The sequence below is a fragment of the Pseudomonas sp. Irchel 3F3 genome, from assembly GCF_900187545.1.
In the GTDB taxonomy this organism is placed as follows: Bacteria; Pseudomonadota; Gammaproteobacteria; order Pseudomonadales; family Pseudomonadaceae; genus Aquipseudomonas; species Aquipseudomonas fortuita.
In genome coordinates, this window is record NZ_FYDS01000009.1 from 57,672 (window position 1) to 113,229 (window position 55,558).

Sequence of the window (55,558 nt, forward strand, 5' to 3'; positions counted from 1 at the left end):
GCGTTGCCTGGCTGCAAGACCCGCCAAGTGTGCGCTGATCGCCTGGCGGGCTGCGCAGTGCTTGGTAACCATATATAATCCCGCTTTTTGCTGCCCTGGCAGCCAGCGTTATGGTTGACGAGAGACACCCATGCCCCTTTATGACTATCAATGTGCGTCCTGCGAGCACCGCATGGAAGTGCTGCAAAAGATCAGCGCCGCGCCGCTGACCGATTGCCCGGCTTGCCAGGCGCCGGCGCTGAAGAAGCTGCTGTCGGTGCCAGGCTTCCGCCTGAGCGGTAATGGTTGGTACGAGACCGACTTCAAGACCGGGGCGAAAAAGAATCTGGCAAGCGGCGACAAAGCCGACTGAGTTGAATGCTGTGACCGGGTCTTGCAGTATTAGCCCTCTGGGCGGCCAAGGCCTCCACCGAATACACGAATCACGAGAAGCGAAACCACCATCATGATGCGCAGCCATTATTGCGGCCAACTGAACGAGAGCCTGGACGGCCAGGAAGTCACCCTTTGCGGCTGGGTCCATCGTCGCCGCGACCACGGCGGGGTGATCTTCCTCGACATCCGTGACCGCGAAGGCATGGCCCAGGTCGTGTTCGACCCGGATCGCGCCGAAACCTTCGCCGCCGCCGACCGCGTGCGCAGCGAGTATGTCGTACAGGTCACCGGCAAGGTCCGCAAGCGTCCAGAAGGTGCAGTGAATGCCAACATGGCTTCCGGTGCCATCGAGATCCTCGGCTACCAGCTCACCGTGCTCAACGAGGCGGAAACCCCGCCGTTCCCGTTGAACGAGTTCTCCGACGTCGGCGAGGAAACCCGCCTGCGCTACCGTTTCATCGACCTGCGTCGCCCGGAAATGGCTGAAAAGCTGCGCCTGCGTTCGCGCATCACCAGCAGCATCCGTCGCTTCATGGACGACAACGGCTTCCTCGACGTCGAAACGCCGATCCTTACCCGTGCCACTCCGGAAGGTGCGCGTGACTACCTGGTGCCAAGCCGTACCCACGCCGGTAGCTTCTTCGCGCTGCCGCAGTCGCCCCAGCTGTTCAAGCAGTTGCTGATGGTCGCCGGCTTTGACCGCTACTACCAGATCGCCAAGTGCTTCCGTGACGAAGACCTGCGTGCTGATCGCCAGCCGGAATTCACCCAGATCGACATCGAGACCAGCTTCCTCGATGAAAGCGAGATCATGGGCCTGACCGAGAGCATGATCCGCAAGCTGTTCAAGGAAGTGCTGGACCTGGAATTCGGCGAATTCCCGCACATGACCTTCGAAGAGGCCATGCGCCGTTACGGTTCCGACAAGCCAGACCTGCGTAACCCGCTGGAACTGGTCGACGTTGCCGACCAGCTGAAGGATGTCGACTTCAAGGTGTTCGCAGGCCCGGCCAACGATCCGAAGTGCCGCGTGACCGCTCTGCGCCTGCCAGGCGGTGCCAGCATGCCGCGCAGCAAGATCGACGAGTACACCAAGTTCGTCGGCATCTACGGTGCCAAGGGCCTGGCCTACATCAAGGTCAACGAGCGCGCCAAGGGTGTCGAAGGCCTGCAGTCGCCTATCGTCAAGAACATCCCTGAGGCCAACCTCAACAACATCCTCGACCGCGTTGGCGCTGTAGACGGCGACATCGTGTTCTTCGGTGCCGACAAGTTCAAGGTGGTCAGCGAAGCCCTGGGCGCCCTGCGTATCCGTCTGGGTCACGATTTCGAGCTGCTGACCTGCGAGTGGGCGCCGATGTGGGTCGTCGACTTCCCGATGTTCGAAGAGAACGAAGACGGCAGCTTTACCGCGCTGCACCACCCGTTCACCGCGCCGAAGTGCACGCCGGAAGAGCTCGAAGCCAACCCGGCCACCGCGCTGTCGCGTGCCTACGACATGGTCCTGAACGGCACCGAGTTGGGCGGCGGTTCGATCCGTATCCACCGTAAAGAGATGCAACAGGCAGTATTCCGCCTGCTGGGCATCGAGGCAGCAGAACAGGAAGAGAAGTTCGGCTTCCTGCTCGACGCCCTGAAGTTCGGTGCGCCACCTCACGGTGGCCTGGCCTTCGGCCTGGACCGCTTGGTCATGTTGATGACCGGCGCCCAGTCGATCCGTGAAGTGATCGCCTTCCCGAAAACCCAGAGCGCCGCGTGCGTCATGACCCAGGCCCCTGGCCTGGTCGACGCCAAGGCCCTGCGCGAGCTGCACATTCGACTGCGCGAACAGACCAAGGTCGAGTAAGCGGTCCCGGGCGCATCCACATGGATGCGCCTTTGCGTTTCGGCGCAGGTATTTTCCCGTCCCGCCCCGTACAGGGGCGGGGCTGTTTGTGATTCAAAGGATTCGGAGTCGTTATGGCTGGTCATTCCAAGTGGGCGAACATCAAGCACCGCAAAGAGCGCCAGGATGCCAAGAGAGGCAAGGTCTTCACCAAGTGGATCCGCGAGCTCACGGTCGCTGCCAAGCAGGGCGGCCCTGACCCGGCATCCAACCCGCGCCTGCGCCTGGCACTGGACAAGGCCCTGGGCGCGAACATGAGCCGCGATATCATCGACCGAGCCGTGGCCCGTGGTGCTGGCACCAATGAAAGCGACAACGTCGAAGAGCTCAGCTACGAAGGTTATGGCCCGGGTGGCGTGGCGATCATGGTCGAAGCCATGACCGACAACCGCAACCGTACCGCCGCCGCCGTGCGTCATGCCTTCACCAAGTGTGGCGGCAACCTGGGCACTGACGGTTCGGTGGCCTATCTGTTCGAGCGCAAAGGCCAGCTCAGCTTTGCCCCGGGTGTGGAAGAAGACGCGTTGATGGAAGCGGCGATGGAAGCCGATGCCGACGATGTGGTGGCCAACGATGACGGCTCGTTCGACGTGTTCACTTCATTCAACAGCTTCTACGCCGTGCGCAATGCCCTGGAAGAGGCGGGTTTCAAGGCTGCGGACGCGGAAATCGTCATGCAGCCGACCACCAGCGCCGAGCTCGACCAGGACGGTGCTGAAAAGGTGCTCAAGCTGATCGACATGCTCGAAGACCTGGATGACGTGCAGAACGTCTACTCCAATGCCCAGATTTCCGACGAGATCATGGAAAACCTCGGCTAAGGTGACCTGGCGATCCACGCCGGCTCTTTGAGTTTTCAGTGCCTGTACCGGCCCTTTCGCGGGTAAACCCGCTCCCACAGGTACTGCACCGCGTTCGAATGCGGTGCAGTACCTGTGGGAGCGGGTTTACCCGCGAAAGGGCCGGTACAGTTTGCAAAGACGCATCATTTTTACGACAGGCACTATGACTCTGATTCTTGGTATCGACCCCGGTTCGCGCATCACCGGCTACGGCGTAGTACGCCAGACCGCCCGTGGTTGCGAGTACGTGGCGTCGGGCTGCATCCGCACCGGCAGCGGCGAGCTGCACGAGCGGCTGCAGATCGTTTTTCGTGGTGTCAGTGAAATCATCGCCCAGCATGAACCGGTGACCATGGGCATCGAGCGGGTGTTCATGGCCCGCAATGCCGATTCGGCGCTAAAGCTCGGCCAGGCCCGCGGCGCGGCTATCGTCGCTGCCGCCGAAGCCGGGCTCGAAATCGCTGAATACAGCGCCACCCAGGTCAAGCAAGCGGTGGCTGGGACCGGTGGGGCCAACAAGGAGCAGGTGATGATGATGGTCATGCACCTGCTGAAACTGACGCAAAAGCCGCAGATCGACGCCTCGGACGCCCTGGCTATCGCCCTGTGCCACGCCCACACCCGTTCCAGCCTGGTGCCCCATGGCCTGGCCACGGCGCGGCGGCGCGGCGGGCGCTTGCGTCTGTAGGCGCTTCATGCGCTGATACACATTTTGTGCGGGTGATGCGTTCACCCGTTGCATTTGCTGATAGGGTTGAGCGGTCTTTGACCGGCTCCCCGAGAGGAAGGATCGGAACGTGATTGGACGTTTGCGCGGCACCCTGGCGGAGAAACAGCCGCCGCACCTGATTATCGACGTCAACGGCGTGGGTTACGAACTGGAAGTTCCCATGACTACGCTGTACCGTCTGCCCAAGGTGGGCGAACCCGTCACCGTGCACACCCATCTGGTCGTGCGCGAAGACGCCCACTTGCTCTATGGGTTCGCCGAAAAGCGCGAGCGTGAGCTGTTCCGCGAGCTTATCCGGCTCAATGGCGTGGGTCCCAAGTTGGCATTGGCGCTGATGTCCGGCCTGGAAGTCGACGAGCTGGTCCGCTGCGTGCAGGCCCAGGACACGTCGGCCCTGGTGCGCGTGCCCGGCGTCGGCAAGAAAACCGCCGAACGCCTGCTGGTCGAGCTCAAGGACCGTTTCAAGGCCTGGGAAACCTCGCCGGCCATGTTTACCCTGGTGTCCGATGGCCCGTTGCCAGCCGCCAGCGAGTCCAGCGCCGAGGCAGATGCCGTCAGTGCTTTGGTATCGCTGGGTTACAAGCCGCAGGAAGCGAGCAAGGCAATCGCTGCGATCAAGGACAAGGCCGGCCTTGGCAGTGAAGAGCTGATCCGCCGCAGCCTGAAAGGGATGATTACCAAGTGATCGAAGCCGACCGCCTGATTGCCGCCAGTGGCCGCGACCGCGAAGAGGTCCAGGACCGTGCGATTCGCCCGCTGAGCCTGGACGATTACATCGGCCAGCCGGTGGTGCGCGAGCAGATGGCACTGTTCATCCAGGCCGCCCGTGGCCGCAGCGAGTCGCTTGACCACACGCTGATTTTTGGCCCGCCCGGGCTGGGCAAGACTACTCTTGCCAACATCATTGCCCATGAAATGGGCGTGTCGGTAAAAAGCACCTCGGGGCCGATCCTCGAGCGCCCCGGCGACCTGGCAGCCATGCTGACCAACCTCGAACCGCACGACGTGCTGTTCATCGACGAGATCCACCGCTTGTCACCGGTTGTCGAAGAGGTGCTCTACCCGGCCATGGAGGACTTCCAGCTCGACATCATGATCGGCGAAGGCCCGGCGGCCCGCTCGATCAAACTCGACCTGCCACCGTTCACCCTGGTAGGGGCTACCACCCGTGCCGGCATGCTCACCAACCCGTTGCGTGACCGCTTCGGTATTGTCCAGCGCCTGGAGTTCTACAGCGACAAGGACCTGGCCACCATCGTCAGCCGTTCGGCCAACATCCTTGGCCTGGTCATCGAAGACCAGGGCGCCTACGAGATTGCCCGACGTGCCCGTGGCACTCCGCGTATCGCCAACCGCCTGCTGCGCCGCGTGCGCGACTACGCCGAGGTACGCGGCAAGGGCCAGATCACCAAGGCCGTGGCCGACATGGCGCTGAACCTGCTGGATGTCGACGAACGTGGCTTCGACCATTCCGACCGCCGCCTGCTGCTGACCATGATCGAGAAGTTCGATGGCGGCCCGGTAGGGGTGGACAACCTGGCTGCGGCCATCAGCGAAGAGCGCCATACCATCGAAGATGTGCTGGAGCCGTACCTGATCCAGCAGGGCTACATCATGCGCACGCCGCGCGGTCGCGTGGTCACCCGGCATGCCTACCTGCACTTTGGCCTGAATATTCCCGGGCGTTTGGGGGAGGGCGGTGATTTTTCCGAGCCAGGCGATGAATGACAGATCAAAAGCGACTTTTCGTGGTCCTACCGCTGGCATGCCAAGGGTGCGCTGGCAATAAGACATTAATGAAGAAAAAACAGTTGCCACAGCGGATTGGCAAGCTGAGGAGTAAGCACTAGAGTATGCGCGCGCAAAATCAGCTCGAACCGTTCGCACACCGTTGTCGCGTCTATTACGAAGATACCGATGCGGGCGGTGTGGTGTATTACGTCAACTACCTGAAATTCATGGAGCGCGCGCGCACCGAACGCTTGCGGCACCTGGGGTTTTCCCAGTCGCAGCTGGCTGAAGACAACCTGCTGTTCGTGGTCCATTCCAGCGAAGCGCGTTATCACGCGCCGGCGCGGCTGGATGACGAATTGCGGGTGACCGCGCACGTACTTGAACTCAATCGCGCCAGCCTGCGTTTTGTACAGCAGGTCTGGCGGGAAAAGGATGAAACGCTGCTTTGCGAAGGGCAGTTCCTGGTGGCCGCCGTGCGCGCCGACACTTTCAAACCCCGAGCCATACCCCCCCAGCTGCGCGACGCCTTTGCGGCGGACGGCTCGGGTAATCAATCGAATGCAGGAGAATAAGCGTGGAAGCTAACGTCGTCGACCATACCTCCATGTGGAGTCTGGTCAGCAATGCCAGCGTGGTGGTACAGCTGGTAATGCTGATTCTGGTGGCCGCCTCGGTCACCTCATGGATCATGATCTTTCAGCGCAGCACCATGCTGCGCGCTGGTCGTCGTGCGCTGGATGCCTTCGAGGAGCGCTTCTGGTCGGGCATCGACCTGTCCAAGCTGTACCGCCAGGCAGGCAGCAACCCCGACCCGGATTCTGGCGTGGAGCAGGTCTTCCGTGCCGGCTTCAAAGAGTTCTCGCGCCTGCGTCAGCAGCCGGGCGTTGACCCTGACGCGGTCATGGAAGGCGTTGGCCGTGCCATGCGCGTTGCCATCTCGCGCGAGGAAGAAAAACTCGAGCAGAGCCTGCCGTTCCTGGCCACCGTCGGTTCCACCAGCCCGTACATCGGCCTGTTTGGTACCGTATGGGGCATCATGAACTCCTTCCGCGGCCTGGCCAGTGCCCAGCAGGCCACCCTGGCAACCGTTGCCCCGGGGATCGCCGAAGCGCTGATCGCCACCGCCATTGGCCTGTTTGCAGCAATCCCGGCGGTAATCGCCTACAACCGTTTTGCCGCGCGCAGCGAAGTGCTGATCGGTCGTTACTACACCTTCGCCGACGAGTTCCAGGCGATCCTGCACCGCAAAGTGCACACCAGCGAAGAGTAATCAGGTAGAAGCCCATGGCCCGAGTTCGCCACAAACGCAAGCCCGTCGCCGAGATGAACGTGGTGCCCTACATCGACGTGATGCTGGTGCTGCTGGTCATCTTCATGGTGACGGCGCCCATGCTCAACCAGGGCGTGAAGGTCGACCTGCCCAAGGTTTCCAGTGAAGCCTTGCCGCAGGACAACAACGTCCAGATCCTCACCATTTCCATCAAGGCCGACAAAACCTACTACTGGAACCTTGGCAGCGAAGTCGATACCGACAAGCAGATGGACAAGGCCATGACCTTGCCTGACATGACCAATGCAGTGACCAAGATCATTGCTGCCGGCCGTGACCAGGGCAAGCAAACCCAGGTGTTCATTCGTGGCGACAAGGCTGTCGACTATGGCGCGGTCATGGGTGCCATGGGCGGGTTGCAGAAGGCCGGTGTCGGTAACGTTGGCCTGATTACCGAGGCGCCCTGATGCAACAGCGAGAGCCATCCGCCTCGGAAAGCTACTTCTGGCCCAGTGTCTGGGCCATCGGCCTGCATGTGCTGGTGTTCGCCATGCTGTTCGTCAGTTTTGCCATGACGCCAGAACTGCCGCCTTCCAAGCCGATTGTTCAGGCTACCCTGTACCAGCTCAAATCCAAGAGCCAGGCGACCACCCAGACCAATCAGAAGATTGCCGGGGAGGCGAAGAAAACCGCTTCGCGCCAGACCGAGGTCGAGCAACTGGAGCAGAAGAAGGTCGAACAGGAGGCCGTGAAGGCCGCGGAACAAAAGAAGGCCGACGCCGCTCAAAAGGCCGAAGAGGCTCGCGAAGCCGCCGAGGCGAAAAAAGCCGAGGACGCTGCCAAGGCTGCCGAAGCCGCCAAGGCTACCGAGGCCAAGAAAGCCGCAGAAGCCAAGAAGGCCGAAGAGGCTAAGAAGGCCGCCGAGAAGCAGCAGGCCGACATCGCCAAGAAAAAGGCCGAGGAAGAAGCCAAGAAAAAAGCCGAAGAAGAGGCCAAGAAAGAGGCCGCTGAAGAGGCGAAGAAGCAAGCCGCCGAGGACGCCAAGAAAAAGGCTGCCGAAGAGGCCAAGAAGAAAGCAGCCGAGGACGCCAAGAAGAAAGCGGCGGCCGAGGACGCCAAGAAAAAGGCAGCTGAAGAGGCCAAGAAAAAGGCCGCTGCAGACGCCCAGAAGAAAAAGGCACAGGAAGCGGCCCGCAAGGCGGCAGAAGACAAAAAAGCCCAGGCCTTGGCCGAGCTGTTGTCCGACACCACCGAGCGGCAGCAGGCGCTGGCCGACGAGCAGGGTGACCAGGTGGCCGGCGACTTCGACGACCTGATCCGCATGCGCGCGGCCGAGGGCTGGGCACGTCCGCCTTCCGCGCGCAAGGGCATGACGGTGGTCCTGCAGATCAACATGTTGCCGGACGGCACCATCACCAGTGTCAGCGTGGCCCGTTCCAGTGGTGACGGCCCGTATGACAGTTCGGCGGTGGCTGCGGTGAAGAACATTGGTCGTTTGACCGAGATGCAGGGTATGAAGCCGAGCGATTTCAACCAATATCGTTCGTTCAAGATGACATTTACACCTGAGGATCTAGCGTTGTGATTAAACGTCTGAGAGGACTGCTGGTCATGCTCTGCTGCGTGGCAGGCATGGCGGTGGCAGAGGAAAAGAACATCCTGGTCACCAGCGGCAGCGACCGGGCAACACCCATCGCGGTAGTGCCGTTCGGCTTGCAGGGCGGCAGCGTGCTGCCCGAAGACATTGCCGATATCATCGGCAACGATCTGCGCAACTCCGGGTACTACTCGCCGATTCCGCGGCAGAACATGATCAGCCAGCCGTCGCAGGCCAGCGAAGTGATCTTCCGTGACTGGAAAGCACTGGGTGCCCAGTACGTGATGGTTGGCAGCATCGTGCCGTCCGGCGGTCGCCTGCAGGTACAGTACGCGCTGTTCAACGTCGCCACCGAGCAGCAAGTGCTGACCGGTAGCGTGGCGGGCAGCACCGACCAGTTGCGTGATATGGCGCACTACATTGCCGACCAGTCGTTCGAGAAGCTCACCGGCATCAAGGGCGCGTTCTCAACCCGTATGCTGTACGTGACCGCCGAGCGTTTCTCCACCAACAACACCCGCTACACGCTGCAGCGTTCGGACTACGACGGTGCGCGTGCGGTCACCCTGCTGCAATCGCGCGAGCCGATCCTGTCGCCTCGCTTTGCACCGGATGGCAAGCGTATCGCCTATGTGTCGTTCGAGCAGAAGCGTCCGCGCATCTTCATTCAGAACATCGACACTGGCCGCCGCGAGCAGGTGACCAACTTCGAAGGCCTGAACGGTGCGCCAGCCTGGTCGCCTGATGGTTCGCGCCTGGCGTTCGTGCTGTCGAAGGACGGCAACCCTGACATCTATGTGATGAACGTGGCGTCGCGCCAGATCAGCCGAGTTACCGCAGGCCCGGGTATCAACACCGAGCCGTTCTGGGGTAAAGACGGCAATACCCTTTACTTCACGTCCGACCGTGGCGGCAAGCCGCAGATCTACAAACAATCGGTCAGCGGTGGTGGTGCCGAGCGCGTCACCTTCGTGGGTAACTACAACGCCAACCCGAAACTGTCGGCTGACGAAAAGACCCTGGTGATGATCCATCGCCAACAGGGCTTTACCAACTTCAAAGTGGCGGCACAGGACTTGCAACGCGGAAGTGTAAAGATTCTCTCGGAAACAAGTCTTGATGAGTCTCCCACTGTTGCGCCAAACGGCACCATGCTAATCTACGCCACCCGCCAGCAGGGCCGGGGAGTCTTGATGCTCGTGTCGCTTAATGGCCGCGTGAGGCTCCCACTTCCTACCGCTCAAGGCGAAGTCAGAGAACCGTCCTGGTCCCCTTACCTGAACTGATTGCGGCGTAATACGTTTTGCTTAACACACTGGGGTTTCATTAGGAGTTTCACGATGGAAATGCTGAAGTTTGGTAAATTCGCTGCGCTGGCTCTGGCCATGGCTGTAGCTGTAGGTTGCTCCTCGAAGGGCGGTGACAACGCAGGCGAAGGCGCTGCTGTAGATCCGAACGCTGGCTACGGTGCCAACACTGGCGCTGTTGACGGCTCCCTGAGCGAAGAAGCCGCCCTGCGCGCAATCACCACCTTCTACTTCGAATACGACAGCTCGGACCTGAAGCCAGAAGCCATGCGCGCTCTGGACGTTCACGCCAAGGACCTGAAGTCCAACGGCAACCGCGTTGTCCTGGAAGGCAACACCGACGAGCGCGGCACCCGCGAGTACAACATGGCTCTGGGTGAGCGTCGTGCCAAGGCCGTTCAACGCTACCTGGTTCTGCAGGGTGTTTCCCCTGCTCAGCTGGAACTGGTCTCCTACGGTGAAGAGCGTCCTGTTGCCACTGGCAACGACGAGCAATCCTGGGCTCAGAACCGTCGCGTAGAACTGCGTAAGTAAGTTCTTATGCGTATGTGCCGCCGTGTAGTAACCGTCCTCGCACTCAGCCTGCCGCTCGCGGCCTGGGCTGAGGTCCCTGTAGTAGATGACAACGCAGGCAGCTATCCGCCTGTGGGTTATGGCACGAGCGGCGCCTATGCCGGGTCAGGGGCTTCGGCCCCTGCCTCTGCACAGGGCCAGCTGTTCATGCAGCTGCAACAGATGCAGGACCAGCTTTCCCGCCAGCAAGGCATCATCGAAGAGCTGCAGAACGATGTGTCGCGCATGAAGCAGGAAAACCTGGAGCGATACCAGGACCTGGACCGTCGCATCAACAGTGGCGCTGCACCTGCCGCGACCCCTGACAATTCCTCCGGTGGTGGTGCTTCAAATGCCGCCCCCGCTGCAGCAGCTGGTGCTGCTGCGCAACAACCGGCCGCCAGTAGCGAGCCTGGTGATCCCGCGAAAGAAAAGCTCTACTATGATGCTGCTTTCGACCTGATCAAGCAGAAAGACTTCGACAAGGCCAGCCAGGCCTTCAATGCCTTCCTGCGCAAGTACCCCAATAGCCAGTACGCCGGCAACGCCCAGTACTGGCTGGGTGAAGTGAACCTGGCCAAAGGCGACCTTCCGGCTGCCAGCCAGGCCTTCGCCCAGGTCAGCCAGAAGTATCCCAAGCACAGCAAGGTGCCGGATTCGCTGTACAAACTGGCCGATGTCGAGCGCCGCATGGGCCACACCGACAAGGTCAAGGGCATCCTGCAGCAGGTCATCACCCAGTACCCCGGCACCTCCGCCGCGCAGCTGGCCCAGCGTGACTTGCAGAAGCTCTGAGCCCTGCAGCTGTACCGCTCGAAAGAAACCCGCGCCAGTCGCGGGTTTTTTCGTTAGAATCACTGCCCTTTTTTCGTAAACACGCTGCTGCGGATAACGCCATGTCGAGTCCGCGACAGTGCCTGACGGAGGCGGACAGCCTGTTTAGCTGTCACGCCCGTGGCGAGCATGCAAGACACATTACGCATCACAGAAGTCTTTTACTCTTTGCAGGGTGAAACGCGAACGGCTGGCCTGCCCACCGTATTCGTGCGCCTTACCGGCTGCCCCCTGCGCTGCCAGTACTGCGACAGTGCCTATGCCTTCACTGGCGGCACTGTTCGTACCCTCGATTCGATCCTTGAGCAGGTTGCCGGCTTCAAGCCTCGCTACGTGTGCGTGACAGGTGGCGAGCCACTGGCCCAGCCGAATGCCTTACCGTTGCTGCAACGACTGTGCGACGCCGGCTATGAGGTCTCGCTGGAGACCAGTGGCGCCCTGGATATCTCGGGCACCGATGTGCGCGTCAGCCGTGTGGTCGACCTCAAGACCCCTGGGTCGGAAGAGTCCCACCGTAACCGCTACGAGAACATCGAGCAGCTCACCCGCAACGACCAGGTCAAGTTCGTCATCTGCTCGCGCGAGGACTATGACTGGGCTGTCTCCAAGTTGATCCAGTACAACCTGGCCGAGCGCGCCGGCGAGGTGCTGTTTTCGCCAAGCCACCACCAGGTGAGCGCAAGCGACCTGGCCGACTGGATCGTTGCCGACAACCTGCCCGTACGTTTCCAGCTGCAGTTGCACAAGCTGCTGTGGAACGACGAACCCGGACGTTGATTGAGAGTAAAAGCACATGACTGAGAAACGCGCAGTAATCCTGCTGTCTGGCGGCCTTGATTCCGCCACCGTCGTAGCCATGGCCAAGGCCGAAGGCTACAGCTGCTACACCATGAGCTTCGACTATGGCCAACGCCACCGTGCCGAGCTGAATGCAGCTGCCCGTGTCGCCCGGGACCTGGGCGTGGTCGAGCACAAGGTAATCGGCCTGAACCTCGACGGTATCGGTGGTTCGGCGTTGACCGACAGCAGCATCGACGTACCTGAAGCCCCAAGCGAAGGCATCCCGGTCACCTACGTGCCGGCGCGAAATACCGTGTTCCTGTCGCTGGCCCTGGGCTGGGCAGAAGTGCTGGAGGCGCGTGACATCTTCATCGGCGTCAATGCCGTGGATTACTCCGGTTATCCCGATTGCCGTCCCGAGTTTGTCGAAGCCTTCGAGCGCATGGCCAACCTGGCTACCAAGGCGGGCGTAGAAGGGCAGGGCTTCCGTATTCAGGCGCCGCTGCAAAACATGAGCAAGGCGCAGATCGTGCAGGCCGGCATGGCCCGTGGCGTGGATTACAGCCTGACCGTTTCCTGCTACCAGGCCGACGATGATGGCCGCGCCTGTGGCAAATGCGACAGCTGCCGCCTGCGCGCCGACGGCTTCAAGGCGGCTGAGGTACCAGACCCTACGCGGTATGTTTGAAAAAACTGTGATGGGGTATTGATTTCTCTTTAGAAATCAGTATTATACGCGCCATCAATCGGGTCGTTAGCTCAGTTGGTAGAGCAGTTGGCTTTTAACCAATTGGTCGTAGGTTCGAATCCTACACGACCCACCATACGCAGTACGTCAAAGCCCGCTACCAGAAATGGTCGCGGGCTTTTTCGTTTTCGCGATCTTGGGGCGCACAGCGCCCCCAGCTTACTCGGCCCACTCGGGGTCGCCTGTGAATACCACCGTCAGCCAGCGGTCCGGCCCTTCACCGCCTACTGCATCACCAATCTCGTTGCGCCACGTATCCCATTCATCGATGGTCTTTGCGGCCATTGTCTTTGGCACGATGAAATACAGCTCAATCTCTCGTGAGCGCCCAACCTTGGCGACATAGGCACGGTACGACTGCAGCCCGTGGCGGGCGACAAAGGCCTTGGCCACTTCATCGACGTGCAGCTTGAGGTCGCCGGGGGTAACCAGAAAGATTTCAGACAGCGCCTGGCGGACCACCGACAGCGGCAGCGGAATGATCACCAGGCACACCAGCGCCAGCACCGCCGGGTCGATGTACGGCGACACCCACTCCAGCGATGTGCCTTGCACCGCGTAACCAAAGCAGAAGGCGATCAGCAACGCGGCGGTGATGCTGGCCGACATCACCCACCCCTTGACGTCCATGCGCACGAAGTCTGACTTCAGCTTGCGGTTGGCGCGGGCTTCGACGACGGCGATGGTCACGCAGGTGATTACGGTCAGCACGGCATAGACCATGGCAATACCGAACTCCAGGTGACGCCCGCCTTGCAACAGGCTGCTGACGGCGTTGATCAGCGCATAGATGGCCACGCCGCTAAGCAGGATGCCGTTGAGTGCCAGGACCATCGGTTCCAGGTGCCAGAAGCCCATGGTGAAACGCTCACGCAGCTTGCGTGACATCTGCACGCTGGTGGTGTGCGAGGTAATCAGCTTGACCACTACAAGTGAAAGGCCGCTCATGCTGGCGTCGACCAGCGAGTACACGCCGTCGAAGACGATGGAGAATGAGCCGGAGGCCAGGCCGAAGGCGATGCCGATGGTGGCGATGAACAGGGTGACGGCAATCGAGGTGCGTAACAGGCCCTGTTCGCTGGTGATGTCGAAGAAGGTGGATCGGGTTGCGGTTTGCATGACGTGTGCTCAGTAAAAACGATAATGCTGTGGTGGCTGTACGGGCTTCTTCGCGGGCACGCCCGCTCCCGCCGAGCCTGCGTTGGCCTGGAAGGCGACCACGCACCTGTGGGAGCGGGCGTGCCCGCGAAAGGGCCCTTGCAGGTTAGACGCGGAATTGCTCCATCAGCGCCTGTTGCTGGTTGGCCAGCCGGTTCAGCGCCTGGCTGATGCGCGCCGATTCGTCGGCCTGGCCAGCCAGTGATTCTGTCACATCCCGGATGCCGGCCACGTTACGGTTCACTTCCTCGGCCACCGCGCTCTGTTCTTCGGCCGCAGAGGCAATCTGCAGGTTCATGTCGCTGATCACAGTCACCGCCTCGCCAATGCGCTGCAGTGCAGGCAGCGCCTGTTCCATGCGTGCCGCGCTGGCCTGGGCCTGGCGCTGGCCTTCGTGCATGGCGCCCACGACATCTTGGGTGCCTTGCTGCAGGCCTTCGATGACCTGGCGAATTTCCTCCACCGACACCTGCGTGCGCTGGGCCAGGCCGCGCACCTCATCGGCGACCACGGCAAAACCACGCCCGGCTTCGCCCGCACGGGCGGCTTCGATGGCTGCATTGAGTGCCAGCAGGTTGGTCTGCTCGGCGATGGTGCGAATCACCTCCAGCACCGAGCCTATCTGGCCGCTGCGACCCTCCAGTGCGCGGGCCTCGTCCATGGCAGTGTTCATGCCGGCGGCCAGGCGATCGATGCCCTCGCGGGTGCTGTCGATCAGTTGCAGGCCTTCGCGGCTGGCCTGGTCGGCGGCCCGTGCGGCCTGGGCCGCCTGTGAGGCATTGTGTGCAACATCCAGGGCGGTGGCGCTCATCTCGTTGGCCGCCGTGGCCACTTGCTCGATTTCACGGTGCTGCTGCTGCATGCCGTTGCTGGTCTGGCTGGCGATGGCGGCAGACTGGTCGGCGGTACCGCGGGCCTCCTGCAGCGAGCCCTTGACCTGAGCGATGACGGGTTGCAGTTTGTCGAGGAAGCGGTTGAACCAGTGGGTGAGCTGGCCCAGTTCGTCCTGGCGGGCGTAGTCCAGGCGGCGCGTGAGGTCGCCTTCGCCGCTGGCAATATCTTGCAGGCGTGCGGCCACGGCCAGTATTGGCCGGGTGACGCCGCGTGCGGTCAACCACACCAGCAGCAAGCCTGCGATGGCAGCGCCAAGGCCGATCAGCAGGCTGTTGAGGTTGGCATTCTGGCTATGGGCGTCCAGGCGCTGGTTGAGGGCTACGGCGGGTGCCTGCAGCACGCTTTCCGGCAGTTCCAGCAACACCTGCCAAGGGGCTGCGCCAGGGATCGGGGCGAAGGGGTGGGCCACGCGCAGCAGGCCGTCGGCTACTGCATTGTCCATGGGCTTACCGAGCACGCTGGCGTCACGACTGTTGCCAGCCAGCAGGCCGGCTGCGCTGGCAATACTCACATGGCCCTGGCCATCGAACAGCTCGCGGCGGCCGTCCAGGCTCAGTTGCTGCAAGTTGGCCAGGCCAATGTCCAGGCCGACCACGCCGACAACCTTGCCCTGTTCCAGCAGTGGCAGGGCGATGCTGGTCATCAGCACCTGACGGCCATTGACCTCGTCGAGGTACGGTTCGAGCATGCAGGTAGTGGCGGTGTCCTGCGGGCAGGTCAGCCAACGGTTCTTCGCTGCGCCGTTGCTGCCAATGCTGGCATCGCCAAGCATGGCTTCCGGCATGGCTTCAAGTTCCAGGGCGCCGGGGCGCGGTTGTGACCAGTACAACGAGAAACGCCCGCGTTCATTGCTACCCATCGCCTCCTGGCCAAGGTGCTGGCTGTCCTGCTGGTCCAGCGCGTTGGGCTGGAACACCAGGTACAGGCCGATTACATCCGGGTTGCCGGCCAGGCTGGCACGGGCCTGGCGCGTCAGCTCGGCGCGAAGGTCACTGCCGCCTCGGGCCTTGAGTACCTGCACCAGGCGGGCAAAGCCATTGGCGTACTGATAGGCGTCCATGAAGTAGCGCTGCACCCGCAGGGCCTGGGTTTGCGCGTGGGCCTGCAGGCGCTGGCGCGCACTGTTGTCGAGCATGGCGGTGCTGGCCTGGCTGACCAAGGCAGCGCTGCGCTGCGCCTGGGTCAGCGAGGTGGCCACCAGCAAGGCGACGATGGCCAGCAGGCACAGGCCGGCGAGCAGGGTGATCTTCCACTGGATGGAGAGGCGACGCAGCGGCATGAGGGCTTTCCTTTTCGGGCAAGTACAACGCCCGCGGTCAGGCGCGGGCGTTGTCGGCAGCGTGGGTCATTCGGCGATGTAGTTGGGCGGTGCCGACCGGAAGGCTTTGGTCAGCCAGCCCAGGTAGATCAACCCGAGCGTTGCCCAGATGCCGCCAAACATCAGCGAGTGCACATTCAGGTCCAGCCACAGCGAGACGATGATGCAGAAGCCGATGGTAGGCAGCACCAGGTACTTCAGTTGGTTGGCCAGGCCTTTGCGGTTGCCTTCGCGCAGGTAGCAGTGGTTGATCACCGACAGGTTGACGAAGCTGAATGCGACCAGTGCGCCGAAGTTGATGATCGAGGTCGCGGTAACCAGGTCGAAGAAGATCGCTGACAGCGAAATCAGCCCCACCACCGCAATGTTCAGCACCGGCGTCTTGTAGCGCGAGTGCAGGCGGGCAAAGAGGCTGGCGGGGATCACGTTGTCGCGGCCCATCACGTACAGCAGGCGCGACACGCTGGTTTGCGAAGCCAGGCCAGACGCGATGGTGTTGATCACGGTGCAGGCGATGAATACCGACTGGAACAGCTTGCCGCCGACGTACAGGGCGATTTCCGGCAGGGCCGCTTCCTGGTCGTGGAAGCGCGCCATGGTCGGGAAGTAGGCCTGGATGAAGTACGACACGGTGATGAACACCACGCCACCGATCAGTGCGGTCAGGAAGATCGCCCGTGGGATCGTCTTGGCCGGGTCACGGGTTTCTTCGGACAGGCAGGTGACCGCGTCGAAGCCCAGGAACGAGAAGCACAGGATGGTGGCACCGGCAGCCAGCGCGCTGAGGTGGGTCTGGCTGTCGGCGAACGGCAGCAAGCTCCAGGTGGTGCCCAGCCCTTCACCCTGGCCCAGGCCGCGCACGCACAAGTAGATGAACACGGCGATGATCGCCACCTGAACGCCTACAAACAGCAGGTTGAAGTGCGCCACCAGGTTCACGCTGCGCATGTTGATCAGGCTGATCAAGGTGACGAAGCCGACGACCCACAGCCACTCTGGTACTTCAGGGAACATGGCCGAGAGGTACAGCTTGGCCAGCAGCGCGTTGACCATCGGCAGCAGCAGGTAATCCAGCAGCGACGACCAGCCGACCAGGAAGCCCACATGGGGGTTGATCGCACGTTGTGTGTAGGTATACGCCGAGCCCGACTGCGGAAAGCGTTTTACCAGGGTGCCGTAGCTTACGGCGGTGAACAGGATGCCCGCCAGCGCCAGGATGTAGGCGCTGGGCACATGGCCGGCGGTGATGCCGCTGACGATGCCGAAGGTGTCGAACACGGTCATTGGGGTCAGGTAGGCCAGGCCAATGATGATCACGTGCCAGAGGCGCAGGGTTTTGCGAAGTTGGCCGTTGCCGGAAGCGCTGTGATCAGGCTGCATGCTGACATGGCTCCTGGTGCTGGGCGTAAACGGCGGGCACGGTGTATTGCGCATACGGCAAGGGCGAGCGGGTGGGCTCCATGTTGTTCACCTTTTTTGTAGGAGCAGCAGAAGGCGCGGGGGACGCGCTAAGTGGTGAAAATAAAAAACGATGGGTAGGTTGGTGTCAAGTTAAACATGACAAGATGTTACTGAATTGAAATATTTATCGATTTATAAGGGGTTTTGTTCGGTTTTTGCGCGTTTTTTTGCGGTTTTGATCAATTTGAATGTTCGTAAAAATTAACGAATGTGCCTCCCGTGGATGCGTGTCAGATGGTTCTGAAAAATGGGTTTCTCGGTGAAGGCTGGCCCTCGTCTTCCATCGCAGTGTTAATCTTCGCCTCCTGCGTGGCCTTTGCTCGCCCAATGAAGCCCTTACGGACAATCGGTTCTATTCATGAAGAAATCAGTTGGCATTCTTTCCGGCCTGGCGATCGCCATTGCCGTCGCATCTACCGCTGGCGCCTGGTACACCGGCAAGCAACTGCCAGCCGAACTGGACAACGCCGTTGCCCGCAGCAACGCCGAACTCAAGAAGGCCCTGGTGACCACCGGCGGCAGCATGAGCATCGAACGGGTATCGCTGGAGCAGCATTTCTTCAGCACTACCGCCCAGTACCGGCTCAAGGCCCGCGACATAAACCTGGGTGAAGGCGAGGTGGTAAATTTCGACGTGGGCGTGACCGACCAGATTGAGCACGGCCCCTTTCCCTGGTCGCGGGTAAAGGCGTTGAAGCTGATGCCGGTGATGGCGGTCAGCAACAGCACCTTGCAGAAGGACGATGCCACCGCCGCGTGGTTCGCTGCCGCAGGCGAGCAGGCCCCGATCAGTGCACAGACCAGCCTGGGGTACGGCGGCAGTGTGGCCAGCCAGGTCCGGCTGGCGCCGGTCAAGCTTGACGAGGCGGACGGCAACAGCCTCGACTTCTCGGGTATGCAGCTGGAGGTCAGTGGCGACAAGGAGGGCAAGGCTTCGAAATTCCACGGGCAGGCCGACCGTTTCGTGATGAAACTTGTGCGCGATGATCAGCCGCCTGCCACGTTCGAACTCAAAGGCCTGAAGGTTGGCGGCAACTTGGCCGCCACCCCGCACGACACTGTCTATGTGGGTAACGTCGACCTGGCGCTGGCCGAAACCAAGGTCACCCTGGGGCCGAAACAGCAGGTGCTGCAGATCAAGGGCCTGGAGCAGAATGTCCTGCAAGCCCTCGATGGCCCGGATACCGTGGGCGGTCGCGTGGAGTACAAGGTCGGCGACATGACCTGGGATGGCCGTGCGGTGGGCAAGGCGCAGATGGTGGTGAGTGTCACCTCGGTCAACGCACCGGCATTGCAGGCGTTGTCGAAGTGGTACCAGGCGCACTTGCCGGAGTTCGAGGCAGCGTCTGCCGCTGGCCAGCCTGTACCGCAGATCCGCATGGACGACGCTGAGAAGGCCAAATTCCAGGGCGACCTGCGGCGACTGCTGGCCGCCAGGCCCAAGGTGGCGATAGAAAACCTGGCGTTCAAGACCGCCAATGGCGAGAGCCGTTTCAACCTGTCGATGGCATTCGCCGCCCCAGCCAGCTTCGATCTGCCGCCAGACCAGTTGAGCAAGCAACTGATCACCGAGGTGAAGGGCAAGCTATCGCTCTCCAAGCCGATGATGGGTGACCTGGCGACCTTGCAGGCGCTGCTGGATGGCCAGACTGATGCCCAGGCGATTGCCATGCAATCGAGCCAGGCGGGGGAGATGGTCGGCATGATGGCGCTGCAAAGTGGCCTGGCAACCGTTGAAGGCAACGATGTGGTGAGCAGCCTGCACTATGCCGATGGCATGGTCGACTTCAACGGCAGGAAAATGACCGTGGAAGCGTTTGCCATGCTCATGGCAGCGCACCTGGCAGCACTGTCGCCGCAGGGTTGACACCCGCTTTGTCAGGCAACGCTGTTTTGTAGGAGCGGCCTTGAGTCGAAAGGGCTGCTCCTACACAACGCTCATTGCAGTCGCTCGGGTGACAACACAAAAACCACTTTAGTAATCGCTGGATTGTCTGTAGCCTTCGGCCTCCGATAATAATCCGCGCCCGCAGAGGGCCGTGGCGGCCTGCGTGCCGTCCGGCACCCTTAGCCGATCTGTCAGGGCCGGGTGATACACTCGATTTGATGCGCGCGCGCGCCTGCAGGTCCAGCGATCATGACCCAGATTTCCGAACGCCTGTTGGTTCAGGCTCACCTCGACGCCAAGCAGCCCAACCCGCTGACAGCCGAGCAGGAGGCCGAATACCGTGCGGCCATCGCTGCCGAGCTCAAGGCCCAGAACGCCGTGCTGGTTGCCCACTATTACTGCGACCCTGTCATCCAGGCCTTGGCTGAAGAAACCGGTGGCTGCGTGTCCGATTCGCTGGAGATGGCCCGCTTTGGCAAAAATCACCCGGCCGAAACGGTGATCGTGGCCGGTGTGCGCTTCATGGGCGAAACCGCAAAAATCCTCACCCCGGAAAAACGCGTGCTGATGCCCACCCTGGAGGCCACCTGCTCGCTCGACCTGGGCTGCCCGGTTGAAGAGTTCTCAGCCTTCTGCGACCAGCACCCCGAGCGCACTGTGGTGGTCTATGCCAACACTTCGGCTGCCGTGAAGGCCCGTGCCGACTGGGTGGTGACTTCAAGCTGCGCGCTGGAAATCGTCGAAAGCCTGATGGATAACGGCGAAACCATCATCTGGGGCCCAGACCAGCACCTGGGTCGTTACATCCAGAAGCAGACCGGTGCCGACATGCTGCTGTGGGACGGTGCCTGCATCGTTCACGAAGAGTTCAAGTCGCGCCAGCTGGCCGACATGAAGGCGCTGTACCCGGACGCAGCGATCCTGGTGCACCCCGAGTCGCCTGAAGCGGTGATCGAGTTGGCCGATGCGGTGGGTTCCACCAGCCAACTGATCAAGGCGGCGCAAACCCTGCCAAACAAGACCTTCATCGTCGCCACCGACCGCGGCATCTTCTACAAGATGCAGCAGTTGTGCCCGGACAAGGCGTTTGTCGAAGCCCCCACCGCTGGCAACGGTGCGGCATGCCGCAGCTGTGCGCACTGCCCGTGGATGGCGATGAACACCCTGGAGCGGGTGCTGGACTGCCTGCGTAATGGCAGCAACGAGATTTTTGTCGACCCGGCCCTGGTGCCCAAGGCGATCAAGCCGCTGAATCGCATGCTGGACTTCACCCAGGCGGCGCGCCTGAAGCTGTCCGGTAACGCCTGAGGTCGCTGGGTCTTTGTGGGAGCGGGCTTGCCCCGCGAACACCGGCGAAGCCGGTGCCAGGCACCGCGTGCCCCCCTTCGCGGGGCAAGCCCGCTCCCACAATATTCAACCCCCTCAGCGCCCCATCATCTCCCGAACCATACGCTGTTGTTCCAGGATCTCGCGCTGGCGCTGGTCAATTTGCGAGGCCAGCGGGAAGTTGCCGCCCACCCGGCGCTTGGCGTAGTCCAGCTGCTGGATCGCCTGGTCAAAGTCCCCCACCAGGGTGAAAAGCCGCTGAATCGCATGCTGGACTTCACCCAGGCGGCGCGCCTGAAGCTGTCCGGTAACGCCTGAGATCGCTGGGTGTTTGTGGGAGCGGGCTTGCCCCGCGAACACCGGCGAAGCCGGTGCCAGGCACCGCGTGCCCCCCTTCGCGGGGCAAGCCCGCTCCCACAATATTCAATCCCCTCAGCGCCCCATCATCTCCCGAACCATACGCTGTTGTTCCAGGATCTCGCGCTGGCGCTGGTCAATTTGCGACGCCAGCGGGAAGTTGCCGCCCGCCCGGCGCTTGGCGTAGTCCAGCTGCTGGATCGCCTGGTCAAAGTCCCCCACCAGGGTGAAGTATTCGGCACGCGCCCGGTGCAAGCCGATGGTATTGCCCGACAAACCCCGCACTTCGGCCATGTCGTACCACACGTCCGGGTCATCCGGCCGGCTCTTGATCAACTCGTTCAACACCTTCTCCGCTTCGGCAGGCTTGTTCTGCTTCACCAGCAGGTCGGCACGCACTTGTTTGAGCGGGTAGTTGCCCGGGTACAGCCCCTGCATCCGTTCGGCCCGCTGCTGCGCGTCGGCCAGGCGGTTGTTGGTGATGTCCAGGTCGATCTGCGCCAGGTTGTAGGTGATGTCGTTGGGCGCCTTGGCCAGTAGCGGCTTGAGCAGTTCACGTGCTTCGTTCAGCTGGCCACCCTTGATTTGCGCCAGGGCCAGGCCGTAACGCGCGGCGTCCATCTTGGGGTCTTCGTCCAGCTGGGCGCGGAAGCGCTTGGCGGCAAGCCCCGGGGTGCCTTCATAGGTCAGTGCCACCCGTGCGCGGATCAGCTGGTAGCGCATGCTGTCTTCCACGCCACCTTTGGGCGCCTGTTCGGCGCGGTTGCGGGTATCGGCGATACGTGATTCGGTCACCGGGTGAGTCAGCAGAAATTCCGGTGGCTTGGCGCCGTAGCGGTATTGCTGCGCCAGGCGTTCGAACATGGTGGGCATGTTGCGAGGGTCGTAACCGGCCTTTTCCAGGTTCTGGATGCCGATGCGGTCGGCTTCCTGTTCGTTCTGCCGCGAGAAGCGCCGTTGTTCCTGGATCGCCGCGGCCTGGGTGCCGGCAATCATGCCGATACCCGCATCGCCGGCGCCACCGGCGGCCAACACGATACCCGCGAGCAAAGCCGCCATCATCGGCAGTTGCATGCGTTGCTGGGCTTCGACGCCGCGGGCGAAGTGGCGTTGCGACAAGTGCGCCAGTTCGTGCGCCAGCACCGAGGCGTACTCGCCTTCGGTGCGGGCGTTGAGAAACAGGCCGCCGTTGACCCCGACGATGCCGCCGGGGGCAGCGAAGGCGTTGAGCTCACGGCTGTCGATCAGGATGAATTCCAGGCGCCGGTCCTGCAACTGGCTGGTTTCGGCCAGGCGGTACACGGTAGTTTCGACATAGTCCTTGAGCTGCGGGTCGTTCAACTGGTTGACCTGGCCGCGCAGCAGGCTCAGCCAGGCACGGCCCAGCTGGTGCTCCTGTTGCGGCGAGACGATCGCGGAACTGGCGTCACCCAGTGATGGCAGGTCGTCAGCATGGCCGGGAAGGGCCATCAGGCAGGCCAGCGTCAGCAGGGTAGGGCGCAGTAGATTCATGCACGAAGCTCGCGTCGATCAAAGATACCTACTGTAGCGGGCTCACACGTTGGCGACCAGTGGCGCTATCCTAGCCGACCCTGTCAAGCAGCAACCTGGCAATGCCTTTGGAGAGCCCCGCGATGAGTGACACCCTGACCTGCGACGCCGAACTGGACGCCAGCGGGCTGAATTGCCCTTTGCCGCTGCTCAAGGCCAAGATGGAACTCAATCGCCTGGCCAGCGGCGCGGTGCTCAAAGTGATCGCCACTGACGCCGGTTCCCAGCGCGACTTCCGCACTTTCGCCAAGCTGGCCGGTCATACCCTGCTGCAGGAAACGGCTGACGCCGGCACCTATACCTACTGGCTGCGCAAGGCCTGAGTCTTTTCCAAGGATCGTCAATGTTCAAAGTGCTTCGCGACTGGATGCAGCGCTACTTCTCCGATGAAGAAGCGGTGGTGCTGGCGGTCCTGCTGTTCCTGGCTTTTACCGCCGTGCTCACCCTGGGCGGCATGCTCGCGCCGGTGCTGGCGGGCATGGTGCTGGCGTTCCTGATGCAGGGGCTGGTCAACGCCCTGGAGCGGCTGCGGGTACCGACCCGGCTGGCGGTGATGCTGGTCTTCGCCTTGTTCATGGGCGCGCTGGCGGTGTTCATGCTGGTGTTGGTGCCGCTGTTGTGGCACCAGCTGATTACCCTGTTCAACGAGCTGCCGGGCATGCTCGGCAAGTGGCAGTCGTTGCTGTTGCTGCTGCCCGAGCGTTACCCGCACCTGGTGTCGGACGAGCAGGTATTGCACGCGATCGAATCGGTGCGCGGGGAAATCGGCAAGTTTGGCCAGTGGGCGCTGACCTTCTCGCTGTCCAGCCTGCCGTTGCTGGTCAACGCCATGATTTACCTGGTGCTGGTGCCGATCCTGGTGTTCTTCTTCCTCAAGGACCGCGAACTGATCGGCCGTTGGGTCAGTGGCTACCTGCCCAGGCAGCGCGCCTTGCTGAACCGGGTAGGCAGTGAGATGAACCGGCAGATTGCCAACTACATTCGCGGCAAGGGCATCGAAATCCTGATCTGCGGCATTGCCACCTACATCGCGTTTATCAGCCTGGGGCTCAACTACGCCGCGCTGTTGGCGCTACTGGTGGGCCTGTCGGTGGTGGTGCCCTATGTGGGGGCAGTGGTGGTGACGGTACCGGTGACGCTGATTGCGCTGTTCCAGTGGGGCTGGGGCGACCAGTTCATATACCTGATGACGGTGTATGCGATCATCCAGGCGCTGGACGGCAACGTGCTGGTGCCGCTGCTGTTCTCGGAGGCCGTTAGCCTGCACCCGGTGGCGATCATTTGCGCGGTGTTGCTGTTTGGCGGGCTGTGGGGGTTCTGGGGGATCTTCTTCGCCATCCCGCTGGCGACGCTGATCAAGGCCGTGCTGGATGCCTGGCCGCGGCAGGAGCCTAGCGTGTCACCGATGCTTTGATGCAACTGGGGCTGCAAAGCAGCCCCCATCAATTTCAAGCCTTGTTCAAGGCCTGGGCAGCCGCCAGCACGGCATCCACATGCCCGGGCACCTTCACCCCACGCCATTCCTGCCGCAGCACACCGTCCTTGTCGATCAGGAAGGTGCTGCGATCAACGCCCATGTATTCCTTGCCATACAGCTTTTTCAGCTTGATCACGTCGAACAGCTGGCACAGGGCCTCGTCTTTGTCGCTGATCAGCTCGAACGGGAAGCCTTGCTTGGCCTTGAAGTTCTCGTGCGACTTGAGGCCATCGCGCGATACCCCGAACACCACGGTGTTGGCTGCGGCAAAGGCATCATGCTGGTCGCGGAACCCCTGGCCTTGGGTGGTGCAGCCCGGCGTGCTGTCCTTCGGGTAGAAGTACAGCACCACTTGCCGGCCCTTGAGCTCGGCCAGGCTGACGGTTTGCCCGCTGGTGGCCTGGGCCTGGAAGTCGGCAACGGGTTGGTCGAGTGCTACGGCCATGGTCGGTTTCCTTACATTGGGTTCTGTGGGCGCCATGGCTCGATCAGCGCATCGAGGTTCAGGGCGTCGGCAAAGTCCAGGAACTGGTCACGCAGCCAGCTGATCTGGGTGCCGGCCGGCAGGATCACGGTGAACTGGGCGTTGAGCATGCTGCTGCCGGTCTGCGGTGCCAGGTAGGTGTCGCAGGTCATGGCTTCCAGCTCGACACGGTGATCGAGGAAGAACTGGCACAGCTCGTTGATGATGTCCGGGCGGTAAGCGGCGCTCACATAAGCCACGTAGGGCAGGGCCTGCGGGCGCACCTCCTGGTCGGCGCTGCGCACCACGTCCAGGGTCAGGCCGTGCTTCTTGCCCAGGCCCGGCAGGGTGGATTCGAGGCGCGCCAGGGCGTCCCAGCTGCCGCCCACCTGCAGCACCAGGGCGCTGGTCTCGCCGTGGCGGCTCAGGCGCGAGGTGACCACCGCGCAGCGGTTTTCGAAGGCAGCGCGGCTGAGGACGTTGGCCAGTTCCATGGGATTCGGGCCCAAGGCACTGATGACAAGGAATTGTTCGCGAACAGTGGTGGGGGTGGACATGCAGCATTCCTAAAGCGATGAGCGGTCGGTGCAGGACGGTCTGAAGCCTCCTGTCGGCAGGGCCCGGGGCTCGCATGCGAGGTCTTGGACGCTGGCGGGGAGCAAGGTCGACGGCCCGGCGGGCCGCGCTGCACCGATCAAAGGGTCAAGGGTAGCGAAATAAGGCGCCGAGGGGAATGCTCCGCCCGCCTGCTTCGCTTGTGCAAGGTCGATGCCCCCAGTACCATTACCGCTCTCTTTTTCCGGCAGGAGCAGTTACATGATTGCGGGCAGTATGGTGGCATTGGTCACACCCATGGATGCACAAGGGCGTGTTGACTGGGGCAGCCTCGACAAACTTGTAGACTTCCACCTGGAAAACGGCACCCATGCGATCGTCGCTGTCGGCACCACCGGTGAGTCGGCCACGCTGGATGTCGAAGAACACATTCTGGTCATCAAGCACGTGGTCGAGCGCGTCAAGCGCAGCGCCAAGCCGATTCCGGTCATCGCCGGCACCGGTGCCAACTCCACCACCGAAGCGGTGCACCTGACGCAAAACGCCAAGAACGCCGGCGCCGATGCCTGCCTGCTGGTTGTGCCGTACTACAACAAGCCGACCCAGGAAGGCCTGTACCAGCACTTCAAGCACATCGCCGAAGCCGTCGACATCCCGCAAATCCTCTACAACGTACCCGGCCGCACCTCCTGCGACATGCAGGCCGAGACCGTGATCCGCCTGTCGACCGTGCCGAACATCATCGGCATCAAGGAAGCCACCGGCGACCTGGTGCGCGCCAAGGCCATCCTCGATGGCGTCAGCAAGGACTTCATCGTCCTGTCCGGCGACGACCCAACTGCCGTCGAGCTGATCCTGATGGGTGGCAAGGGCAACATCTCTGTTACGGCCAACGTCGCCCCGCGCGAAATGGCCGACCTGTGCGAGGCCGCCCTTGAGGGCAATGCCGAGAAGGCCCGCGCAATCAACGAAAAACTCATGCCGCTGCACAAAGACCTGTTCTGCGAAGCCAACCCGATCCCGGTGAAGTGGGCGCTCGTCGAAATGGGCCTGATGCAAAAAGGCATTCGCCTGCCACTGACCTGGCTGAGCGAAGGCTGCCACGAAAAAGTCCGTACTGCCTTGCGCCAGTCCGGCGTACTGGTTTAAGAGGAAGTGCACCGCATGAAGCGACTGGCTGGTCTTTCCGCCCTTGCCCTGATTATCTCCAGCACCAGTGGGTGTGGCTGGCTGTGGGGCGAGGATGGCTATTTCCGCGACCGCGGCAGCGATTACCTGCAGGCGCACCCGACCGCGCCGATGCAGCTGCCGCAGGACGTCAGCAACGTCAAGCGCCTTGACCCGTTGCTGCCCATTCCACGTAACGTCGCCGATGACAACGTCGCTGGCGAGTTCGAGGTGCCGCGCCCGCAACCGCTGACCGGTGGCGCCGCCCAGGTTACCGATTACAGCCTGCAACGCAGCGGCAGCAGCCGTTGGGTGCTGGCCCAGCATTCGCCTGCCGAGGTGTGGCCAGTGGCCCGCCAGTTCTTCGAGGACAACGGCTTCCGTATTGCCGAAGAGCGCCCGCAGACCGGTGAATTCAACACCACCTGGCAGCGTTTCGACGAGCTGTCGGCATCGCTTGGCCAGCGCCTGGCCAGCACTGCCAGCAGCGGTGACAGCGAAGTGCGTGTACGTGTGCGCATGGAGCCCGGCGTGCAGCGCAACACCTCCGAGGTATACGTGGTGAGCGTCGAGCGCCCGGCCGGCAGCACTGCCGAGCCTGCATTCCCGTCCACGTCTGCCAACACCGGCGCCGATGCCCTGCTGGTCGACGAAATGCTTGCCAGCATGAACCGCAGCGCCGAGAAGGGCGGTTCGGTGTCGCTGCTGGCCGCGCGCGATTTCGACGCGCCAAGCCGCGTCAGCCTCAGCGAAGACGGCAGCGGCAACCCGGTGCTGTACCTGGGCTCCGACCTGGACCGCGCCTGGTCTGGCGTGGGCCGTGCCCTGGAGCAGGGTGGCGAGTGGCGTGTCGAAGACATCAACCGCAGCCTGGGCCTGTACTACATCAACCTGTCGGAAAAGCCTGACGACAAGCAGAACCAGCCTGGCTTCTTCAGCCGCATGTTCGGCAGCGAGCCGACCAAGGAAGAGCGTGAAGCCCGCGCCGAGCGCTACCAGGTTCGCCTGAGCAAGGTGGGTGAGAGCGTGCAGGTCACGGTCGAGAAAAACATCAACACCGTGGCTCCGGCCGATGTCGCCCGCCGCGTGCTGAGCGCCATTCAGGACCACCTGGGTTAAGTGCGCTTCGCGGTACTCGGAAGCGGTAGCCAAGGGAACGGCACGCTGATCGCCAGTGGTGACACGTTCATCCTGGTCGATTGCGGCTTTTCCCTGCGTGAAACCGAGCGGCGCCTGGCGCTGCTCGGCGTCTCGGCGGCCCAGCTCAGCGCAGTATTGGTCACCCACGAACATGCCGACCACGTGCATGGGGTCGGCTTGCTGTCACGGCGCTACAATGTACCGGTCTACCTCAGCCAAGGGACCTTGCGCGGCATGCGCAAGCCGGTGGAGGTGGCCGGTTTTCTCGCTTGTGGCCAAAGCCTGCGTATCGGCAGCCTGGAAGTGACCGCGGCGCGGGTAGAGCACGACGCCTACGAGCCGTTGCAGTACGTGATCAGCGACGGCCAGCGGCGCTTCGGCATGCTGACCGACCTGGGCTCGTACGACGCGCTGTTGCTGGAACGTTACCAAGGCCTGGATGCACTGCTGATCGAGGCCAACCATTGCCGCGACCTGCTGGCACGCGGCCACTACCCGGTCTTCCTGAAGCAGCGGGTAGGTGGCATGCAAGGGCATTTGAACAATCACCAGGCCGCGCGCCTGGTGCACGAGTTGGGCTGGAGCAACCTGCAACACCTGGTGCTGGCCCACCTCAGCAGCAAGAACAACCTGCCACACTTGGCCCGCCAGTGCTTTGTCGACACCTTAGGGTGCGACCCGGACTGGCTCCAGGTGGCGAATCAGGAACACGGGCTCGACTGGCGCGAAATCGCCTAGCCCAACACCTCAAGCAAGCGGAGCCCAATCATGGAAAAACGCGACGAACTCTACCGCGGCAAGGCCAAATCGGTTTACAAGACCGACGACGCCGACCGCTTGATCCTGCTGTTCCGTAACGACACTTCGGCGTTCGACGGCAAGCGCATCGAACAACTCGACCGCAAAGGCATGGTGAACAACAAGTTCAACGCCTTCATCATGCAGAAACTGGAAGAAGCCGGCGTGCCAACCCAGTTTGACAAGCTGCTGGGTGACAACGAGTGCCTGGTGAAGAAGCTGGACATGATCCCGGTCGAATGCGTAGTGCGCAACTACGCCGCCGGTAGCCTGGTCAAGCGCCTGGGCGTGGAGGAGGGCATCAAGCTCGAGCCGTCCACCTTCGAACTGTTCCTGAAAAACGACGAGAAGGGCGACCCCTTCATCAACGAATCCCACGTTGTCGCGTTCGGCTGGGGCACCGCCGAGCAGCTGGTCGAAATGAAAAAGCTGTCGCTGAAGGTTAACGAAGTGCTGAGCAAGCTGTTCGATGACGCCGGCCTGCTGCTGGTCGACTTCAAGCTGGAGTTCGGCGTATTCCACGGCCAGATCGTGCTGGGCGACGAGTTCAGCCCGGACGGCTGCCGCCTGTGGGACAAAGAAACCCGCAAGAAGATGGACAAGGACCGCTTCCGTCAGGGCCTGGGCGACGTAATCGAAGCCTATGAAGAAGTTGCCAAGCGCCTGGGCGTGCCGCTGTAAGCGGCCCGTTCACGCAAGCGCCTGATACCACGCGATTTTTTTTAAAAAAAGGTTTGCGTTTTAAAAGAACGCTGGTATGATGCGCGGCATTGGAGAGATGCCGGAGTGGTCGAACGGGACGGATTCGAAATCCGTTGTACTGGCAACAGTACCTAGGGTTCAAATCCCTATCTCTCCGCCATACAAGATCAAGCCCCTGAAGGCGAAAGCTTCAGGGGCTTTTTCGTTGTGCGTCGCTAAAGTGGTTGAAGTCAGCAGCCCCAATTGCGCGGGGCGAGCCTATGAGGAAGCGGGGAGTTTCTTGAGCGGTCTGACCGTGAGCTCTACACCCAAGGCAAGCATGAGCTTCTGAATAGTAGTGAAACGGGTTTTATCGCCGCCCTTCAACGTTTTGTAAAGCGACTCACGATTCACGCCTGCGTCTTGCGCAAACTGATTCACGCCCTTGGCTTTTGCCACTTCCCCCAAGGCATGCATCAGGGTTTGCGCATCGTTAGCCTTCATTGCCTCTGCCAGGAAAGCCGCGATGGTTTCGGGACTGTTCAGAAACCGGGAGGCCTCGAAGCGTTTGGTACTGCTCAAATCGAGTTCAAGGATGGGCATGTCTTCGGCGGTGAATGTGTCGCTCATCGTTGTTTACCTCGTATAACATCAAGGATTTGCTTGGCGCGCTTAATGGCTCTGAGCTGGTCCGCTTTATCGCTACCGTAGAGCATCAGGTAGCGGGTCGAGCCCGTTATAACCGGGGCCGACAAACACTCGCATCTCACTGACGCCATCGCCAACAGACTCGATATCGCCAAAGCTGCCATTTTCCGCTCGTGCGAGTCTTGCGGTGACTGCACCTTTGCCGATCGGATCTTTCACGCCATCCAGCCAATCGTCAAATTCCGACGTAGTGTCGATCTGATTCGGCATGCATTAAATGTAGCCTAGTGGCTACTCCTTGTATATGAGAGATCGACGGAGTGGCGTTGCAGTCCTGTGTGGACGTGGTAACCGCCACGAAAAGGGGCGCATAGAAGTGATGGCCGCCTGTCATCGTCAGTCGTTGAATGGCCATGACGTGATGAGGCTGACGTGATGAGGCTAAGGCGCAAGTTGAGCACTGGCAACGGTTGGAGCGGGATTGGTCTGGGTTTGGGAAATGGACTACATCGCCGTGGAAGATGTCGCAGCCCTGCCGTCGACCGATGGCGCTTTTGGGGTCCGTTTGCGCTGAGACGCGATAAATGAAACCCCTGGGTGCATCGCGTCTCCAGGGGCTTTTCCGTTCCGGCCTTACTTTTTCATCATCCCCAATTCAGCATCATCCAGCAGCGCCTTGGCCATGGCACTCAGGTAGTGCGAGGCCCAGATCAGTTTCTGGTCGCCGTCCATCAGGCCGGTGATGATCAGGTCGCGCACGTAACCCATCAGTTCGGATGCTTGTTCGCGGGCGTCCTGGCAGGGGATGCCGGGTTCGATGCGGAACAGCGGGTGGGTGTTGTTTTCGCCTTGGTAGAAGCAGGTCTTGCCGACTGTGGTGGGTTCTTGTGTGTTGTCGGTGGGCATTGATTTGTTTCCCGGTTCTGGTTGCCTGGGCTGGCCTCTTCGCGGGTGAACCCGCTCCCACAGGTGGTGTGCAGTGCCTGAGGGCGGAGATAACCCTGTGGGAGCGGCTTTAGCCGCGAAGAGGCCAGGCCTGCTAGTGCAGCGTGTACGGCTCACTGGGTAAGTGCGGCCGCATCTGCAATTGCATCAATGCCGACTCGACCAGGCTCTGGACTGCCTCCATTTCATGGATCACGGCCTGCATCACAATCGAGCTGTGGGCGGTAGGCTTGAGTTGCACGGACTGGCGGGCGACGGACAGGGCGCAGAGTACGTACTCTGAGGACTGGACCAGGGTGTCTTGCAGGACCTGGGTGGAATCGAGGGAGTAGGGTGGATCAGGGACCATCTTGCGCATACACATCTCCAGGATCATGGGAGCTGCCGCAAGCTTGCTGTCAAACAAGAGGGTGGCAGCTGTACATGGGTTGACAGACCGAGGATCCCGGAGTAACTCGGCGCACACGACGGTGCCCCACGTACAGCCGCCATAAACAGTGCACGTGTGCGGGAAATCGTCGGCCTGTCAAAGCCGGCCGTTGATTTTGCAACGACAAGCCGAGACTAGAGCGTGACCGAGTCCGTCGCAACAGTTAGAGCGGGTTGCCAGTATGTTTGGGAAACGCCCTACAAGGAAGGGAATAATTCTGAGTTCAAGTTGTAGAACATGGTCTGGCCACGCTCAGCGCATCGCCGCCAACTTGATACCAAACCCTACCAGACAAGCCCCCGCCAGCCGTTCGAACAGGTTGCTGATGCGCGGGTTTGCACGCATGCGTTCAGCCAACTGGTGCGTCAGCACCACGGCAATCAGCCCATACGCGAAGGTCACCACCGCCACCGTCGCAGCCATGAAACCGAACGTCACCAGCCCTTGGTGCTTCACCGGGTCGACGAACAGCGGGAAAAACGCCATGTAGAACATGATCGCCTTGGGGTTGAGCAGGGTGATCATCATGGTCTGGCGCAAGTACTGGCCGTTGTCCATGCGGCAGCTGTGTGCGGAGCCACCGGGTTTGCTCAGTAGCATGCGCAGGCCCAGGTACGCCAGGTACGCAGCACCGGCCCATTGCACCATATGGAAGGCCGTGGGGTAGGTGGCCAGCAAGGTGGCGACGCCGGCTACCGCCAGCCACAGCAGCACTTGGTCACCCACGATCACCCCAAGTGTCGCGGCCAGGCCAGCCTTGATACCGCCCTTGCCGGTGGCGGTGATCAGGGCGAAATTGCCCGGGCCGGGGATGGCCAGAAGGATGATGAAGGCGATGACGAATGCGCCGTAGTCGGTGACGCCGAGCATGGTGAGTTCCTGTTGGGCAATACGAAGGCAGTGCCCTGAACTATCGTCGGCAAAGGCTCGCTTTACAACCCAGTCGAGCGCTTTGCTGGCCTCTTCGCGGGGGAACCCGCTCCCACAGGGACTGTGCAGTGCCTGAGGGCGGCGAGGCCGGAGTGCAAACGCTGCCGGCTTGTGCTCGTAGATCACACCGGCTTCTCGCAACATTTTGTCTTGAACTGTCAATGGCACCTTGCGCTACAATGCGCCCCCTACAAGCCCCTCACGCCCAGGCCAAACGCCGTAATGATTACGTGCGCTGGGCGGTGACCTCTTCCTGACATGGATTCGTTGGATGCTTCGCGCCGTACTGGTATGCCTCTGCGCCCTTCGCTCGACGGTTGAATTGCCGTTCGTGGCCAGTGCTGCTCTCTCACCCCAAAAACTGCACAACTCTGAATGCTGCCGCCAACTGTTGGCTGCGGTACGCGGCTGTGCGCCCCATCGAAAATGGAGTGCTCCACTTGCGTAAGAAATTCGTCGCGTCCCTTCTGGCGGTCGCCATCGCCTCTACCACGGCCTGTGCACAGCTCGGGATCAGCAAAGAGCAAGCGGGCACCGTGATCGGCGGCCTGGCCGGTGTGGCCATCGGCTCGACCATGGGCAGCGGCAACGGCAAGATCGCCGCAGCCCTGATTGCCGGCGGCATCGGTGCCTACGTGGGTAACCGCATCGGCCACATGCTGGACGAGAAGGACCAGCAGGCCCTGGCGCTGCGCACCCAGGAAGTACTGAGCCAGCAGCAGACCACTGCCAGTACCCAGCCAGTGACCTGGAAGTCTGACCACTCGGGCGCCACCGCCCAGATCGTGCCGGGCAAGGAATACACCCAGACCAAAAAGGTTGAGGTCAAGCGTGCGCCGAAGATTCAGGCGGTGCCGTCGATGAAGCTGATCAACGAGCCATACGTGACCATCAGCGACAACCTTAACGTGCGCGCCGCTCCGAACCAGACGGGTGAAAAAGTCGGCAGCCTGAAGAACCATACCGAGTTCACCGCCGTCGGCGCCACTGGCGACTGGATCCTGGTCGGGCGCAAGGGCGTGACCGTGGGTTACGTGCACAAGAACTACGTCGAGCCCAAGGCGCAGGCCTTGGCCAAGCGCGTGACGCCAGCGGTGAACCTGGACGAGCTGGACGTTGCCGCCAACAAGGAAACCCAAGGCTTCGACCTGGATTCGGTGCAGTCGCTGCCGACCGAAACGGTCGCCGCCGAAGCTGCCTGCCGCCCGGTCACTGTCAGCCTGAAGTCGCAAAGCGGCAAGACCGAGCAAGAGCAGAACACCTTCTGCAAACAAGCCAACGGCACCTGGGAACTGATCTGAGGAACTCCATGAAAAAGCACGCGCTCGCGCTGGCTGTGGTCGGCGCTTGTGGTCTGGTACCGCAGGCGTTCGCCCACGAGCTGGCCTTCTCGAAGAAAGAAAACATCAAGGTCGAAGTGCCAGGGGATGCCACCACGTGGTGCAAACCCGAGGTTGAACTGACCATCACCCGCCCGGCGTGGGACAACCAGGAACTGCTATCGGGGCTGCTGACCAAGCTGCCGTTCGTGTTTGCCAAGGACTGCTCGACTGCCAAGGTAAGCTGGAAGGCGGTTGATGCCAAGGGTAACCTCTACGCCAGCGGCTCGGGCAATGCCGGCAACCTGGGCCTGGTGACCTTGGCTGCCGCGCCTGCTGCACCTGCCGCCGCCGCCCCGGCGCCCGCCCAGGCAGCACCTGTTGCAACTGCCCCGGCACCTGCTGCCCCGGCACCTGCTGCTTCGGCACAAGCCCCGGCCGCCGCGGCCGCTGCGCCAGCCCCAACCGCTGAGCCGGCCCCCGCGGTCGTTGAAGCAGCGCCGGCGAAAGCAGAAGTTGCCCCAGCCCCTGAAGTTGCCGCAGCACCTGCGCCAGCACCGGCTGCCGAAGCCCCGGCAGCAGCCCCCGTCGTTCCGCCCGTGCCTGCACCTGCCGCTGCAGTAGCCGCTGCCCCCACGTCGGACTTCGGTCGCGCCGTGGTGCTGGAGAACCGCAACCTGATGCAGGTAACGGACGGCGCGGGCTGCAAATGGGTGCTCAGCCGCGAGATCATCGGCAATGGTGACACCCTGTCGTTCGGCACCACCCCGGCCATGCCCTGCCCGGCGTCCGGCTTTGGTGAAGGCAGCTTCGAAAAAATCACCTGGAAGGCCGTGGGTACCTACCGTGGCGATAACTGGAACCGCGTTTACGCCCACCCGAGCGGCTTGATCTTCAACAAGAACCTCGAGCCTGCGGTAAAGGACAAAGCCGTTTCCTACCTCACGGCGCAAGCCGACCAGGCCGCATTCCTGGTTGGCGAAATCCCCAGCCGGCAGATGAAGGTGTACCTGACGTTCACCCGTTCCAGCTACGGCGTGCTGCGCCCGTTTAGCAGCGACCCTTACTACGTGGCGGTCACCCCTGACGAGTCGTTCGCCCTGGACGCGGCCAAGTACAAGGAAGCCGCGCTGGAAATCTTCGACCTGATCAAGGCCACCTCGCCGACCACCACCGATGTGGCCAACCTGTTCATCGTCAAGGACCTGTCGGCGATTTCGAACAACATCTGGGGTAACGATGCCCAGAAGATCACCCGCAACCGCATCGGCATCAACCGCCAAGGCCTGTTCTTCGATGTGCGCGATGGTGCGAACTGGGCGGTTCAGCGAGAGCAGCAGCGTGTGCGCGAAGAGCGTCAGCGCCAGCAGGAACTGGCCCGCGTGCACACCCGGGTGCTGGAGCGTTACCAGCAGTTGCAAGACGGCATGAGCGACTTCAAGGGGCGCGAAACCGAGGCCCTCGCGCAGATGGCTGGCATCAAGGTGCGCTTCGCTTCGCCGCTGGCGCAGCAAGACCCTGCGACGTCGGCCCGGGTGGCGCCGATGATGGTGCACGTGACCGGCAAGAAGGGCGACTTCTACACCATCGACTTCCCGAGCACCGGCCGTCTGGTCGCCGACGAGGAATACAGCGAAGGCTGGTACGTGACCCAGGTGGCGAACGCCACGCCGTACTACCCGCTGGACGATGGCCGCGCCGTGCCAACCTACCGCGCCTACAGCGTGGGTGAGCCTGAGGCCTGCAAGCAGGACCACTGTGCCGACCGTGTGTCGTTCGGCGCCGTGCTGGCCAAGGAATTCCCCAACGCCGGTATCGATTTCAGCTGGACCCCCGAGGTCTCCCAAAAGTACGTGAACGACTGGAACAACGCTTCCGCGATGGTCCAGTGAGGCAAACACCATGATCAAACAGATGAACAAGAAGCAGCTGCTGATTGGCGGTGTTGCCGCGGCGGTGCTGGTGCTCGGCGGTGGCTATGCAATGGTTGCCAGCTCGGGCAAGAAGGCTGCGCTGGCCTATTACGAGGACTTCAAGGAGCGCTACTTCCTTGAGGATGTGCTGGCCGAGGGCGATATTTCCTACTCGGCGTTCTCTGGCAACCTGACTGTTGCCGACCCCGAGATCCGCAAGGCAGCCGCGCAGACCAATGGCGCGCAGCAGTTCATGCGCGGGCTGACCAGCCTGGTGGAGTCCGCTCGCGGTGGTTCGCCGGAAGAAGGCCTGGCGGGTTGGGCCAAGTACCAGCTCAACGTCAGCCGTAATGTTGCCGGCATTTACCTGAAGGCTGACGCGCTGAAGCTGTCCCACGACGGTGATAGCAAAGACGGTAGCATTCACATCCAGCTGGTGGGCATGCAGATGGGCAACCCCTTCGTTGCCAGCAAGGGCGCTGAGGTGGTGCTGGTGGCTGATGTCAGCGACGAGATCCAGCCCCGCGCAGAGCTGGCCGCCAATGGCCGCGCCACTGAGTCGAATTTCGACTGGGGTGCCAACATGGCGGTGCGCCAGCCCTTGACTGGCGCGTTCCTGGTCAGCAGCACGGGCGATTTTGGCACCACGGTTGACCTGGACTTCACCATCAAGCGTTCCAGTGACGGTGAAGGCTCGATGGAGTTTGTCGTGACCCACCGTAACGACGGCTCCAAGGTGGGTGAGATCGTGCGCAAGGCCGACTTCGAGTCGCTGCCGGAGCTGGACGATGTCGAAACCCAGCTCAAGAGCGCGCTTAGCGCCATGCTGATTGGTGCATACAGCCCGTACACCGGTCAGGCGGTATTGGCCGAAGCGGTGAGCGGTTTTGCCCGCAAAGCCAAGGTTGAGAACTACTCGGTGAGCTACAGCGGCTTCAAACCGCTGAAAGAGGCTTACAATGCCTTCCAGCAGCATGTACCGAAGGCGAAGTTCGCTGCCTTCTGTGAAGAGGTTGGCCTGTCGTCGTGGAGCAGCGATTTCGGCGCCAAGGGCAAGAACCACAGCGACTCGGAATGTGCCATCGGGCAGAAACTGGTCGAGGAAGGCAAGTTCGAAGAGCAGTACACTTTCAAGCAAGGCAAGAGCCTGTTTGCAGCGTTGTTCGTAAGCAAGGCGTATCAGCTGGAAACCAATTGACTGGGTGATCGCTGATTGAGGAAGCCCTCGGGAACCATGAGTTGCCGGGGGCTTTTTATTGTAACTAACTATTGGGCAGCCACCTGTCAGTTGCACGCTTGCAACGAAGTTGTGCCACGCACGGCTTGGATCCAAAGCTGGGAGTCTGTATGATCCCGCAGCCATCAGACGATGGTCGAAGATGATTCATTTAAAGGACTTAGTATGAAAAAGCTGTTCAAGGCCACCGTAGCCGTTGCCGTTGTTTCGGGTGTTGCCCTGCTGTCGGGTTGCACTGGCCAAGTTTACAACCAACCGAAAAACTGCACTTACGACTACCTGTTCCACCCTTCGGTTTCCATCTCCAAGATCATCGGTGGCTGCGGCCCGATCGATAAACTGCCTCAGCAGCAGTAATCTTGGCGGTACCCTGATCGCGACGCTTGCGGCGTGATCCAAAGCCCCCGGTCATGTAAATGTCCCGGGGGCTTTTGTTTGAGGGCGGTTTACCAGCGCAGCGACACGGTTCCCAGCAGTGTGCGCTCTTCACCCCAATAGCAGCGCCCGGCGTTGTTGCAGCCTGCCACGTACTCTTTGTCGAACAGGTTGCGGGCATTGACCTCCACCGACCAGTTTTCGTCGATCTCATACCCGACCTTGGCATCCACCAGCGTGACATCGCCGGTATCCAGCTTGCCGTACAGGCTCGCCGGGGTGTACGCGAATGTGCTGTCGAAATGGCGCACGCCGCCCCCGATCTGCAGGCCCTTGAACAGCCCGTCCCGGAAGCGGTAAGTGCTCCATACCGAAGCCTGGTTGCGTGGTACGCCGGTCATTTGGTGGTCTTCATACAGCGACCCGGCCACGTCCTTGGTAATACGCGAATCGGTGTAGGTGTAGGCGGCGGTGAGGTTGAGGTTTTCGCTCAGGTCGCTGTTCAATTCCAGCTCCACGCCCTTGGCCCGGCTGGCACCGATCTGGCGGTAGTCACCCACGGCGGAATCGAACAGTACATCGTCCTTCTTGCGCAGGTCGTACACCGACGCGGTGAAGGCGGTGTTCCAGCCTTTGGGTTCGTACTTGATGCCCACTTCGTACTGCTCGCTGGTGGTGGGGTCCAGCGGGCCGTTCCTGCTTTCGGTCTGCTGGGTCGGGGCAAAGGCCGTGGAGTAGCTGAAGTACGGCGACAGGCCGTTTTCGAACTGATACATCACCCCGGTCTGCCAGGTGAACTTGCTGTCCCAGCTGTCCATGTCGGCTTGCGCGTTAAGGGTACCGGCCTTGTTGCGGAACTGGCTGTTGACCCGGTCCAGGCGCCCGCCCAGCAGCAGTACCCAGTTGTCGACCTTGGTTTGCAGCTGGCTGTAGAGGCCGTACATGGTCTGTTCGAGCAAGGCGTTCTGCACATGCAGGGGCGTACTCGGCTTGCCGTTCCACACCGGGTCGAACACATTGATGGTGCCGCCGTTGCCTGCGTCCCAATCCTGGTTGAACGAGGTGCGGTCCAGGCTCGCACCGATCAGGAAGGTGTGGTCGAACGCGCCGCGGGTAAAGTGGCCTTCGAACTGGTTGTCCAGCGAGTAGGCGATGGACTTGTTGTAGCGGTCGTAGGCCGTGTTGCCCAGGGTGGTGCCGAAGCCGCCATTGTTCAGGTTACCTGGCCACATTTCCTGGCGGTCGATGCGCGACTGCATGTAGCGCGAGTTCTGGCGGAACTGCCAAGTGTCGTTGAAACGGTGGCTGAACGCGTAGCCCAGGCTCCAGGTTTTCCGTTCGAAGTTGTCCCAGTCCGGGTTGCCGGACAACTGGTCTTTGTCGATCTTGCCGTTGGGGTTGTGCAGCAGTGTGCCTGCGGCCGGGTAACCGAGCTCCATCAAGGTGCGGTCGCGCTGGTAGGTCGCCAGCACGGTCAGGCTGTTGAAGTCGTCGAAGTTCAACGTCAGCGACGGCGCGATGTACATGCGGTCGTCGGGTTGATGGTCGACCTGGGTGTCAGACTTGCGGCCCATCATCACCAGGCGGCCGAGCACATTCCCCTCATCGGTCAGCGGGCCGGAAACGTCGACGCCCAACTGGCGCCGGTTGTGCGAGCCGTAGCTCAGTTGCACTTCGCCGCGCGCGTCGGCAGTAGGCCGCTTGCTGACCAGGTTGACCACGCCACCTGGGGCGTTTTCGCCATACAGGATCGAAGTGGGGCCGCGGAACACTTCCACCCGCTCCAGGCCGTAGGGTTCGCTGCTGGTGTCGTAGCGGTTGCCCTGCACCCGCAGGCCATCGCGCAACAGGCCGTAGCCATAGTCGGTGGCATTGAAGCCGCGGATGAAGAACAGGTCACCCGCCTGGCCATCACCGCCGGCAAACGGCGGCGAGAAAATGCCTGGTACATAGCCCAGCACCTCGGTGAGGGTTTGCGATTGCTGGTCATCCATGCGCTGGCGGGTTACCACCGAAACCGAGCGCGGGGTGTCGGCCAGGGCGCTGCTGGTTTTGCTGGCAGTGGCACTGGCTACGGCGCGGTAACCGCTGTCGCCCTGGCCGTCGCTGGCGACCAGGGTAGCGGCGTTGATCGACGTGGCATCCAGTTGCAGGGCGGTGCCATCGGCAAGCGGTTGCAGCACATAGCCCGCGCTGCCTTGGGGCACGGCTTGCAGGCCGCTACCCTGCAGCAGCCGGGCCAGGCCTTGGGCGACGCTGTAGCGGCCCTGCAGCCCCTGGCTGGTCTTGCCGGCGGCCAGTTCGTTGCTGCCGGCCAGGTAGATGCCGGCCTGGCTGCTGAACTGGTTGAGGGCGCTGGTGAGCGAGCCGGGGGCGATGTTGAAGCGGGTTTCGGCGCTGGCCGCCTGTTCGGCGTGGGCCAGGGTTGCCGGCAACATCAGTGGCGCGGCAGCAAAAAGCGAAAGTGGCGCGGCAAGCGCCAGGCGGAACGCGGGGTGGAAGGGCGTCGGCATGCTGGTCTCTGGAATCGGTAGGGTGAGTTGGAAGCGCTATGCCGGGTTAACCGAACGAGATTGGAAAAAGGGAACCGGGTTGGAAGATTTTTTGACCGGCTCCAACGAATTTGCCAGCACCGGCACAGCGGGATCCAAATACCGTGTTGCCTGCTTCGCGGGCTTGCCCGCTCCCACAGGTACTACGCAGGCTGCGGGTTCACACCGCATCTGTGGGAGCGGGCATGCCCGCGAAGAACCCAGCGCGATGTACCGGTATCAAACCGGCTCGACTGTGACCCACCAAGGCGTCAGCCGCTGCACCCGCACCGGTAATGCCGCTTGCAACAAGGCCAGTGCGCGATCGGTATCGTTGAGCGGGAAGGCACCCATCACCGACAGCTTGGCGACATCCGGGTGCCAACCCAGGTGCCCGTGGCGATAGCGTCCCAGCGTTTGCAGCAAATGCCCCAATGGCATGTCTTCGGCATTGAGACGGTGATAAATCCACGACTCGCCGGCGCTTTGGGCCGGGCGGGTGGTGCTGATTGCCTGAGCGCTAAAGTCCACCTGCTGGCCCGCTGGCACGATGCAGCGCTCGCCGCTTTGCGCCGTGCATACCTCAACAGCGCCGGCGTATACATCCAGCCGGGTATTTTCGCCCAGCTGGCACACTGCAAAGCGTGTTCCCAGGGCCTGCATGCGGCCTTGCGCAGTGTCGACGAAGAAAGGGCGGCGCGGGTCGTGGGCGGTTTCCACCAGCAGCTCGCCAAAGCGCAGCCGCAGTACCCGGCTGAATGTGGAGAACTGCGTGTCCACGGCACTCTGCGCCCCTAGCCACAACTGGCTGCCATCGGCCAGACGGGTTTCGCGCACTTCACCAATGCCGGTGGCCATGTCGGCACCCCAGCCCGACAACGGCGCGCCGTGCCACGCCCGCCAGCCAAGCAGAGAGCCTGCGCCAAGCACCAGCAGCGACTTGAGCCCGGTGCGCCGGGTGAAGCGACGCGCATCGTGCTCACGCAGTGCCCGGCCCGCAGCCGCACCTTCGGCCTGCAACGGGGCAAAACGCTGGCCGACCCGTTGCACATAGTGCCAGGCCGCCTGATGGTCGCCGTGCTGGTCAAACCAGTGTTGCCATTGCGTGCGCAACTGCGGTGCGGCGTTTTCGTCCTGCAACTGCACGTACCAGTGTGCGGCTTGCTGCAGGCTGGCGTGGCTGAGTTTGTGCACGGGCGAGGTCATGGCGTCACTCCACCAGCAAGCCGTCGAGTTCGGCTTCAAGAATCGCGCAATGCACAAACGCCTGGGCCAGGTACTTTTTGATCATGCGTTCGCTTACCCCGACGTGCGCGGCAATATCGCGGTAGGCCAGGCCATCGATCTGCGCCAGCAGGAATGCCTGGCGCACTTTGCCCGGCAAACGCTGCAACATTGCGTCCACCTCGTGCAGGGTCTCGACAATGATCGCGCGCTGTTCGGGGGAGGGCTGCAGGGCCTCGGGCTGCAAGGCCAACTGCTGCAACCAGGCTTGTTCCAGCTTCTGCCGGCGCCAGTGGTCCACGCACAGGCCGCGGGCGATGGTGGCCAGGTACGAGCGTTCGCCACGTTCGCCGTCGAACTGCCGTGGGCGCTTGAGGATGCGCACGAAGGTGTCTTGCACCAGGTCGGCCGCATCGCAGCGGCTGCCCAGCCGGCGATACAGAAAGCCGAGCAACCAGCGTGAGTGGCTGTGGTACAGGCTATGGAGCGAGCTGTTCAACTCTGGGATCGAAACCACGGCGGCATCCGGCGCAAGCGCATACTGGTGCGAATGAGAAATGATCTCAATATTAGGGGCGCCAGAAAAATACTGCAATCACTGCAAAGCTTGCGGGCATCCCCTGGGACAACCCGTCACCTTGACGCGAGGACCGGCAATTTGTTTGCGCTGGCATTTCGGATACAATCAGAAAAACGATTCAGCCCTGTCGGTCAATTCGACAAAAGGCCGAGTCGTTTTCTGGTTCTCTGGCTGCCGAACAATGATCAACAACAAGCCTGCGCTGAAGAACACGGAACACCTGGGCCAGCCACAGGCCCTCCCTCCGTTCTCCTGACTGGAATAGATCAATGTTCAAGAAAGCTGGCAAGACCTTGCTGGGTCTGGCTGTCGCTGCGAGCTTCATGCAAGCGCACGCCGCAGAAACCAAAAAAGTAGACGTGCTGCTGGTCGGCGGCGGCATTATGAGCTCCACCCTGGCCGTGTGGCTGCACGAGCTGGAGCCAAGCTGGTCGATGGAAATGGTCGAGCGCCTGGACGGCGTGGCTGAAGAAAGCTCCAACGGCTGGAACAACGCCGGTACCGGCCACTCCGCGTTGGCCGAGCTGAACTACACCCCGGAAGACAAAGACGGCAACGTCAACATCTCCAAGGCCATCGAAATCAACGAAGCCTTCCAGATTTCCCGTCAGTTCTGGGCCTGGCAGGTCCGTCAGGGCGTGCTGAAGAACCCGCACTCGTTCATCAACACCACACCGCACATGAGCTTTGTGTGGGGCGATGACAACATCAAGTTCCTGAAAAAGCGCTACGACGCGCTGCAGGCCAGCCCGCTGTTCCGCCCGATGCAGTACTCCGAGGACCACGCGCAGATCGCCAAGTGGGTCCCGCTGATGATGGAAGGCCGCGACCCGAACCAGAAGCTGGCCGTGACCTGGACGCCAATCGGCACCGACGTCAACTTTGGCGAGATCACCCGCCAGATGGTTGGCCACCTGAAGACCCAGGACAACTTTGACCTGAAGCTCTCCAGCGAAGTGCAAGACATCACCCGCAACAAGGACGGCTCCTGGCACGTCGAGTACAAGAACCTGAAGGACGGTACCGAATCGGCTACCGATGCCAAGTTCCTGTTCATCGGTGCCGGCGGTGGCGCACTGAAGCTGCTGCAGAAGTCGGGTATTCCTGAAGCCAAGGAATACGCAGGCTTCCCGGTGGGCGGCTCGTTCCTGGTGACCGAGAACCCGACCGTGGCCATGCAGCACATGGCCAAGGCTTACGGCATTGCCTCGACCGGCGCGCCACCCATGTCGGTACCGCACCTGGACACCCGCGTGCTGGACGGCAAGCGCGTGATCCTGTTTGGCCCATTCGCCACGTTCTCGACCAAGTTCCTGAAGAATGGCTCGTACCTGGACCTGCTGAGCAGCACCACCACCCACAACGTGTGGCCGATGACCAAGGTCGGTATCGACCAGTACCCGCTGGTGGAATACCTCGCTGGCCAGCTGATGCTGTCTGACGATGACCGTTTCGAAGCCCTGCGCACCTACTTCCCGAATGCCAAGAAGGAAGACTGGCGCCTGTGGCAGGCTGGCCAGCGTGTGCAGATCATCAAGCGTGATGCCGACAAGGGCGGCGTGCTGAAGCTGGGTACCGAAGTGGTTGCGTCCGAAGACCGTACCATTGCCGGCCTGCTGGGCGCCTCGCCCGGTGCTTCGACTGCTGCGCCGATCATGCTCACCGTGCTGGAAACCGTGTTCAAGGAGAAGGTCGCTACCCCAGAGTGGCAGGCCAAGATCAAACAGATCGTGCCGAGCTACGGCACCAAGCTGAACGACTCGGCAGCGGCCACCCAGAAAGAGTGGAACTACACCGCTGAAGTGTTGCAGCTGGAGAAACCGCCGGTGATCGACGCCAGCGTTGACTTCGGTGGCGCGGCAAGCCAGCCGGTTGAAAGCAAGCCTGAGAACGACATGGCGCTGTAATCGGCCATTGTTGTGAAAGAAGCCACGGGGGTGACCTCGTGGTTTTTTTTTTGGCGCTTCACTAACCGCCAGGGCGTGCGGCAAACATCATCGCTGGCGCAGGATGCATTCCAGTAGCCCGGGAAACCGCTCGCCCAGCATTTCGCTGCGCAGCGAATTCATGTGGGTGGTCCCCACATTGCGGGTATGTACCAACCCCGCATCACGTAGCACGCGGAAATGGTGGGACATGCTCGACTTGGGCCGCCCCCCGTCCAGCTCGCCACAGCTGGCTTCGGCGACGCCGGCCAGATGGCGGACGATTTCCAGGCGCACGGGGTCGCTGAGCGCATAGAGCAGGCGTTCAAGAATCAGGTCTTCAGCGTTGGGATGTTTATAGGCTCGCATGGCCGACATGATAACGGGGGTTTCACTAATTGCCATAGTTCGATTATGATCGAACAACAGTATTCAGATGAACCCGGAGTTTCCCATGTCCGCACTGTTCGAACCCTATACCCTCAAAGACGTTACCCTGCGTAACCGCATCGCCATTCCGCCGATGTGCCAATACATGGCCGAAGACGGCATGATCAACGACTGGCACCACGTGCACCTGGCCGGCCTGGCCCGTGGGGGGGCCGGCCTGCTGGTGGTCGAGGCCACTGCGGTGGCACCAGAAGGGCGCATCACCCCCGGGTGTGCCGGTATCTGGAGCGATGCTCACGCCCAGGCGTTCGTACCCGTGGTGCAGGCCATCAAGGCTGCTGGTGCCGTGCCGGGCATCCAGATCGCCCACGCCGGGCGCAAGGCCAGCGCCAACCGCCCATGGGAAGGTGACGACCACATCGCTGCCGATGACGCCCGCGGCTGGGAGACCATTGCGCCGTCCGCCATCGCCTTTGGCGCGAACCTGCCGAAAGTGCCACGCGAAATGACGCTGGGCGACATCGCCCGGGTCAAGCAAGATTTCGTCGATGCCGCCCGCCGAGCGCGTGATGCCGGCTTCGAGTGGATCGAACTGCATTTTGCCCACGGTTACCTGGGCCAGAGCTTCTTCTCCGAGCACTCCAACAAGCGTACCGACGCCTACGGTGGCAGCTTCGACAACCGCAGCCGCTTCCTGCTGGAAACCCTGGCTGCGGTGCGTGAAGTGTGGCCAGAGAACCTGCCTTTGACCGCGCGTTTTGGTGTGCTGGAATACGATGGCCGTGACGAGCAGACCCTGGAAGAGTCGATCGAACTGGCGCGCCGCTTCAAGGCCGGTGGCCTTGACCTGCTGAGCGTGAGTGTCGGTTTCACCATTCCCGAGACCAACATCCCGTGGGGCCCGGCGTTCATGGGGCCGATTGCCGAGCGTGTGCGCCGTGAGGCGAAGCTGCCGGTGACTTCGGCGTGGGGCTTTGGCACGCCGCAACTGGCGGAAGGGGCACTGCAGGCCAACCAGCTGGACCTGGTGTCAGTGGGGCGCGCACACCTGGCCGACCCGCACTGGGCGTACTTTGCGGCCAAGGAACTGGGGGTGGAGAAAGCTTCCTGGACCTTGCCGGCGCCGTATGCGCACTGGCTTGAGCGTTATCGCTGAGGCTTGGAGGGGCTGCCATGCAGCCCATTCGCGGCACAAGGCCGCTCCTACAGGATAACGCGTGCTCTTTGTAGGAGCGGCCTTGTGCCGCGAATGGGCCGCCCGGCGGCCCCCGAATCTAGAACCGATCCAACCGGTAGGCTCCCACCTCTGGCCCCGCGGCCCGCTCAGCCAACCGCCCCACCCATTCCGCCGTCACCGCCGCCTGGGTCAACCCCAGGTGCTGATGCCCAAACGCCAACAGCACCCGCCCATCGCACACCCTGTCGATCACCGGCAACGAGTCCGGCAACGAAGGCCTGAAACCCATCCACGGCGTTGCCCCGTCGATGCTCAAGTCGTGCCGGAACAACCCCTTGCTCAACCGGTGCAACTGCCACGCCCGCTGCATGCTCGGCGGTGCTTCCAGCCCGGCAAACTCCACCGTGCCAGCCAGGCGCAAGCCTTCGGCCATGGGCGTCATGATGAACTTGCGCTCCAGCGAGGTGACTGCAAACGGCAGGCGCTGGTGCTCACCCGGCAACATCAGGTGGTAGCCACGTTCTGTGTCCAGCGGCACCCGCTTGCCTGTCAGCGCAGCGGTCAGTTTCGCAGAATGGGCACCACAGCTGACAAGCACCTGGCGGGCATTGAGCGTGCCCTGGTCGCTGGCCAGGCTCACGCCGGCACTGTGCAACTGCCCGCCATCGACCTGCGCCTGGACAAAGCGCACGCCGCTGGCCTTGGCCGCCTCGAACAGTTCGCACACTACCCGGTAAGGGTCGATGAAGTGCCCGGTGCGCGGAAAGAACAGCCCGCCCAGCAGTGACGGGCTCAGTTGCGGCGCTGCTTCGCGCACGGTTTCAGCCGACCAGAAGTCCACCGGAACCGCCTGCTGTTGCATGCGGGTGCGCAACGCCTCCAGTGCCTGGCGTGACTCAGGCTTCTCGAACACCAGCAACGAACCATCCTCCTGGAACAGTTCGCTGCGCCCGATCGAGCCCAGCAGCCGCTGCCAGGCACCCAGGCTGCCTTCGTTCAGCGTGCGTATGCCGGCCACACTGCGCTGGAACGGCGCCGGGCGCAGGTTGAGCAGCAGGCGGGTGAACCAGGGCAAGGCCTTGGGCAGGTACTTCCAGTCCAGGCGCAGCGGGCCCATCGGGTCTAGCAACATGCGCGGCAGGCGCTTGAGGATCGACAGGTCGGCAATCGGGAACACCTGCTCGGTGGCCAGGTGCCCGGCGTTGCCCCAGGACGCGCCCTGGCCGGGTGCCTGACGGTCTACCAGCAGTACCCGGCGGCCCTGGCGGGCCAGTTGCAGGGCACAGGCGACGCCGACAATGCCGGCGCCAACCACGGCAATATCGGCTTCAGGGGTTTGGACCATGCTCAGCCTTCCCGTTTGCCGTCAAGCAGGCGCCGCAGCTGCAGCGGGTTGCCGTGCTTCAGCGCCTGCGGCAGCAGCGCATCGGGGAAGTCCTGGTAGCACACCGGGCGCAGGAAACGCAGGATCGCCGCCGTGCCCACCGAGGTGGTGCGGGCATCGGAGGTGGCCGGGAACGGCCCGCCGTGAACCATGGCATCGCACACCTCGACACCGGTCGGCCAGCCGTTGACCAGAATGCGCCCGGCCTTGCGTTCAAGGGTTGGCAGCAGCGCGCGGGCGCTGTCGATGTCGGCATCGTCCAGTTGCAAGGTCGCGGTCAACTGGCCCTCCAGATGCTCGGCCACTCGGCGTACCTGTTCATCGCTCGCGCAGGCCACCACCAGCGACGCTGCGCCGAACACTTCGGCCTGCAAGGTCGGGTCGGCCAGGAAGGCTTCGGCCTCGGTCACGAACAATTGCGCCTGGCATTGGTTGGGGCCTTGTCCGGCCTGGCCACTGGCCGCCACCCGGGCATTGGCGTTTTCCGCCAGGTCACCGACACCGGCCTGGTAAGCACTGAAGATGCCAGGGGTGAGCATGGTCTGCGCTGTAGCCTGGCGAACGTGCTTGCAGGCGGCGTCGATAAACCGCTGTAACGCCGGGCCTTGGCGGGCGATCACCAGGCCGGGGTTGGTGCAGAACTGGCCGGCACCTTGGGTCAGCGAGGCGACGAAGCCTTGTGCCAGCGCATCACCGCGGGCCTGCAGTGCGGCCTCGAACAGGAACACCGGGTTGATCGAGCTCATTTCGGCGTACACCGGGATCGGTTCCGGGCGTGCCTGGGCCGCCTGGCACAGCGCGATACCCCCGCTGCGTGAGCCGGTAAAACCAACGGCCTTGATGCGCGGGTCGCTGACCAGCGCAATGCCGACTTCACGGCCGGAGCCGTACAGCAGCGAGAATACCCCGGCCGGCAAGCCGCACAGCTTCACCGCTTGCGCCACCGCCTGGCCGACCAGTTCGCTGGTGCCCGGGTGGGCGCTGTGGGCCTTGACCACCACTGGGCAGCCAGCAGCCAATGCCGACGCGGTGTCGCCACCGGCCACCGAGAAGGCCAGCGGGAAATTGCTGGCGCCGAATACGGCTACCGGCCCCAGGGCAACCTGGCGCTGGCGCAGGTCGGCGCGCGGCAGGGGCTGGCGGTCTGGCTGGGCGTTGTCCACCCGCACATCCAGCCATTCACCGGCCCGCACTACCCGGGCGAAGGTACGCAGCTGGGTGCAGGTGCGGCCACGCTCACCCTGAATGCGAGCCTTGGGCAGGCCGCTTTCGGCCACGGCGCGGTCGATCAGGGTATCGCCCAGCGCTTCGACCTGCGTGGCGATGGTTTCGAGGAACTGCGCCCGTTGTTCGAGCGTGGTTTCGCGGTAGGCATCGAACGCCGCCCAGGCCAGGGCGCAGGCTTGCGCCACCTGTTCGCCAGTGCCGCCGAGGTAGGCGGGTTCCAGCGCCTGGCCGGTGGCCGGGTCGATGGCGCGGATGGCTTCGCGGCTGCCGGTTACCGGCGTCTGGCCAATCAGCAGGTTGCCTGTGAGGGTCATGTAGCCTCCTTGTGAATCGAATTCGGGTATCAAGGGCGTTGTGGGAGCAACTGTCTTGCTCAATAGCTGGAAGCTTGCGCGATCATTGGGGGAGCGGGCTTGTGCCGCGAACACCGGCAAAGCCGGTGCCAGGCACCGCGTCGCCTGCTTCGCGGGCCAAGCCCGCTCCCACAGAGAACGCGGCGGGGCCTTGGTAATCAGGCGATGTTCTGCTCGGCCGACCAGTTGGCGTACCAGCTGCGGAACAGCGCGTATTGCTGCTCGGCATAGTTGCGCTGGGCGTCGGTCAGCACGTCGGTTTCGTTGAAATGCAGGCTGTACTCGCTGTCGCCGTTCAGCACCATCAGGTGCTTGTAATACAGCACCAGGTCGCAGCCCTCATCGAACGACGACAGCACCGCCAGCGCCGCTTCCAGTTCGCGCGCCAGGCGACGGGCCTTGGCATCGCCTTTGGCCGCCTGCTTGCTCAGGCTCACCAGGTGCAGCACCTCACGGGGCAGGGCGTTGCCGATGCCGGTGATGGCGCCGGTGGCGTTGCAGTTGACGAAGCCATGCACCACCTGGGTATCCACGCCCACCATCAGGGTCACGTCGTCATCCTTGGAGGTGATGTGCTCGGCGGCATAACGCAGGTCGGCACCACCGCCGAACTCCTTGAAGCCGATCAGGTTGGGGAATTCGCGACGCAACTCGAAGAACAGATCGGCGCGGGTGGCGAAGCCGTAATAGGGGCTGTTGTAGATCACCGCTGGCAGCTTGGGCGCGGCGGCGAGGATGGCCGAGAAGTGATGCTTCTGGGCGATCAGCGAGGCACCGCGGCTGAGCACGCGAGGGATGACCATCAGGCCGGCGGCGCCGACCTTGGCCGCGTGGGCGGCATGGGATACCGCTTCACGGGTGTTCACCGCGCCAGTGCCGACAATGGTCGGGATGCCGGCGGCCACCAGGCGCGCCACGCCTTCCTGGCGCTCGGCCTCGGTCAGCAGTGGCCAGTCGCCCATCGAACCGCAGTACACCACGGCGCTCATGCCGGCCTCGATCAGCTGGTGGCCCTTGCGCACCAGCGCGTCAAAGTCCGGCTTGCGCGCGGCGGTGCACGGGGTCATCAGGGCGGGCATGGTGCCGGTGAAGATGTTGTCGGTCATTGTTGTTACTCCTGGCGAAATGGGGTTTTCGGAAAAGCCGGGGCTCAGATGCCCCAGGCGAACGGGTCCTGTTCGTCGATCAGCAGGGTGCTGTCGGCGGTCATGTAGGCGCGGCCGGTGATGAACGGGCGAATGTGCTCGCCGTCGCGCTCGTAGCGGCCATGGAACTGGCTACCGGTGATACTGGCCTGTACCCAGGTCTGGCCCTCGGCAAGCTTGCCGTCGGCGGCCAGGCAGGCCAGCTTGGCGCTGGTGCCGGTGCCGCACGGGGAGCGGTCGTAGGCCTTGCCGGGGCACATCACGAAGTTGCGGCTGCCGGCGTTGGCGTCGTCGGCAAACAGCTCGACGTGGTCGATAGGCGCGCCGTTTTCGCCGGTGATGCCCTGGGTTTCGAGGGCTTTGAGCATGGCCCAGGTGTACTCTGTCAGCGCTTCACGGTTGGCCAACTCGATACGCTGGCCGTGTTCGGAAACGAGGAAGAACCAGTTGCCGCCCCAGGCGATGTCGCCGCGCACCACGCCATGGCCGGGCACGTCCACCGCAACCTGCTGGCGGTAGCGGTAGGAGGGCACGTTGCCGATGGTGATGGCACCGTCTTCATGCAGGGTGGCGCTGACCTGGCCAACCGGGGTGTCGATCTTGTGTACGCCCGGTGTGATCAGGCCCAGGTGCTGTAACGAGGCGACCAGGCCGATGGTGCCGTGGCCGCACATGTTCAGGTAGCCGGCGTTGTTGAAGAAGATCACCCCGCAGGTCGCATCAGCCGACACCGGCGGGCAGTACAGCGCGCCGACCAGCACATCGTTGCCGCGTGGCTCCAGCAGGCAGGCACGGCGCCATGGGTCGTGCAGCTCGCGCAGCTCGTCGCGCTGTTCGGCCATGCTGCGGCCGTGCAGTTGCGGGAAGCCCTTCATCACCAGGCGGGTTGGCTCGCCGCCAGTGTGAGAGTCGATGACGTGAATCTGTTTCATGGCTTGTCCCTTGCGTAAAAGATCAGGAAGCGACGGCAGCAGGGCGGCCGGTGTGGGTTTCAGCGCTGGCTTCGCTTTCGTCTTCACCTTCCAGGCGCACAAGGTGGGCAGGCACGCCCGTCGCGGCGCCCCAGTAGTAGATGCCCAGCGCGCAGGCGGCCACGGCCACGGTGTCGAGCGGGTGGCCGATTACCCCCAGGCCGCCAAAGCTGCCCAGCCACGACAGCAGGATGGTCACCGCGTAGAAACCGATCAGCCATGCCGAGGAGCGAACTTGCTGGGCCAGCGACAGGTGCTGGGTGGGTACGAAACGGCCACACAGCAGGTACAGCACGAACATCACGATTTGCAGGGCCAGCAGCCACGACACGGTGTTCCAGCCCGACCAGTACACGATCAGCGCGGCGATGATGAACGACAGCGGGCCGAGCACGGCCATGCCCTTGACCCGGAACGGGCGCGGCATGTGTGGCGCATTGCGGCGCAGGGCGGCGACGGTGACCGGGGCGACGGCGTAGCTCAGGACCAAGGCAGCGGAGACCACGTTGATCAGCGCTTCCCACGATGGGAACGGCAGGGTCCAGAACACCGACAGGCCAAACGTCAGCCACAGGGCCGGGCGCGGGATGCCGGATTCTGCATCGATGCGGGTGAAGTACTTGAAGAAGGTGCCAGTCTGCGCCCAACCATAGATCACCCGCGGGGTGGCGTTCATGTAGATGTTGCCGCAGCCGCTGGGCGAGATCACGGCGTCGGCCACCACCAGGTAAGCGAGCCAGCCGACGCCCAGGGCCAGGGCGATGTCACGGTAAGGCAGGGCCAGTTCCTTGGTCACGCTGGCCCAGCCGTTGGCCAGCATTTCGGTCGGCACGCTGCCGAGGAAGGCCAGTTGCAGCAGGGCGTATATCGCGGTGGACAGCAGCACCGACAAAATCAGTGCAATAGGGATGGTGCGCTGTGGGTTCTTCACCTCGCTGGCCACTGAAATGATCGGCGTCAGGCCCAGGTAGGCGAAGATGATGCCGCCGGCCGATACGGCCATTTCCACGCCGGACAGGCCGAACGGGGCAAAGCCCTGGACCTCGAAGTTTTCTGGCTTGAAGAAGGTGAACAGTACGCCGATCACCAGCAGCGGCACGATGAACTTGAACACGCTGACCAGGTTGTTGGCCTTGGCGAAGGTTTTCACGCTGCGGTAGTTGAGGAAGAAGAACAGCCCCAGCAAGGCAAACTGCACCAACCAGCCGAGCACGGTCGGGTCGCTGGAGCCGGCCTTGGTCAGCCCGGGGAACCAGGCGGCGGCGTATTGGCGTGAGGCGACCACTTCGATGGCGATCAGGCTGGAAAAGGCGATCAGGGTGATGAAACCCATCAGGTAGCCGAGCAGTGGGCCGTGGGAGTAAACGGGGTAGCGCACCACGCCACCGGCGCGGGGCAGGGCAGCGCCCAGCTCGCAGTAGACGATGCCCAGCAGCAGTACGGCAAAACCGCCGAGGAACCAGGAGAGGATGCCGGCCGGGCCTGCGATGGCCGACACGTGGCTGGCGGCGAACAGCCAGCCGGAGCCGAAGATGGCACCCAGGCCGATGAAGGTGAGGTCCAGCAGTGATAACTGTTTTTTGAATTTGCCTGACATGGGTTCGCCTTTTTGTTGGTTATTGGATAGGCAGGTCTGATGTCACGAGATGCGGCTTTTTGGGCCGCGCTCTTGTAGGACTTGGGCGGCTTGCGTGGGGCATAGAGTGAACCGGTCGGGGCGACGGTTCTTGATGGTTTTCTGCAGGGGGGATGACGAAATCGGCACAGTTGCAAAAAATGCTGGCGGCCAGGGTGTGCTGGTGGATAGGCTGTAGGCCATACCGGATAAGGGTTTGAGAGATACATTGCCAGTGCTGGCCTCTTCGCAGCACAAGGCTGCTCCTACAAGAACCGCATGGCTATCAAGCCTTCTGCGGTCGCTGCAGGAGCAGCCGTGCGCTGCGAAGAGGCGGGCCCAGCAAACCGAGATAGAGAAGATGACCAATACCCCCCTGGCAACCCTCTACCAGTCCCTCGACCAGCACCGCCCCGCCACCCTCGAGGCCCTGCTCGCCGGTGTATCGCTGCTGCTGCCGATCCTCGACGCCATCCCCAACGCTGCGATCTTCATCAAGGACCCGGCCGCCCGCTATGTGCTGGCCAACAACACCCTGGTCCAGCGTTGCGGCCTCAAGCGCCTGCAACCGCTGCTGGGCAAGACCAGCGCCGAAGTGTTCCCGGCGCAGCTGGGGCCCGGCTACACCGAACAGGACCGCCGGGTGCTCAAGGAAGGCAGGGTGCTGGAGGACCAGCTGGAGCTGCACCTGTACGGCAGCCGCGAGCCTGGTTGGTGCCTGACCCACAAGCGCCCGCTGTACAACCAGGCGGGCGAGATCATCGGCCTGGTTGGCATTTCGGTCGACCTGCAATCAGCCGCCGACAGTCACCCTGCCTATCAACGCCTGGCCGCGGTGGACGAGCATATTCGCCAGCATTTTCACCAGCCGATCAGCATGGGCGAGCTCACCCGTATCGCCGATATTTCCGTGGCCCAGCTGGAGCGCTACTGCAAGCGGGTGTTCCACCTCACGCCCCGGCAGATGATCCACAAGGCGCGCCTGGAGCACGCCCACCGCCTGTTGCATTCGGACCTGCCCATCACCGAAGTGGCAATGTGCTGCGGCTATACCGACCACAGCGCCTTCAGCCGCCAGTTCAAGCAACTGACCGGCTTTACCCCGCGCCAGTACCGCCAGGCAACCAGCGATCAGGTGGCTTGAAACAGCACCCGGGCCTCGGCAAAGCACTGTTCGGCAATCGCCGAGCGCGGCTCGCTGCGGCGCAGCAGCAGGCCGACCGGGCTGTGAATGGCGGCGTCGGCCACCGGCAGGATGCGCAGGTGCTCGCTGAGGTCTTCCAGGCCGCAGTCCAGCGGCATGATCGCGCAGCACATGCCGGTATTGATGGCCTGGATCAGCTGGAAGGTCGAGTCGCTTTCCAGCACCGCATTCGGCTCCAGACCGCGGCTGCGGAAGCTCAGGTCCAGCGATTGACGGTAGTGCATGCCCTTGCTCAGCAAGCCCAGTGGTATGTCACTGAGGGCATCCCAGCGCAGCGGGGCGTCAGCGAATTGAAAGTGCCGGGTGTCGTGCAACAGGCCCATGGTGGTGGTGCCCAGTTCGATCACTTCGAAAAAGGTGGTGTTGACCTGGTCCAGGTAGCAGATACCCAGGTCGAGCTGGTTGCGGCTGAGCCCGTCGATGACTTGTTCCGAGCTCAGCGAGCTGAGCTGAAAGTGCAGTTCGGGGTATTTTTCGCGCAGTGGCAGCAGCAGGTGCATGGGGTTGAAGCTGGCCAGCGGCACCGTACCCAGGCGCAGGCTACCGACCACTTGGCCGCGGCAGCTGGCGGCCTCGGCTTGCAGGCCATCGTGGGCTGCGAGCAAGGTGCGGGCCCAGGCCAGGATGCGCTCGCCGGCCTCGGTAAAACCTTCGAAGCGCTGGCCGCGCTTGACCAGCACCAGCTCCAGTTCGTCCTCCAGGTTACGCAGGCGCATGGACAGCGTTGGCTGGGTGATATGGCACAGCGCCGCCGCCTGGCCGAAGTGGCGGGTCTGGTCGAGGGCGATGAGGAACTTGAGCTGCTTGATGTCCATGAAAGTGCCTGGCGTCTGGTTATGCAGACCTTAACCCACGTCTGCGATAGATGTCATTGATCGCCCGGTACGCCATATCGATTGGACGCCCTCGGGCCGTGCCTCTAGCGTGTCGACAATGCCAATCAAGGAGTTTTACCGTGCGCGTCCAACCCGATGCGGTCTTCGTACCGCTGAACATCGCCGTGCTGACCGTCAGCGACACCCGTACCTATGACAACGACACCTCCGGTGAACTGCTGGCCAGCCGTTCGGTAGAGGTCGGCCACCGGCTGGTGGCGCGGGCGTTGCTCAAGGACGACCTGTACAAGATTCGCGCGCAGGTGGCGACCTGGATTGCCGACGAGCAGGTGCAGGTGGTGCTGATTACCGGCGGCACCGGCTTTACCGGGCGAGACAGCACGCCGGAGGCAGTGGAGTGCCTGCTGGACAAGCGCATCGACGGTTTTGGCGAGCTGTTCCGGGCGTTGTCAATTCTGGATATCGGCACCTCGACCGTCCAGAGCCGGGCATTGGCCGGGTTGTCCAACCGCACGTTGGTGTGCTGCCTGCCGGGTTCGACCGGCGCCTGCCGCACGGGGTGGGAGGGGATTCTGGCCGAGCAGCTGGATGCCCGGCATCGGCCTTGTAATTTCGTGAAGCACCTGACCCCGGTAAGAGTGATGTCGGGGCGTAGTAACGACTGCCATCATCAGATATACATTTAAGGCGCAAAGCTTCAGTGAGCTGATAGACGGTCAGCGGCCGCTAGGGTTGAAGCGTGATAATATACGCCCTTGCCGAATTGAAATCATGTAGCGTTGGCTATCGACACTTGAGTCTAGCTTGTCAGTGCGACCATAGTATATGGGCTCCATCCCGCCCTCCTGGTGTAGAAGGTCGGCCAGGGTTCTGAGTGTTTTATTTTGATCGGCATTGTAGTACTTGCTGGTTACCGAATCGAGAGGCAATGGTAATGTTGGGAGTTGCTCAAATCGTTCGGCGGCAGTTAGAAGAGGGCGATCGAGTCGTTTGCTTCCCGATATTTTTCCTTCGGCAAATCCCCAGACGGAGCCGAATTTCATGCCGTCCTGCTTTCCGATTTCATGTCCTTTAATGAGTCCTTCTTCATACCCAGCCCTGCGGCCGGCATTGAGTCCTTCGTCATACCCAGTCTTGCGGCCGGCATGGAGTCCTTCGTCATACCCAGTCTTGCGGCCGGCATTGAATCCTTTGTGATATTCACTACTGGCGGCAGCGCTTCCCTCGTTGTAGCCTTGTTGTCGGCCATGCTCAAAAGCGACATCATATTTTTTTGTATTAGAGGTTCGGAGTATATGTTTCTTGAACCAACCCCATCGCGATCTCCCGGAAGGGTCAGTGTAATTTATAGGGTCGCACCCACAATAAGCATACCCATTGATATTACCTTCTGCAAAAGGGCTTCGGTCGTCATAACTGTTGAATCTCATTGTTATCGGGTTGAAGGCTCGGCGGCTGCCTAATAGGTAGCATCCTGTCCCGGCTTGCCGCAGTTGGCCGGTAAAGCCCAGGAGTGATTTGATTAGAAGTGGATCGATATACCCGTATGGGGTGAATGCTAATTCGTGCTGCTCAGCGTTTATCGAGCTAACTATTGTAGAACCTAGGCGGTCAGTGCTTAGCATGCGGGTGTGGGCTATTGCGTCCCCGCCTGCTAGTACCTTTTCAGCAAGTGGCAATTTTCCGCCGTGCATGATAGCAGTGTGTTCTTTGCCTTGAATAAGTAAGCTTAATTTGTTTCCGTTGTAAAATACGCGTTGAGGACTTGGGCTTTTCATGGTGGCGCTTCCGTAGAAATAACCTCACCTTAACTCGTCTCTGGATAATGTAAACTGGTAAAAATGCTAGTGGCTTTAAGGCTGGATTCTATGCGAGCAGGCTTTTTAATTACTCAGCGCAATACATAGTCCACAGGTAGGAGCAACGGCGGCAGCGGCTCGACTCCAAGAGCCCCAAGCACATCGCGCTCTACAGTCCGCACCATGGCATCAGTAGGCAAGTCGTTCTCATCGCGCCCGAACGGGTCTTCCAGCTCGTTGCCAATCGCATCCAGCCCGAAGAACGTGTACCCCACGATGGTGGTGAACAGGGGTGCCAGCCAGCCCAGCGGCTCGGCCAGGGCAAACGGTAACAGCAGGCAGAAGATGTAGATGGTGCGGTGCAGCAGCAGCGTATAGGGGAACGGCAAAGGGGTGCCCTTGATCCGCTCACAGGTGGCCTGTACTTCGGTCAGCCCCACCAGCCGTTGCTCCAGCAGGCTGTAGCGCCAGTCGCTGATCTGCTGTTGTGCGGCCAACTGCGAACAGTGTTC

The 55,558-nt window shown here is 62.2% G+C and carries 54 protein-coding genes, 2 tRNA genes and 3 pseudogenes (2 of these 59 only partly in view); 34 read left to right on the top strand and 25 right to left on the bottom strand.

All coding sequences use genetic code 11. The annotated features are described in order from the left end of the window. From CKW35_RS20125 to CKW35_RS20205, 17 genes are all read left to right on the top strand, one after another. Positions 1 to 38, top strand: the 3' end of a protein-coding gene (locus CKW35_RS20125; protein ID WP_016488658.1) for a ribbon-helix-helix domain-containing protein. It extends 292 nt beyond the left edge of the window; the window shows 38 of its 330 coding nt (coding positions 293-330); its start codon lies off the left edge, out of view; its stop codon occupies positions 36 to 38. Positions 39 to 130: 92 nt separating this feature from the next. Further along, complete coding sequence (locus CKW35_RS20130) at positions 131 to 352, top strand: FmdB family zinc ribbon protein (RefSeq protein ID WP_095116724.1); 222 nt, start codon at positions 131 to 133, stop codon at positions 350 to 352. 93 nt (positions 353 to 445) lie between these two features. Further along, positions 446 to 2,221 (top strand): aspartate--tRNA ligase, encoded by a 1,776-nt coding sequence (gene aspS / locus CKW35_RS20135; protein WP_016488657.1) that lies wholly within the window; start codon positions 446 to 448, stop codon positions 2,219 to 2,221. Positions 2,222 to 2,334: 113 nt separating this feature from the next. Further along, positions 2,335 to 3,081, top strand: coding sequence for a YebC/PmpR family DNA-binding transcriptional regulator (locus tag CKW35_RS20140; protein WP_023048900.1), 747 nt, complete (start codon positions 2,335 to 2,337; stop codon positions 3,079 to 3,081). 184 nt (positions 3,082 to 3,265) lie between these two features. Beyond that, the gene (ruvC, locus tag CKW35_RS20145) at positions 3,266 to 3,790 is read left to right on the top strand and encodes a crossover junction endodeoxyribonuclease RuvC (RefSeq protein WP_016498323.1); all 525 of its coding nucleotides are present in this window, start codon (positions 3,266 to 3,268) and stop codon (positions 3,788 to 3,790) included. Positions 3,791 to 3,899: 109 nt separating this feature from the next. After that, positions 3,900 to 4,517, top strand: coding sequence for a Holliday junction branch migration protein RuvA (gene ruvA / locus CKW35_RS20150; protein WP_016488654.1), 618 nt, complete (start codon positions 3,900 to 3,902; stop codon positions 4,515 to 4,517). Next, on the top strand, positions 4,514 to 5,560 hold the full coding sequence (gene ruvB / locus CKW35_RS20155) for a Holliday junction branch migration DNA helicase RuvB (protein ID WP_016488653.1): 1,047 nt from the start codon (positions 4,514 to 4,516) through the stop codon (positions 5,558 to 5,560). The genes ruvA and ruvB overlap by 4 nt, the downstream gene beginning before the upstream one ends. A 125-nt stretch (positions 5,561 to 5,685) precedes the next feature. Next, positions 5,686 to 6,138, top strand: coding sequence for a tol-pal system-associated acyl-CoA thioesterase (gene ybgC / locus CKW35_RS20160; protein ID WP_016488652.1), 453 nt, complete (start codon positions 5,686 to 5,688; stop codon positions 6,136 to 6,138). Positions 6,139 to 6,140: 2 nt separating this feature from the next. Next, a complete protein-coding gene (gene tolQ, locus CKW35_RS20165) occupies positions 6,141 to 6,836 on the top strand; it encodes a protein TolQ (RefSeq protein ID WP_008090219.1) in 696 nt (231 codons plus the stop codon). Between the two features lie 14 nt (positions 6,837 to 6,850). Continuing rightward, a complete protein-coding gene (tolR, locus tag CKW35_RS20170) occupies positions 6,851 to 7,303 on the top strand; it encodes a protein TolR (protein WP_012273765.1) in 453 nt (150 codons plus the stop codon). Next, complete coding sequence (tolA, locus tag CKW35_RS20175; RefSeq protein ID WP_016488651.1) at positions 7,303 to 8,421, top strand: cell envelope integrity protein TolA; 1,119 nt, start codon at positions 7,303 to 7,305, stop codon at positions 8,419 to 8,421. Before tolR ends, tolA begins: the two co-directional genes overlap by 1 nt. A gap of 26 nt (positions 8,422 to 8,447) precedes the next feature. Then, positions 8,448 to 9,719 carry a Tol-Pal system beta propeller repeat protein TolB gene (tolB, locus tag CKW35_RS20180; RefSeq protein ID WP_012273763.1) on the top strand — a complete coding sequence of 424 codons (1,272 nt, stop codon included), beginning with the start codon at positions 8,448 to 8,450 and terminating at the stop codon, positions 9,717 to 9,719. A gap of 54 nt (positions 9,720 to 9,773) precedes the next feature. After that, a complete protein-coding gene (gene pal / locus CKW35_RS20185; protein WP_012273762.1) occupies positions 9,774 to 10,274 on the top strand; it encodes a peptidoglycan-associated lipoprotein Pal in 501 nt (166 codons plus the stop codon). A 6-nt stretch (positions 10,275 to 10,280) separates the two neighbouring features. Next, positions 10,281 to 11,087 (top strand): tol-pal system protein YbgF, encoded by an 807-nt coding sequence (gene ybgF, locus CKW35_RS20190; protein WP_016488650.1) that lies wholly within the window; start codon positions 10,281 to 10,283, stop codon positions 11,085 to 11,087. A gap of 168 nt (positions 11,088 to 11,255) precedes the next feature. After that, positions 11,256 to 11,903, top strand: a complete 648-nt coding sequence (gene queE, locus CKW35_RS20195) for a 7-carboxy-7-deazaguanine synthase QueE (protein WP_016488649.1) — start codon at positions 11,256 to 11,258, stop codon at positions 11,901 to 11,903. Positions 11,904 to 11,919: 16 nt separating this feature from the next. Next, positions 11,920 to 12,594: a 7-cyano-7-deazaguanine synthase QueC gene (gene queC, locus CKW35_RS20200; protein WP_016488648.1), complete on the top strand. Its 675-nt coding sequence runs from the start codon at positions 11,920 to 11,922 to the stop codon at positions 12,592 to 12,594. 60 nt (positions 12,595 to 12,654) lie between these two features. Further along, a tRNA-Lys gene (locus CKW35_RS20205) sits at positions 12,655 to 12,730 on the top strand. An 83-nt stretch (positions 12,731 to 12,813) separates the two neighbouring features. On the opposite strand, the gene CKW35_RS20210 is transcribed toward CKW35_RS20205, so the two are convergent. From CKW35_RS20210 to CKW35_RS20220, 4 genes and pseudogenes are all read right to left on the bottom strand, one after another. After that, complete coding sequence (locus CKW35_RS20210) at positions 12,814 to 13,773, bottom strand: cation diffusion facilitator family transporter (RefSeq protein WP_016488647.1); 960 nt, start codon at positions 13,771 to 13,773, stop codon at positions 12,814 to 12,816. A gap of 145 nt (positions 13,774 to 13,918) precedes the next feature. After that, entirely contained in the window at positions 13,919 to 14,674 is a 756-nt protein-coding gene (locus tag CKW35_RS28910) for a methyl-accepting chemotaxis protein (protein ID WP_371262330.1), read from the bottom strand. 102 nt (positions 14,675 to 14,776) lie between these two features. Further along, positions 14,777 to 15,985, bottom strand: a pseudogene (locus CKW35_RS28915) (HAMP domain-containing protein); the annotation flags it as partial. Positions 15,986 to 16,051: 66 nt separating this feature from the next. Continuing rightward, entirely contained in the window at positions 16,052 to 17,404 is a 1,353-nt protein-coding gene (locus CKW35_RS20220; protein ID WP_016488645.1) for an APC family permease, read from the bottom strand. Positions 17,405 to 17,843: 439 nt separating this feature from the next. On the opposite strand from CKW35_RS20220, the gene CKW35_RS20225 reads away from it, so the two are divergent. Next, positions 17,844 to 19,352, top strand: coding sequence for a YdgA family protein (locus CKW35_RS20225; RefSeq protein ID WP_060519901.1), 1,509 nt, complete (start codon positions 17,844 to 17,846; stop codon positions 19,350 to 19,352). A 270-nt stretch (positions 19,353 to 19,622) separates the two neighbouring features. Next, entirely contained in the window at positions 19,623 to 20,681 is a 1,059-nt protein-coding gene (gene nadA, locus CKW35_RS20230; protein WP_016488643.1) for a quinolinate synthase NadA, read from the top strand. Between the two features lie 114 nt (positions 20,682 to 20,795). Here the strand turns inward: nadA and CKW35_RS28045 are convergent. Together CKW35_RS28045 and CKW35_RS20240 are read right to left on the bottom strand one after the other, a co-directional pair. After that, a pseudogene (locus CKW35_RS28045) lies at positions 20,796 to 20,951 on the bottom strand (M48 family peptidase); the annotation flags it as partial. A 180-nt stretch (positions 20,952 to 21,131) separates the two neighbouring features. Next, complete coding sequence (locus CKW35_RS20240; RefSeq protein ID WP_016488642.1) at positions 21,132 to 22,568, bottom strand: M48 family metalloprotease; 1,437 nt, start codon at positions 22,566 to 22,568, stop codon at positions 21,132 to 21,134. Between the two features lie 122 nt (positions 22,569 to 22,690). Here CKW35_RS20240 and CKW35_RS20245 point away from each other — a divergent pair, with 122 nt between their 5' ends. Then, on the top strand, positions 22,691 to 22,930 hold the full coding sequence (locus CKW35_RS20245; protein ID WP_016488641.1) for a sulfurtransferase TusA family protein: 240 nt from the start codon (positions 22,691 to 22,693) through the stop codon (positions 22,928 to 22,930). A 20-nt stretch (positions 22,931 to 22,950) separates the two neighbouring features. After that, positions 22,951 to 24,021, top strand: coding sequence for an AI-2E family transporter (locus CKW35_RS20250; RefSeq protein ID WP_016488640.1), 1,071 nt, complete (start codon positions 22,951 to 22,953; stop codon positions 24,019 to 24,021). 34 nt (positions 24,022 to 24,055) lie between these two features. On the opposite strand, the gene CKW35_RS20255 is transcribed toward CKW35_RS20250, so the two are convergent. Together CKW35_RS20255 and CKW35_RS20260 are read right to left on the bottom strand one after the other, a co-directional pair. Next, positions 24,056 to 24,529: a peroxiredoxin gene (locus tag CKW35_RS20255; RefSeq protein ID WP_016488639.1), complete on the bottom strand. Its 474-nt coding sequence runs from the start codon at positions 24,527 to 24,529 to the stop codon at positions 24,056 to 24,058. Positions 24,530 to 24,540: 11 nt separating this feature from the next. Beyond that, complete coding sequence (locus tag CKW35_RS20260) at positions 24,541 to 25,104, bottom strand: glycine cleavage system protein R (RefSeq protein ID WP_016488638.1); 564 nt, start codon at positions 25,102 to 25,104, stop codon at positions 24,541 to 24,543. 259 nt (positions 25,105 to 25,363) lie between these two features. Between CKW35_RS20260 and dapA the strand changes: the two genes are divergently transcribed. From dapA to CKW35_RS20285, 5 genes are all read left to right on the top strand, one after another. Next, complete coding sequence (gene dapA / locus CKW35_RS20265; protein WP_016488637.1) at positions 25,364 to 26,251, top strand: 4-hydroxy-tetrahydrodipicolinate synthase; 888 nt, start codon at positions 25,364 to 25,366, stop codon at positions 26,249 to 26,251. Between the two features lie 15 nt (positions 26,252 to 26,266). Continuing rightward, entirely contained in the window at positions 26,267 to 27,388 is a 1,122-nt protein-coding gene (gene bamC / locus CKW35_RS20270; RefSeq protein ID WP_016488636.1) for an outer membrane protein assembly factor BamC, read from the top strand. Then, a complete protein-coding gene (locus tag CKW35_RS20275; RefSeq protein ID WP_016488635.1) occupies positions 27,389 to 28,147 on the top strand; it encodes an MBL fold metallo-hydrolase in 759 nt (252 codons plus the stop codon). A gap of 30 nt (positions 28,148 to 28,177) precedes the next feature. After that, complete coding sequence (gene purC / locus CKW35_RS20280) at positions 28,178 to 28,888, top strand: phosphoribosylaminoimidazolesuccinocarboxamide synthase (protein WP_011535129.1); 711 nt, start codon at positions 28,178 to 28,180, stop codon at positions 28,886 to 28,888. Positions 28,889 to 28,979: 91 nt separating this feature from the next. Then, positions 28,980 to 29,069: transfer RNA gene (locus CKW35_RS20285), tRNA-Ser, on the top strand. Positions 29,070 to 29,167: 98 nt separating this feature from the next. Here the strand turns inward: CKW35_RS20285 and CKW35_RS20290 are convergent. The 5 genes and pseudogenes from CKW35_RS20290 to CKW35_RS20310 form a co-directional block, all read right to left on the bottom strand. Next, positions 29,168 to 29,518 (bottom strand): addiction module antidote protein, encoded by a 351-nt coding sequence (locus tag CKW35_RS20290; protein WP_016488634.1) that lies wholly within the window; start codon positions 29,516 to 29,518, stop codon positions 29,168 to 29,170. Beyond that, positions 29,515 to 29,806, bottom strand: a pseudogene (locus CKW35_RS20295) (type II toxin-antitoxin system RelE/ParE family toxin). The gene CKW35_RS20290 and the pseudogene CKW35_RS20295 overlap by 4 nt, the downstream one beginning before the upstream one ends. Before the next feature lie 363 nt (positions 29,807 to 30,169). Beyond that, a complete protein-coding gene (locus CKW35_RS20300; protein ID WP_060519570.1) occupies positions 30,170 to 30,442 on the bottom strand; it encodes a DUF3077 domain-containing protein in 273 nt (90 codons plus the stop codon). 133 nt (positions 30,443 to 30,575) lie between these two features. Continuing rightward, the gene (locus CKW35_RS20305; protein ID WP_016488632.1) at positions 30,576 to 30,839 is read right to left on the bottom strand and encodes a hypothetical protein; all 264 of its coding nucleotides are present in this window, start codon (positions 30,837 to 30,839) and stop codon (positions 30,576 to 30,578) included. Between the two features lie 324 nt (positions 30,840 to 31,163). Next, positions 31,164 to 31,781 (bottom strand): LysE family transporter, encoded by a 618-nt coding sequence (locus CKW35_RS20310; protein WP_016488631.1) that lies wholly within the window; start codon positions 31,779 to 31,781, stop codon positions 31,164 to 31,166. 500 nt (positions 31,782 to 32,281) lie between these two features. On the opposite strand from CKW35_RS20310, the gene CKW35_RS20320 reads away from it, so the two are divergent. From CKW35_RS20320 to CKW35_RS20335, 4 genes are all read left to right on the top strand, one after another. Next, a complete protein-coding gene (locus tag CKW35_RS20320; RefSeq protein WP_070086720.1) occupies positions 32,282 to 33,142 on the top strand; it encodes an SH3 domain-containing protein in 861 nt (286 codons plus the stop codon). Positions 33,143 to 33,150: 8 nt separating this feature from the next. Further along, positions 33,151 to 35,052 carry a hypothetical protein gene (locus CKW35_RS20325; protein WP_095116730.1) on the top strand — a complete coding sequence of 634 codons (1,902 nt, stop codon included), beginning with the start codon at positions 33,151 to 33,153 and terminating at the stop codon, positions 35,050 to 35,052. A 10-nt stretch (positions 35,053 to 35,062) separates the two neighbouring features. Then, positions 35,063 to 36,271 carry a hypothetical protein gene (locus CKW35_RS20330; protein ID WP_016488628.1) on the top strand — a complete coding sequence of 403 codons (1,209 nt, stop codon included), beginning with the start codon at positions 35,063 to 35,065 and terminating at the stop codon, positions 36,269 to 36,271. A gap of 204 nt (positions 36,272 to 36,475) precedes the next feature. Beyond that, positions 36,476 to 36,667, top strand: coding sequence for a YhfL family protein (locus CKW35_RS20335; protein WP_003254720.1), 192 nt, complete (start codon positions 36,476 to 36,478; stop codon positions 36,665 to 36,667). 89 nt (positions 36,668 to 36,756) lie between these two features. On the opposite strand, the gene CKW35_RS20340 is transcribed toward CKW35_RS20335, so the two are convergent. The 3 genes from CKW35_RS20340 to CKW35_RS20350 form a co-directional block, all read right to left on the bottom strand. After that, complete coding sequence (locus CKW35_RS20340) at positions 36,757 to 39,198, bottom strand: TonB-dependent siderophore receptor (RefSeq protein WP_095116732.1); 2,442 nt, start codon at positions 39,196 to 39,198, stop codon at positions 36,757 to 36,759. Positions 39,199 to 39,456: 258 nt separating this feature from the next. Then, positions 39,457 to 40,422, bottom strand: coding sequence for a FecR domain-containing protein (locus tag CKW35_RS20345; RefSeq protein ID WP_023047027.1), 966 nt, complete (start codon positions 40,420 to 40,422; stop codon positions 39,457 to 39,459). A 4-nt stretch (positions 40,423 to 40,426) separates the two neighbouring features. Further along, positions 40,427 to 40,957 carry a sigma-70 family RNA polymerase sigma factor gene (locus tag CKW35_RS20350; protein WP_095116734.1) on the bottom strand — a complete coding sequence of 177 codons (531 nt, stop codon included), beginning with the start codon at positions 40,955 to 40,957 and terminating at the stop codon, positions 40,427 to 40,429. Positions 40,958 to 41,289: 332 nt separating this feature from the next. On the opposite strand from CKW35_RS20350, the gene mqo reads away from it, so the two are divergent. Beyond that, entirely contained in the window at positions 41,290 to 42,927 is a 1,638-nt protein-coding gene (gene mqo, locus CKW35_RS20355) for a malate dehydrogenase (quinone) (protein ID WP_016488624.1), read from the top strand. 87 nt (positions 42,928 to 43,014) lie between these two features. Here mqo and CKW35_RS20360 read toward each other — a convergent pair whose 3' ends face one another. Then, the gene (locus CKW35_RS20360) at positions 43,015 to 43,350 is read right to left on the bottom strand and encodes a helix-turn-helix transcriptional regulator (RefSeq protein WP_016488623.1); all 336 of its coding nucleotides are present in this window, start codon (positions 43,348 to 43,350) and stop codon (positions 43,015 to 43,017) included. A gap of 49 nt (positions 43,351 to 43,399) precedes the next feature. Between CKW35_RS20360 and xenA the strand changes: the two genes are divergently transcribed. Next, complete coding sequence (gene xenA / locus CKW35_RS20365) at positions 43,400 to 44,491, top strand: xenobiotic reductase XenA (protein WP_016488622.1); 1,092 nt, start codon at positions 43,400 to 43,402, stop codon at positions 44,489 to 44,491. Between the two features lie 118 nt (positions 44,492 to 44,609). Here xenA and CKW35_RS20370 read toward each other — a convergent pair whose 3' ends face one another. The 5 genes from CKW35_RS20370 to CKW35_RS20390 form a co-directional block, all read right to left on the bottom strand. Continuing rightward, positions 44,610 to 45,857, bottom strand: coding sequence for an FAD-binding oxidoreductase (locus CKW35_RS20370; RefSeq protein ID WP_095116735.1), 1,248 nt, complete (start codon positions 45,855 to 45,857; stop codon positions 44,610 to 44,612). A gap of 2 nt (positions 45,858 to 45,859) precedes the next feature. Continuing rightward, positions 45,860 to 47,437 (bottom strand): aldehyde dehydrogenase (NADP(+)), encoded by a 1,578-nt coding sequence (locus CKW35_RS20375; RefSeq protein WP_095116737.1) that lies wholly within the window; start codon positions 47,435 to 47,437, stop codon positions 45,860 to 45,862. 197 nt (positions 47,438 to 47,634) lie between these two features. Continuing rightward, entirely contained in the window at positions 47,635 to 48,582 is a 948-nt protein-coding gene (locus CKW35_RS20380; RefSeq protein ID WP_095116739.1) for a dihydrodipicolinate synthase family protein, read from the bottom strand. A 44-nt stretch (positions 48,583 to 48,626) separates the two neighbouring features. After that, entirely contained in the window at positions 48,627 to 49,553 is a 927-nt protein-coding gene (locus CKW35_RS20385) for a 4-hydroxyproline epimerase (RefSeq protein WP_095116741.1), read from the bottom strand. Between the two features lie 22 nt (positions 49,554 to 49,575). Further along, positions 49,576 to 51,189 carry an APC family permease gene (locus CKW35_RS20390; protein WP_016488617.1) on the bottom strand — a complete coding sequence of 538 codons (1,614 nt, stop codon included), beginning with the start codon at positions 51,187 to 51,189 and terminating at the stop codon, positions 49,576 to 49,578. A gap of 379 nt (positions 51,190 to 51,568) precedes the next feature. Between CKW35_RS20390 and CKW35_RS20395 the strand changes: the two genes are divergently transcribed. Next, positions 51,569 to 52,351, top strand: coding sequence for an AraC family transcriptional regulator (locus CKW35_RS20395; protein ID WP_060519207.1), 783 nt, complete (start codon positions 51,569 to 51,571; stop codon positions 52,349 to 52,351). Here CKW35_RS20395 and CKW35_RS20400 read toward each other — a convergent pair. Further along, positions 52,339 to 53,226 carry a LysR family transcriptional regulator gene (locus tag CKW35_RS20400; protein WP_095116743.1) on the bottom strand — a complete coding sequence of 296 codons (888 nt, stop codon included), beginning with the start codon at positions 53,224 to 53,226 and terminating at the stop codon, positions 52,339 to 52,341. The two genes, CKW35_RS20395 and CKW35_RS20400, sit on opposite strands and share 13 nt — an antisense overlap. A gap of 140 nt (positions 53,227 to 53,366) precedes the next feature. Here CKW35_RS20400 and moaB point away from each other — a divergent pair, with 140 nt between their 5' ends. Beyond that, positions 53,367 to 53,933 carry a molybdenum cofactor biosynthesis protein B gene (gene moaB, locus CKW35_RS20405; RefSeq protein ID WP_016488614.1) on the top strand — a complete coding sequence of 189 codons (567 nt, stop codon included), beginning with the start codon at positions 53,367 to 53,369 and terminating at the stop codon, positions 53,931 to 53,933. 30 nt (positions 53,934 to 53,963) lie between these two features. Here the strand turns inward: moaB and CKW35_RS20410 are convergent, their stop codons facing one another. Beyond that, positions 53,964 to 55,025, bottom strand: a complete 1,062-nt coding sequence (locus CKW35_RS20410) for an RHS repeat-associated core domain-containing protein (RefSeq protein WP_095116745.1) — start codon at positions 55,023 to 55,025, stop codon at positions 53,964 to 53,966. A gap of 113 nt (positions 55,026 to 55,138) precedes the next feature. After that, positions 55,139 to 55,558, bottom strand: the end of a protein-coding gene (locus tag CKW35_RS20415) for a bestrophin family protein (protein WP_016488612.1). 480 nt of this gene lie beyond the right edge of the window; only the last 420 of its 900 coding nucleotides appear in the window; its start codon lies beyond the right edge, outside the window; it ends in the stop codon at positions 55,139 to 55,141.

What these genes read in the sequence shown, in the direction of transcription:
- CKW35_RS20140 (WP_023048900.1), top strand. Translation starts at nt 2,335, where the DNA reads ATGGCTGGTCATTCCAAGTGGGCGAACATCAAGCACCGCAAAGAGCGC.
- CKW35_RS20370 (WP_095116735.1), bottom strand. Translation starts at nt 45,857, where the DNA reads ATGGTCCAAACCCCTGAAGCCGATATTGCCGTGGTTGGCGCCGGCATT.
- CKW35_RS20290 (WP_016488634.1), bottom strand. Translation starts at nt 29,518, where the DNA reads ATGAGCGACACATTCACCGCCGAAGACATGCCCATCCTTGAACTCGAT.
- tolA (WP_016488651.1), top strand. Translation starts at nt 7,303, where the DNA reads ATGCAACAGCGAGAGCCATCCGCCTCGGAAAGCTACTTCTGGCCCAGT.
- mqo (WP_016488624.1), top strand. Translation starts at nt 41,290, where the DNA reads ATGTTCAAGAAAGCTGGCAAGACCTTGCTGGGTCTGGCTGTCGCTGCG.
- CKW35_RS20340 (WP_095116732.1), bottom strand. Translation starts at nt 39,198, where the DNA reads ATGCCGACGCCCTTCCACCCCGCGTTCCGCCTGGCGCTTGCCGCGCCA.
- pal (WP_012273762.1), top strand. Translation starts at nt 9,774, where the DNA reads ATGGAAATGCTGAAGTTTGGTAAATTCGCTGCGCTGGCTCTGGCCATG.
- CKW35_RS20330 (WP_016488628.1), top strand. Translation starts at nt 35,063, where the DNA reads ATGATCAAACAGATGAACAAGAAGCAGCTGCTGATTGGCGGTGTTGCC.
- CKW35_RS20410 (WP_095116745.1), bottom strand. Translation starts at nt 55,025, where the DNA reads ATGAAAAGCCCAAGTCCTCAACGCGTATTTTACAACGGAAACAAATTA.
- tolB (WP_012273763.1), top strand. Translation starts at nt 8,448, where the DNA reads ATGCTCTGCTGCGTGGCAGGCATGGCGGTGGCAGAGGAAAAGAACATC.
- CKW35_RS20310 (WP_016488631.1), bottom strand. Translation starts at nt 31,781, where the DNA reads ATGCTCGGCGTCACCGACTACGGCGCATTCGTCATCGCCTTCATCATC.
- aspS (WP_016488657.1), top strand. Translation starts at nt 446, where the DNA reads ATGATGCGCAGCCATTATTGCGGCCAACTGAACGAGAGCCTGGACGGC.
- CKW35_RS20380 (WP_095116739.1), bottom strand. Translation starts at nt 48,582, where the DNA reads ATGACCGACAACATCTTCACCGGCACCATGCCCGCCCTGATGACCCCG.
- dapA (WP_016488637.1), top strand. Translation starts at nt 25,364, where the DNA reads ATGATTGCGGGCAGTATGGTGGCATTGGTCACACCCATGGATGCACAA.
- ybgF (WP_016488650.1), top strand. Translation starts at nt 10,281, where the DNA reads ATGCGTATGTGCCGCCGTGTAGTAACCGTCCTCGCACTCAGCCTGCCG.
- CKW35_RS20385 (WP_095116741.1), bottom strand. Translation starts at nt 49,553, where the DNA reads ATGAAACAGATTCACGTCATCGACTCTCACACTGGCGGCGAGCCAACC.
- nadA (WP_016488643.1), top strand. Translation starts at nt 19,623, where the DNA reads ATGACCCAGATTTCCGAACGCCTGTTGGTTCAGGCTCACCTCGACGCC.
- CKW35_RS20240 (WP_016488642.1), bottom strand. Translation starts at nt 22,568, where the DNA reads ATGAATCTACTGCGCCCTACCCTGCTGACGCTGGCCTGCCTGATGGCC.
- CKW35_RS20325 (WP_095116730.1), top strand. Translation starts at nt 33,151, where the DNA reads ATGAAAAAGCACGCGCTCGCGCTGGCTGTGGTCGGCGCTTGTGGTCTG.
- CKW35_RS20345 (WP_023047027.1), bottom strand. Translation starts at nt 40,422, where the DNA reads ATGACCTCGCCCGTGCACAAACTCAGCCACGCCAGCCTGCAGCAAGCC.
- CKW35_RS20400 (WP_095116743.1), bottom strand. Translation starts at nt 53,226, where the DNA reads ATGGACATCAAGCAGCTCAAGTTCCTCATCGCCCTCGACCAGACCCGC.
- CKW35_RS20395 (WP_060519207.1), top strand. Translation starts at nt 51,569, where the DNA reads ATGACCAATACCCCCCTGGCAACCCTCTACCAGTCCCTCGACCAGCAC.
- CKW35_RS20390 (WP_016488617.1), bottom strand. Translation starts at nt 51,189, where the DNA reads ATGTCAGGCAAATTCAAAAAACAGTTATCACTGCTGGACCTCACCTTC.
- ybgC (WP_016488652.1), top strand. Translation starts at nt 5,686, where the DNA reads ATGCGCGCGCAAAATCAGCTCGAACCGTTCGCACACCGTTGTCGCGTC.
- bamC (WP_016488636.1), top strand. Translation starts at nt 26,267, where the DNA reads ATGAAGCGACTGGCTGGTCTTTCCGCCCTTGCCCTGATTATCTCCAGC.
- CKW35_RS20360 (WP_016488623.1), bottom strand. Translation starts at nt 43,350, where the DNA reads ATGGCAATTAGTGAAACCCCCGTTATCATGTCGGCCATGCGAGCCTAT.
- CKW35_RS20375 (WP_095116737.1), bottom strand. Translation starts at nt 47,437, where the DNA reads ATGACCCTCACAGGCAACCTGCTGATTGGCCAGACGCCGGTAACCGGC.
- CKW35_RS20255 (WP_016488639.1), bottom strand. Translation starts at nt 24,529, where the DNA reads ATGGCCGTAGCACTCGACCAACCCGTTGCCGACTTCCAGGCCCAGGCC.
- CKW35_RS20130 (WP_095116724.1), top strand. Translation starts at nt 131, where the DNA reads ATGCCCCTTTATGACTATCAATGTGCGTCCTGCGAGCACCGCATGGAA.
- xenA (WP_016488622.1), top strand. Translation starts at nt 43,400, where the DNA reads ATGTCCGCACTGTTCGAACCCTATACCCTCAAAGACGTTACCCTGCGT.
- CKW35_RS20220 (WP_016488645.1), bottom strand. Translation starts at nt 17,404, where the DNA reads ATGCAGCCTGATCACAGCGCTTCCGGCAACGGCCAACTTCGCAAAACC.
- purC (WP_011535129.1), top strand. Translation starts at nt 28,178, where the DNA reads ATGGAAAAACGCGACGAACTCTACCGCGGCAAGGCCAAATCGGTTTAC.
- CKW35_RS20210 (WP_016488647.1), bottom strand. Translation starts at nt 13,773, where the DNA reads ATGCAAACCGCAACCCGATCCACCTTCTTCGACATCACCAGCGAACAG.
- tolR (WP_012273765.1), top strand. Translation starts at nt 6,851, where the DNA reads ATGGCCCGAGTTCGCCACAAACGCAAGCCCGTCGCCGAGATGAACGTG.
- CKW35_RS20305 (WP_016488632.1), bottom strand. Translation starts at nt 30,839, where the DNA reads ATGCGCAAGATGGTCCCTGATCCACCCTACTCCCTCGATTCCACCCAG.
- CKW35_RS20300 (WP_060519570.1), bottom strand. Translation starts at nt 30,442, where the DNA reads ATGCCCACCGACAACACACAAGAACCCACCACAGTCGGCAAGACCTGC.
- queC (WP_016488648.1), top strand. Translation starts at nt 11,920, where the DNA reads ATGACTGAGAAACGCGCAGTAATCCTGCTGTCTGGCGGCCTTGATTCC.
- queE (WP_016488649.1), top strand. Translation starts at nt 11,256, where the DNA reads ATGCAAGACACATTACGCATCACAGAAGTCTTTTACTCTTTGCAGGGT.
- CKW35_RS20245 (WP_016488641.1), top strand. Translation starts at nt 22,691, where the DNA reads ATGAGTGACACCCTGACCTGCGACGCCGAACTGGACGCCAGCGGGCTG.
- CKW35_RS20260 (WP_016488638.1), bottom strand. Translation starts at nt 25,104, where the DNA reads ATGTCCACCCCCACCACTGTTCGCGAACAATTCCTTGTCATCAGTGCC.
- CKW35_RS20225 (WP_060519901.1), top strand. Translation starts at nt 17,844, where the DNA reads ATGAAGAAATCAGTTGGCATTCTTTCCGGCCTGGCGATCGCCATTGCC.
- ruvC (WP_016498323.1), top strand. Translation starts at nt 3,266, where the DNA reads ATGACTCTGATTCTTGGTATCGACCCCGGTTCGCGCATCACCGGCTAC.
- CKW35_RS28910 (WP_371262330.1), bottom strand. Translation starts at nt 14,674, where the DNA reads ATGCAGCAGCAGCACCGTGAAATCGAGCAAGTGGCCACGGCGGCCAAC.
- CKW35_RS20250 (WP_016488640.1), top strand. Translation starts at nt 22,951, where the DNA reads ATGTTCAAAGTGCTTCGCGACTGGATGCAGCGCTACTTCTCCGATGAA.
- CKW35_RS20335 (WP_003254720.1), top strand. Translation starts at nt 36,476, where the DNA reads ATGAAAAAGCTGTTCAAGGCCACCGTAGCCGTTGCCGTTGTTTCGGGT.